This window comes from Actinoplanes sp. CA-142083, assembly GCF_050942195.1.
In the GTDB taxonomy this organism is placed as follows: domain Bacteria; phylum Actinomycetota; class Actinomycetes; order Mycobacteriales; family Micromonosporaceae; genus Actinoplanes.
The window spans coordinates 2,462,267-2,515,883 of record NZ_CP192076.1 but is presented as its reverse complement, the minus strand read 5'-3'; the positions used below and the strand labels follow the sequence as shown (position 1 = coordinate 2,515,883).

Here is a 53,617-nt window from a genome sequence, read left to right as displayed (position 1 = left end):
GGCGGTCTACGAGCACGGCATCGCCCGGGTGCGCGCCGACCACGACATCCTCGACGCCGCGCGGTGGCGCGGGCTGCCGCCCGAGCGTCTGGTCGCCGAGGTCGTCCGGGCCACCGCCGGGATTTTCGCGCGGCATGCCGCGTTCCTGCGCGCGGTCGTGCTGATCTCCGGCGTGCACGCCGAGGTGTACCGGCGCGGCGCGGCCTACAGCACCGAGCTCGGCGAGCGCTTCACCCGGCTGCTGCTGGGCGCCGGGATCGGGCCGGAGACGGCGGTCCGCACCGCGTTCACCGCCGTGTTCTCCACGCTTGTGCTGCGCACCGCCTACGGCCCGACCTTCGCCGGGCCGGCGGTGGACGAGGACGGCCTCACCGAGATGGTCAGCCGCTATCTGGTTTAGGCCTTGGGCTTCCAGCCGATGGCGGGCGCGATGTGCTTCGCGATGGTTTCCAGGATGCGGGCGTTGTAGGCGACGCCCAGCTGGTTCGGGACCGTGAACAGGATCGTGTCGGCCGCGCGGACCGCCTCGTCCCCGGCCAGCTCGGCGGCGATCTGGTCGGGCTCGCCGGCGTATGTGCGGCCGAAGCGGGACCGGACGCCCTCGAGCAGGCCGATCTGGTCCTCCTGGGCCTGGTTGCCGAAGTAGATCCGGTCGATCTCCTCGGTGATCGGCAGGACGCTGCGGGAGACCGAAACGCGCGGCTCGCGGGTGTGGCCGGCCTCGGTCCACGCCTGGCGGTACAGCGCGATCTGCTCGGCCTGCAGCTGGTCGAACGGGACGCCGGTGTCCTCCGAGAGCAGGGTGGAGCTCTGCAGGTTCATGCCGGACTGCGCGGCCCACTGGGCGGTCTGCCGGGTGCCGGCGCCCCACCAGATGCGGTCGCGCAGGCCGGGCGACTGGGGCTGGATGGCCAGGCCGCCGCTGATGCCGGTGCGGGCGGGGTCGGTGCGGGCCACCGCGGCGCCGCCGATCGCCTCCAGGAAGAACAGCGTCTTCTCGCGGGCCAGGTCGGCGGCGGACGTGCCGGCCGGCGGCTCATAACCGAACGCGTACGCGCCGTTCAGCACGGTCTCCGGGGATCCGCGGGAGACGCCGAGCTGGAGACGGCCGCCGCTGATCAGGTCGGCGGCGGCCGCTTCCTCGGCCATGTAGAGCGGGTTCTCGTAGCGCATGTCGATCACGCCGGTGCCGATCTCGATGCGCCGCGTGCGGGCGCCGATCGCCGAGAGCAGCGGGAACGGCGAGGCCAGCTGGCGCTCGAAGTGGTGGACCCGGACGAACGCGCCGTCGACGCCCAGCTCCTCGGCGGCCTCGGCCAGCTCTATGGTCTGCAGCAGCGAGTCGGCCGCGCTGCGCGTCTCGGACCCGGCCGCGTTGCGCCAGTGCCCGAAGCTGAGGAACCCGATCTTTTTCTCCACCCCGGCACCAACCTCGCGGCGCCGGGGCGGATTCCCGTCAGCAGGCGCCCTTGGTCACCTTGGGCGTGCCGTCGGTGGTGGCCGGGAGCTTGACGCAGGCCTTGTCGCCGCCGGCCGTCACCTCGGCGACGCCGCTGCGGACGACCTTGGCGGTGAACGGCAGGCCCTTCAGCTCGGCGATCGCCTTCGGGAGCGCCTTGGCCGGCTTGATGCCCTGGTCCTCGGCCACCGCGAGCGCGCCGTAGCCCACCGACATCGCGTAGCCGCTCGCGTTGCCGCCGCCGGGGCCGGTCGAGCCGCCGGCCGGACCGGCGAGGCCGGAGAGGACCTTCGGGTCGATCTTGGTGGCGCCCTGGGGTACCTCGATCGGGGAGCCGGTGGTGACCTCGAGGCGGACCGCCGCGCGGCCGGTCGCGCCGTCGACGAACTGCAGGATGTTGATCTCGAGGGCGGTCAGCTTCTCGTCGTCGATCCACAGGTCGAGCACGATCGGGCGGTCCTTGGGGGCCTTGTCGAGCTCGCCGGTGAGCTCCTTGGTCTCGTCGCCGCCGACGGCCGTGACCAGGCGCTTCAGCTCGGAGGCCGCCTTGGTGGTCGAGGTGGTGACGATCAGGTGCTTGCTGTCGGCCTGGTCGCGGACGATCTCGGCGCCGTCGAAGAGGTTCTGCGCGCTCTTCTTGACCTCGGCGGCCGCCTTCGCGGAGTCGGTGTCCTGGGTCGGCAGCCCGCTGGTCTTGACCGCCTCGCCGGCGTCGAGCGACACCCAGCCGCCGCCGAAGAGCGCCTTGAGGGCCGGGTCCGTGGAGGTGGCCTGGTCCCGCATCTCGTTGAGGTCGGCAGCGGTGCCCCCGAATTTCTGCACCAGCTGGGTGACCGGGGCCTTCGCGTACAGCACCTTGTCGACGACCCGGAGCTCGGTGCCGGCGACGCCGTCGATGGTGGCCGCGAGCGACATGCGGTCGTCGTCGGGACCCTCGCCGGCCTGGTCGTAGGCGACCGTGAAGGACGAGTTGAAGAGCTTCTTCAGCGTCTCGGGATCCTCCGCCTTCACGGCGGTGACCAGGTCGTCGGCGCTGCCGGTGAGCTTGAGCGTGAAACCGGCCTGCTTCTGCTCGCCGAGGTGCTGGGCGGCGCTGCGCAACTCCAGCTTCGGCTCGAGCTGCTTGATCTGATTGGCACATCCGACGACGGCCAGGGCCGTGGCGGCGGCGGCCGCACCGGCCAGGAAACGCTTCGCGCGCATTGTTCTCCCCGTGAGAAATCTGCTTCGACATCCATGATGGTGACGACCGCAAGCAAATTACTCAGAGCAGCGATCGAAGGGCATCCACCGCGTCGCCCAGCAAATCCACCGAAAGTCCCCGGCGCGGCCACACCGACAGGTCCAGCGGCGCGGCGGGCGGCAGGTCGTCGCGGGCGACCAGGCCGTCGATCTCCTGGCCGAGCGTGGCCATCAACGCGACCCCCAGCCCGGCCCGGACCGCGGCCTGCACCCCGGCCAGGTTGGCGGCCTCGCAGGCCACATCGGCCCGCACCCGGGTCGCGGCCAATGTCTCCAATGCGCGACTTCGCAAGGCGCAGGGCGCGTCGAAGGCCACCAGGGAGACCCCATCAACAACCGACAAGCCGGGCGCGGAGTACCAGGTGAGCGGCAACGCCCCGACGGTGTGCTCGCCCGGCCCGATCAGCAGCGCCAGATCGATGCGCCCCTCGTCGAGCGCCGACCGCAGCGGCGCGCCCCGGTCGATGCGGAACCGGACGCGGTGCGCCGGGAAAGCCGCGGCCAGGGCGGGGAGCAGCTGGTCGGCGGCGTGCTCGGTGGAGCCGATCACCAGCCGCGGCTCGGCCTCGACGGCGAACGCGGCCAGGGTCTCGTCGTGGGCAGCGAGGATCCGCCGGGCCTGGGTCAGCAGGGTCTCGCCGTCGGCGGTGAACCGCGATCCCCGGCCGTCCCGCTCCACGAGGGCACGACCAAGAGCAGATTCCAGACGCCGTACGTGCTGGCTCACCGCACCCTGGGTGAGGTGCAACGCCGACGCCGCCCGCTGGAAGCCACCGCAGTCCGCCACCGCGACGAAGCTGCGCAGCGGCCCGATGTCGAGACTCCGACTCATACCTACCAGGTTACTAGGAATTGATGAGCCGGCGTAATGGGTTGTCATCATGATCTCTCCTTGGACACCCGCGCCGGCCCGCGCCGAGACTCTTCGCATGAGTACCCGCAGAAACCTCAAGCTCGGCGCCGTCCTGATGGGCGTGGGCGGACCGGGTCAGCACCACACCTGGCTCCACCCCGAGATCCCCGGCGACGCGAGCGTGGACATCCGCTGGTACATCGCCCGTGCGCAGCAGGCCGAGGCCGCGAAGTTCGACCACGTCTTCATCGTCGACAGCCAGTTCATCACCCCGGACTCGCCGCACCACTACCTGAACCGGCTCGAGCCGCTCACGCTGCTGTCCGCGCTCGCGGTGCACACCACCAACATCGGGCTGGTCGGCACGCTGACGACGTCGTACAACGACCCGTTCAACCTGGCGCGGCGGCTCGCGTCGCTCGACGTGATCAGCGGCGGCCGGGCCGGCTGGAACGTGGTCGCGACCGGCGACGGCGGGACCGCGGGCAACTACGGGCGCAAGGAGCACTACGACTACGCGGCCCGCTACGGCCGCGCGCTCGAGAGCGTCCGCGTCGTGCAGGGGCTGTGGGACTCGTACGAGGACGACGCTTTTCCCCGGGACAAGGAGCGCGGCGTCTTCTTCGACAAGACGAAGCAGCACCCGCTCAACCACGTGGGCGAGCACTTCCAGGTGGTGGGGCCGCTCAACATCCAGCGCTCCCCGCAGGGGCAGCCGGTGATCTTCCAGGCCGGCGACTCCGAGGAGGGCCGCGACCTGGGCGCCTCGATCGCCGAGGCGATCTTCACGCACTCGGCGACGATCGAGCAGGCGCAGGCGTTCCGCAAGGACCTGCGCGACCGGGCCGCCGCCAAGGGCCGCGACCCCGATCACGTGCTGATCGTGCCGGGGATCTCGCCGATCATCGCTTCCAGCGACGACGAGGCCCGGGCGAAAGAGGAGGAACTGCTCGGCGGCAAGAGCTTCGACCGGGCGCTCAAGGAGCTGGGCCGGCCCTTCGGCTGGCACGACTTCACCCGATACGACCTGGACGCGCCCTTCCCCGACCTCGGCGAGGCCGGCGACCGGAGCTTCAAGACGCAGGCCGAGGGGATCAAGCGGCTGGCCCGGGAGAACGGGTACACGCTGCGCCAGGTCGTCCAGCACTCGATCGACGCCGGCCGCTCGCCGTTCGTCGGGTCGCCACTGACCGTCGCCAACGCGATCGAGGAGTGGTTCGAGGCGGGCGCGTTCGACGGCATCAACCTCACCGTGACGGCGCCGAGCGAGTTCGCGAAGTTCACCGACGAGGTGCTGCCGATCCTGCGGCAGCGCGGCGTCGCCCGGACCGAATACGAGTCGACGACGCTTCGTGGCAACCTCGGCCTGCCGATCCCGCAGAACGTCCACGCGTCATGAGGCTCGGATTCCTCACCCACGTGCAGGGCCGCGGCGACGATCTCGCCGAGACGTACCGCCGGGCTCAGGAGCTGTTCGTCGTGGCCGACGAGCTGGGCTTCGACGTCGGGTGGGTGGCGCAGCACCACGCGCCGCTGCAGGGTGGCGGGCTCTCGTCGCCATGGTCCTTTCTCGCGTACGCCGCCGCGCGCACCCGGAAAATCCGCCTCTCCACCGCGATCACGATCCTGCCGCTGGAGCACCCGCTGCGCCTCGCCGAGGACGTGGCGGTGGTCGACACGCTCAGCGGCGGCCGGGTCGAGATCGGCGTGGGCAGCGGTTCCGGGCCGGAGGAGTACGCCGCGTTCGGCGTCGACGTGAACCGCAAGCGGGAGCTGACCACCGAGGGCCTGGAGACGCTGCGCCGGGCGCTCGCCGGCGCCACCGACTTCCGGATCCAGCCGCAACCGGTGAGCGATTTCTCCGACCGGATCTGGCAGGGCGTCTTCAGCGCGGCCGGTGCGCGCTATGCCGCCGCGTCCGGCACCAATTTACTTCTCAATCGCGCCGCGTACGGGTACGACGAGCCCACCGATGAGGTGCAACGGGTCTGGGCCGACGAGTTCCTGGCCGCCTGGGACCGGCCGCAGCGGCCGCGCATCGGGCTGTCCCGCTTCGTCTTCCCGGCCAAGGACCGCAAGACGGCGGTGGCCCAGGTCGAGGACGGGCTGCGCCGTGCCACCGAGGGCTTCATCGCCCGCGGCGACTTCCCGGCCGGCCTGGGCCTCGACGAGTACCTGCGCCGGTTCCACGCGTTCGTGGGCCACCCCGACGAGATCGTCGCGGGGCTGCAGCGGGAGAAGGTGATGCCGGTGGCCACCGACCTGATCACCCAGTTCAACCCCGGCATCCCCGACTTCGACGCGGCCGTGCACGCGCTCGAGCTGATCGCCAAGGAGGTCGCGCCGGCGCTCGGCTGGTCGCCCGCCCGGTAATTGCATCGCACATTCTTCCGCGGAGCACGTAGAGTCGCGCGGTGCTCAGCGTGTTCCTGCCCCCGCGGCTGGGAACATCGTTCCGCTGGCTGCTCGCGTCGTCGTGGACGACCAACCTCGGCGACGGCATCGCGGTCGCGGCCGGCCCGCTGCTGGTCGCCTCGCTCACCCGCGACCCGTTCCTGATCTCGCTGGCGGCGCTGCTGAGCTGGGCGCCGCCGCTGGCGTTCGGGCTGTTCGCCGGGGTGCTCTCCGACCGGCACGATCGGCGGCGGATCGTGATGATCGCCGACGGCAGCCGGGCGGTCGTGCTCGCCGCGCTGGTCGCGGCGCTGGCCACCGGCCATCTGACGGCGGCCGGGGCGCTGGTCGCGCTGGGGCTGCTCGCGACCGCCGAGGTCTTCGCCGACAACACGTCCGCGACGCTGGCGCCGATGATGGTGCCCCGCGACGACCTGGCGCTGGCCAACTCGCGGCTGCAGTTCGGCTTCCTGACGCTCAACCAGCTGGCCGGGCCGCCGCTGGGCGCCGCGCTGTTCGCGGCCGGGCGCACGTGGCCCTTCGTGGCGCAGGTGGTGCTGGTCGCCGCCGGGGTGCTGCTGGTCTCGCGCATCCGGGTGGCGGCTTCCGCGCCGGAAGCGCGCGGCAACGCCGTACGGGAGATCAAAGAAGGCCTGGCGTGGACCTTGCGCCATCCCGCCGTACGCACGCTGGTGTTGACGATTTTGATCTTCAACGTGACGTTCGGGGCGGCCTGGTCGGTCCTGGTGCTGTATGCCTCCGATCGCCTGGGGATGGGCGCGATCGGGTTCGGCCTGCTCACGACGGCCTCGGCGGTGGGCGGCATCGTCGGCACCAGCCTCTACGGCTGGATCACGGCCCGGGTGAGCCTCGGCAACGTGATGCGCGCCGGCCTGATCATCGAGACCCTGACCCACCTGGCGCTGGCCCTGACCACCTCGCCCTACGTCGCCCTGCCGATCTTCTTCGTCTTCGGCGCGCACGCGTTCATCTGGGGCACCACCTCGATCACCGTCCGGCAGCGGGCCGTCCCGGAAAACCTGCAGGGCCGGGTCGGCGCCGTCAACACGCTGGGCGTCTTCGGCGGCCTGGTGGTCGGCTCGGCGATCGGCGGCGTCCTGGCCAGCCACTACGGCGTGACCGCGCCGTTCTGGTTCGCCTTCGTCGGCTCGGCCGTCTTCGTGGTCATGCTGTGGCCGCAGCTGACCCGCATCGCCCACTCCTAGCTGGGCTTTCAACCTGGGGGTTGACTCGTGGCCCGCCGAGGGCCTACTGTCTCTTTCAACCTTGGAGTTGAAACGGGGGCCCGATGACCACGGACACGCTGTCCCGCGTCTTCGCCGCCCTCGCCGACCCGACCCGCCGCGACATGGTGGCCCGGCTCGCCGACGGCGACGCGACCGCGAACCAGTTGGCCGAGCCGTACCGGATGACGCTGCAGGCGGTCTACAAGCACGTGAAGGTGCTCGAGGAGGCCGGGCTGGTGACCCGGCCGGCGGGGCCGCAGCCTCGTGCCGTACACCTGGAAATTGATGCTCTTGATCTGCTCGACACCTGGATCGAGCGCCACCGGGTCCGGGTCGAGCGGCGCTATCAACGGCTCGACGCCGTTTTGAGGTCTTTGCAGGAGGATGCGGATGAGTCCGGAAGCGGTCATCGAGGCGGACCCGAAGTTGCCGATGATCCGGGTAGTGCGTGACTTCGCGGCCACTCCCGCGCAGCTGTTCCGCGCGCACACCGATCCCGGGCTGTTCGCCCAGTGGGTCGGGCCCGACCGCATGACCACCCGGATCGACCACTGGGACGCGCGCACCGGCGGCAGTTGGCGGTACGCAAGCGGGGACTACTGGTTCCACGGCAGCTTCCACGATGTACGACCGGACCGCATCGTGCAGACGTTCACCGACGAGAGCAATCCCGACGGGGTGGCGCTGGAGACGTTGTGGTTCGACGACCTGGGCGGCGGCCGCACCCGGCTGCGGACGCGGGCGCTGGTCGAGAGCTTCGAGATACGCGACGCATGGCTGCGCTCCGGCATGGAGACCGGCATGAACGAGGGTTACGCCAAACTGGAGAGGATGCTCATCGATGGCACTGTCTGAGATCCCGGCCGACCGGCACCGCGAGGTCGCCGGCCTGTTCACCGAGCGGGTGCGCGGCGCCCGCGACTGGGATGCCCCCGCCCCCGTCCCCGGCTGGGCCGCCCGCGACGTGGTGCGGCACCTGGTCGAGTGGTTCCCCAGCTTCCTCTCCGCCGGCGCCGGCATCGACCTGGCCCGCGGCCCGTCGGCCGACGTGGACCCGGTGGCCGCGTGGCAGATCCACGCCGACGCCGTGCAGGCGCTCCTCGAGGACCCGGAGACGCCGGACCGCAAGCTCACCAACCCGCACCTGGGCAGCCTGCCGCTGGACACCGCGATCGACCAGTTCTACACGTCGGACATCTTCATGCACACCTGGGACCTGTCCCGGGCGACCGGCCAGGACGACCGGCTCGACCCGGACTTCTGCGCCCAACTCCTGGCCGGGATGGAGCCGATGGAAGAGGTGATCCGCAACTCGGGTCAATACGGGCCGCGGGTCGAGGTGCCCACGGACGCGGACGCGCAGACGAAGATGCTGGGCTTCATCGGCCGGGATCCATTCTGGAAGGCCTGAGGGCCGCCGGCCCGGGCGCGCTCCGGGCCGGCGGGGCCGGGCTCAGTGCTTCTTGATCCACGCCTTCTGGTGGTTGTTGGTCTTGTTGCTGCACTTGGCGTACTCGCCGCGGAGCAGCGCGGCCGTGATCACGTCCACATTGACCTGACAGATCTGCGCCGCCTGCAGGATCGACACGTTCTGCGCGATGTAGGTCTCGTTGCCCGACGCGATGTCGGTCACCGTGATGTCGACGTTGCCGACGCCGAAGCCACCGGCCTGGGCCGGGCTGGCGAACGACATCAGAGCGGCGGCCCCGGCAGCGGCCATCGCGAGAGCAAATCGAATGCGCATGAACTTCCCTTCTCGACGACGGGCGGGCGCCCGTCCGGCGCCCAATATGTCCGGTTCGTCAAGCTCCGAGAAGTCGCAACGCCGCGTGTCCCGAAACGTCTGACCGGACTTCAACACGCGTGGGCGACAACGCCGCGCCTGCCATCCTGAGGCGTGCATTTCTGCGCCCGCCGGGACGTTCCTTCGCTGACACCGGATCGTCAACTACGCGGCCTACCGCACCTTCGTCGACGACACGCTGGCGTCCGTGGATCCGCCGCGCCGCCGCCCACCTGCAAGAGTCCACCGATTTCGCGGCTCGGGGCGCTCCAAGCTGATGTCCGAATCCCGCCAGCATTGAGGCCCGTTCCGCGACAGAGTTGGAGGTGCAAGAAGACGACCACGACGGAGGCGACGATGACTGTGCATGCGACGATTGGCAGCCCGCTGGGCGACCTGCTTCTGGCGGGTGAGGAGACCGAGGACGGGATCAGCCTGACCTCGCTGTCGATGACCGGGCAGCGGAACGCACGCCCGGACGCGGCGCCGTTCGCCGAGATCATTCGGCAGGTGGAGGGGTACTTCGCGGGCGAGCTCACCCGCTTCGACATCCCGTTCACCAGCAGCGGGACGGAGTTTCAGCGGCGCGTCTGGCAGGCGCTGGAGGAGATTCCGTACGGCACGACCACGACCTACGGCGCCCTCGCGAAGCAGCTCGGCCTGCCGCGCGACCGGATCCAGGCCCTCGGCGCGGCGATCGGCGCGAACCCGCTGCTGCTGGTGCGCCCGTGCCACCGTGTCATCGGCGCCGACGGGTCGATGCGTGGCTACGCCGGCGGGGTCGAGCGCAAAGTCTGGCTCCTCAGCCACGAGGGCGCCCTGCAGCCGGCGCTGATCTGAGCCATGATCGACATTCCGGTCAAAGACCTCGACGAGTACGGCAGCGCGCTCACCGGCCCGATCCTCACGCCGGCCGAGTGCCGGGAGATCGCCGCCCTGTACGACGAGCCCGCACGCTTCCGCACCACGGTGGACATGGCCCGGCACCGCTTCGGGTCGGGCCAGTACCGCTACTTCACCCACGACCTGCCCGACCGGGTGCGGGAGCTGCGGGAGGCGTTCTATCCCGAGCTGCTGCCGATCGCCCGGGATTGGGCGGACAAGCTCGGCAAGCCCTCCCCCTGGCCCGACAGCCTGGACGAGTGGCTCCGGATGTGTCACGAGGCCGGGCAGTCGAAGTCCGCGCAGATCCTGCTGCGCTACGGCCCCGGCGACTGGAACGCGCTGCACCGCGACGTGTTCGGCGACATGCTCTTCCCGCTGCAGGTGGTGGTGGGCCTCGACGCGCCCGGCACGGATTTCACCGGCGGCGAGTTCCTGATGACCGAGCAGCGGCCGCGCGCGCAGTCCCGGGGCCACTCGACCACGCTGCCGCAGGGCCACGGCCTGGTGTTCACCACCCGGGACCGTCCGGTGGCGACGAAGCGCGGCTGGTCGAACGCCCCGATGCGCCACGGCGTGAGCACGATCCGCTCCGGCCGACGGCACACCCTAGGCCTCGTCTTCCACGACGCCGCCTAGCCGCGATTCATGGGAAGAGCCTTCCCCGGTACGGATGGGTACGGCCCCACTTCTCTTCCCACCGTGCCAGGCTCGCCTGCCACTCTGGCAGGTCCGGACGGTACTCACGCACGCCGGCCCGCTCCGGTTGCGCCGCCAGGAAACGCCAGTAATCCTCGATCGCCGCACGAGCGGTCTCCGCCGGGAACTCGCCTTGCGAACCTGGCACCCACAAATTGCGTATCCGCAGCGCCGAAGGCGTGAACGACACCTCGTAGTTCTCGCTGCTCCACTCCTCGAACGGCTCCTCGCCCCGGGCCACCTCGTCGGCCATGGCCAACGCGTCCAGCAGGGCCAGGAAGAACGTCCCGAGATCCGTGACTATCCACTCGGCGAGGAGGACGTACCGCTCGTCGGCGACCCGAGGTACCGGGCGATTGAACTCGGGATCCATCCCGAAGCTGACAACGCTCACCATGCGCCTCTCGGTATCTCAGGGAACCGGCCAACCGTGGGTGAAACCGCCGGACTGATTGTAGAAACCTTCGATGGTGACACCGTTGTAGGTGCCGATCCACTTGTCTCCGAACGACGGCCTCGAGTTCTTGAAGGCCCCGGACACCGCGTTGTCCACCTGGGCCGGCGTCCAGTGATCCGGGAAGAAGGTGCTGACCCCGCCATGTCCGGCCTTCGGCTTCCAAGTGCCCGCCGGCGGATTCAAGGTCGGGTCGAAGAACTCAGGCTCAGCCTGGTACACGCCATTCGAGTGGCTGATCCTCGTGCCGGGTATGAGGCGACGCCCCGGGTAGTCCTGCCCGCCGGGCCGATAGTGGTAACCCTTTCCCTTGGGCAGCCCTGGGTGGGCGTGTCCGCCGCCGATGGTGTGGGTGGTGAAATAGGGATTCATCCGGTCCGCACGCGTGCGTTTCTTCGTTTTGCGGAGGAACCTCAGGGCGGCCCGCATGAGTCGGCCCTCTCCCCTGGCCATCCTCGGTCACCCGTCCAGCAGCTGCATGACGGCCTCCTGCACGAGATTCCCGACGATCGTGCGGGTCAGCTGCTGGAAGATCGGGATCTCGGCCAGGCTTGCCCCGAACGTGGGCGCCGCCGTCGCGATCGCCTGCGCGACCTCCGCCGCCAGGATGACCAGCTGAGCGATCACCGCCGTTTTCAGGGCGAGCACGATCCCGCCGCAGATCATCAACCCGGTGCCGGTCAGCACGGCCGCGTTCGCGCCGTCCGAAAGCGTCTGCGCGGGGCTGTCCTCCCGGGCCCACCACCCTTGGAACGCGGTGACGGCCTCCCCGCTGTGCTCGGACCACACCGTCGAGGCCGTCGACTGCGAGTCCGAGACGACCGCGTCCAGCCGGCCGCCGAACGCGACCCAGGACCGGCCCATCTCGATCAGCGCGGTCTCGTCCGCCTCCGGCCACGTGTAGCCGAGGATGTCCAGCAGCGATCTGAGCTCGCCGGGGAGCTCCAGCCCCACGACTCAGCCCCCCAACTCGCCGAACCTGCGGCCGACGGCGTCGTCCACCTCCGCGTATCGGAGGCCGATCTCCACCACGTCGGCCCCCGCCGCCGCGATCTCGTCCAGGGCGTCCTGATAGCACTCGAACGCGTACGACGACACCTCGTCATGCGCGGCGCCGATCAGCGAGCCGATGTCGTCGCTCCCCCAGGGCGCGCCGTAACCGGCCAGTTCCGACCGGAACGCCGCCAGCTCCGCGGCCAGCCGCTCGGAGACGCCTCGCAGGGCCGACCCCGACGACGAGAGCCGCGACGGATCGACCTCGAATCCCGTCATCGGCCTTCGGCCCGTCGCACGAGCTGCTCCTGTGCCTCGACCAGGGAGGCGGTGAGTGCCGTGAACCGCCGCTCCGCGCTGAGCTGGATCTCCTTCAGCTGCTCGGTCAACCCGTCGAGGCCGGCCGCACCCGTGGCGGCTTGGCTCTGAAGGCTCGCGAGCGCGCCGTTGACGGCCGACTCGATCTCTCGCGCCAGCTCCTCGTGCGGCCACCGCATCAGCTGCGGATCCAGCTCCAGCCCTTCGATCCGCCCGGGCATCACCGCCCGCACCCGGATCCGCCCCTCGGCGCCCTCGCCCTCTCCCACGCCGTCGGGAAACGCGCCGCCGGAAGCCGCACCGCCAGAAACCGCACCGCCAGAAACCGCACCGCCAGAAACCGCACCGCCAGAAACCGCACCGCCAGAAACCGAGGGGCCGCTGAGCGCGGCCACCACCTCGCCCAACATGCCGGTCAGGCCGGACGAATCGATCGGGCCGGTCATCGCCACCTCCCCGTGAGCGCGTCGACTGAACCCCGACCGTATCGACGCCCGTCCACCTAGCTGTCACAAACGGGGCGACCGTCCTGTCTCTACGTACATGACTGTTGAGCAGACATCTCTGCCCCCAGGCGTCGAGCTGGTCGCGACCCTGCCGGGAGCAACCGACCGGATCCCCGCCGGCGCCGAGGCCCGGACCATCCGCGTCACGCTGGCGCCGGGCGACCCGGGCGCGCCGCCGCACCGGCACCCGGGGCCGGTCTTCGGCTATGTGACCGAGGGCGAGATCCTCTTCGAGCTGGAGGGGCAGGCGCCCCGGGTGCTCAAGGCCGGCGACGCCCTGTTCGAGCCGGGCGGCGACGTTATCCACTACCAGGGCGCCAACAACCTTCCGGATGCACAGTCGCAGCTGGTGGTGACCATGTTCGCGCCTCCGGGGACGCCGATCCTGACCGTGGTCGGCGCTGAGGAGCTGGCCGCGCGACGGCATCTGCGGGCGCCCGTCTCAGAATGAGACGAGCGGCGACGGTGCCGCGGGATGTCATAAGCAGCATGGATGTGGCCGAGATGTTCGCCCTCTTCGGCGCGCTCGGGCTGGTGCTCGCCGGGTTCAACGTCGTCGCGCTCAAGGTAGTGCAGCCCGACGACGTGCCCGCCTATGTGCGCGGCCGGATCCGGTTCTGGACCGCGCACAACTCGACGTTCATGGCCGGCAGCGCTGTCCTCGGCGCCGCCGGCCTCGCGTGGCTCGTCATCAGCTAAACGAATCAGCGGCTAAACGAACAAATCAAATATCAAATATGCGTTCAGCCCGATGATCAGCACGGCCACCGTGCCCGCCACGAACGTCGTCACACGATGGTTGACGAAGCTGCCCATGATGTCCCGCCGCCGGGTCACCAGCAGCAGCGGCACCAGTGCGAACGGAATCCCGAACGACAGCACCACCTGCGAGATCACCAGGCTGTCGGTGGGCGGCAGGCCCAGCGCCAGCACGGTCAGCGCCGGCGCCATCGTCACGGCCCGGCGGACGAACAGCGGGATCCGCCGCCGGATGAAGCCCTGCATGACGATCTGACCGGCGTACGTCCCGACCGAGGACGACGACAGGCCGGATGCCAGCAGCGCCACCGCGAACGCCAGCGCCGCCCCGCCCCCGACCAGCCGGCCGAGCCCGTCGTGGGCGGCCTGGATGGTATCGCCCTCCAGAGACACCCCCGACCCATGGAACAGCGACGCTGCCACCACCAGCATCGACAGGTTGATCAGACCGGCCGCGCCGAGCCCGATCATCACGTCGAGCCGCTGGAAGCGCAGCAACTCGCGCCGTTCGCCGTCGTCCCGGCAGGCCACCCGCGACTTGGTCAGAGCGGAATGCAGGTACACCACGTGGGGCATCACCGTCGCGCCGATGATGCCGCACACCAGCAGCAGGCTGTCGCTGCCGGCGAGCCGCGGCACGAAGCCCGACGCGACTCCGGCCGGATCGGCGCCGACCACGATCAAGTCGTACAGGAAACCGAGCAGGACAATGCCGAGGAGCCCGGCGATCGCCAGTTCGAAGCGGCGGTAGCCGCGTTGTTCGAGGGCCAGGATGCCGAACGCGACGACCGCCGTGATCAGGCCCGCGGGAAACAACGGCACGCCGAACAGCAGGTAGAGGCCGACCGCCGCGCCCAGGAACTCGGCCAGGTCAGTGGCCATCGCGATGATCTCGGCTTGGACCCAGAGGCCGCGCGACACCGGGCGGGGCAGGTGCTCGCGGCACAGCTCGGGCAGGTCGCGGCCGGTCGCGACGCCGGCCTTCGCGGAGAGGTACTGCACCAGCATCGCGGTGAGGTTCGCGACGACGATGACCCAGACCAGGGTGTAGCCGAAGCGGGCGCCCGCGGTGAAGTTGGTGGCGAAGTTGCCCGGGTCGATGTAGGCGACCGCGGCGACGAAAGCCGGGCCCAGCAGGGCGACCGTGCCCCGCAGCCGCCCCCGAGCCCGGATCTCCTGAAAGACGGACTCGGGGGCTACTACGGCGCTCATCCGACGGACGGGCCGAGGCCGAGCGACTGCGGCGTGCTCGAGTCGGGCGAAGGCTGGCGGAGGCCCTCGTCGAGCTCGCCGATCTCGGTCATCAACGCGGGGCTGCCGCCCCACGGAGTCTGCTCCTCAGCCACGAGGGTGTTGGTGGTGAGCAGCAGACCGGCTACCGAAGCGCCGTTCTGGAGCGCCGAGCGGGCGACCCGCAGCGGGTCCACGATGCCCATCTCGATCATGTTGCCGTACCGGCCCTGCAGCGCGTCGAAGCCCTCGTCCGGGCCGAGCTGGCCGACCCGGGTGACGACTTCCTGGCCGGAGAAGCCGGCGTTGGTGGCGATCAGGAACGCGGGCTCCGGCAGCGCACGCCGCACGATGTCGACGCCGGCCGCGTAGTCCTCGTCCTTGATCTCCAGGTTGTCGAGCGCGTCGGCGGCGTGCAGCAGGGCCGCGCCGCCGCCGGCCACGATCCCCTCGGCCATCGCCGCGCGGGTGGCCGAGAGCGCGTCCTCGACCCGGTGCTGCAATTCCTTGAGCTCGGCCGGCGTCGGGGCGCCGACGTGGATCACCGCGACCTTCCCGGTCAGGGCGCCGATCCGCTCGGTCAGGACGTCCTCGTCCGCGCCGAACGTCGCGCGGGCCAGCTCGGCCCGCAGCTGGGTGACCCGGAACTCGATGTCGTCGGGCGAGCCTCCGCCGCCCACGATCGCGGTGCGCTCGGACTCGACCCGTACCTGGTCGGCCCGGCCGAGCTGATCGAGCGTCATCGTCTCGAGGGTGAAGCCGGAGTGCCGGCTGTAGACGGCGCCGCCGGTGATCGCGGCGATGTCCTCGAGCTTGTGCAGCCGCCGGTCGCCGAAGCCGGGCGCGCGGACGGCCACGCACTGGAAGATGCCGTTGACGTGGTTGTGGGTGAGCATCGACAGGGCGGTGCCCTCGACGTTCTCGGCGATGATGATCAGTGGCCGCGGCGCCCGCATGATCTTGTCGAGCAGGGGCATGAGCTGCTGCACCTTGGTGATCTTCTCGCTGCACAGCAGGATGTAGGGGTCGTCGACGATCGCTTCGAGCCGTCCCGGGTCGGTGACCATGTAGGGCGACAGGTAGCCGTTGTCGAACTCGAAGCCCTCGACGAAGTCGACGCTCATCCCGTGCCGCTGCGACTCCTCGACGGTCACGATGCCGCCGTCGCCGACCGTGTGCAGCGCCTTCGCGATCACCGATCCGACGTAGTCGTCGTCGTTGGCCGAGATGCCCGCCACCCGCGCCAGTTCCTCTTCGCTGCTCACCGTGCGGGCCACGGCACGCAACCGCTCGACCAGACGGTCAACTGCAAGATCAACACCACGCTTCACCCGTACGGGATTGGCACCGCTCCCGATCGCCGACATGCCCTCGCGGATGATCGCCTGCGCGAGCACCGTCGCGGTGGTGGTGCCGTCCCCGACGATGTCGTTGGTCTTGATCGCCGCTTCCTTGACCAGCTGCGCGCCCATGTTCTCGAACTGGTTCTTGAGGTGGATCTCCCGCGCGATGGTCACGCCGTCGTTGGTGACCACGGGCGAACCGGTGATCTTCTCGATGATGACGTTGCGGCCTTTCGGGCCCAGCGTCGACTTGACCGCCTCGGCCAGCTTGTCGACTCCGGTGAGTAGCAGGGTGCGCGCGTCCGCGCCGAATCGAAGTTCCTTGGCCATCGCGGGATCTCCTTAGGGAAGGGCTACTTCGCCCTGGCCGTCGGTGTTGTAGCGGTGCCGCAGCATGCCGCGGCAGATGCCGGTGTTCGCGTCGAGGCTGGTCCGGGTGAGGCGGGCCTTGCGCAGATGCAGCGGCACGTCGGAGGCGCCGATCGGGGCGCCGGTGGCCGGATCGATCAGCAGGTGGGCGTCGTCGCCGGCCGGCAGCCCAAGCTCGCGACGCCGGCGTCGGAGCCGGTCCAGCGCCGCAGATTCCGACAAATTTCCCAGGCGAAGCCCCGCCAGTTCCACCGGCGGGAGATTCAAGGTCCGGCAGACCTGGTCGGTGCCGGCCATGACCGCCTTGCGGAGAAAATCGGCGCGCAGGCTGTCGAGCTCGTCGACCGCCTCCCCTTCGAACGACCGCACGAACCCGGCCCGGGCCGCGACGCCGTCGTTGATCGCGTCCGACGCGAAGTGATCGTCGAGGATCACGGTGGTCCGGCAAACGTCGTCGAGGGCGGACACCGAGTCGTAGGCGTCGGCCACCATCAGATAGGCGAAGTTCGGTGCACAGAAGTAGGTCGGCAACCTCAGATGCACCTCGGCCGCGCCCTCGTCGGACACCGAGGCGGAAGCGACGAAGCCGAGCGTGGTGATCGGCTCGTCCAGCTCGGGGTCGCGCACCTCCGCCAGAGCGGCGAGGATGCGCGACCCCATCATGGCGCTGGTCATGCCGGCGAAGCCGCCGGCGACTCGGAACTGACGCCGACCGCGTCGTCCCGAGCCGCCGGAGCCCCCTCGCCCGCGCCGAGCTGATACTCCTGCGGTACCTCGATGCCGTAGAGCTTCGCGGCGTTGAGGCCGAGGATCTTCTTCTTGGTCGCCGTGGTCACCCTCGGGTAGTCGGAGAACTCGTCGCTGGGGTAGTCCCAGTCGACGAAGCCCTCGATCTGCCACTTCGGCTCCCAGATGCCGTAGTCGCTCCCGAAGGTCATCTTGTCCTCGCCGACCCAGAAGAGCAGCTCGCCCATGACCTTCGCAAAGAACCGGGGACGAGCGTGCATGAGCCCGCCGATCACGACGGACAGCCCCGCGTACACGTTGGGCTCCTGCGTCGCCATGAAGCAGAAGTCCTCGATCCGGGGCAGGCCCACGTGCTCGACGATGAAGTTGAGCTGCGGGAAGTCGGTCGCGGCGTGGTCCACGTCGGAGACGTCGAACGCGTCCTTGTCCAGCGGCCAGATCGTCGGGCCCTTGTGCACGTGGATGTTCTTGATGCCGAGCTCCTGGCACTTCTCCAGGTACCGGTACGCGGCCGGGTCCTTGAGCGTCCATCCGCGCGAGCCGTTGTTCCACTCGGCCGTGTAGAGCTTCACGCCGATGCTGCCGAAGCGGTCGACGTTCTCGGCGAGCTTCTTGAGCCCGTCGTCGCCGTCGCGCGGGTCCCACCGGGTGTTCGGGATGAACTTGCCGGGGTGCTTGGCGCCGAGCGCCGCGTTGCGCTCGGTGGTGTTGAAGCCCTCCTTGTACCACTCGGTCAGGTACGTCGGCTGGAAGATCGCGACGTCCACGTACCCGTCGGTGAAGACGTCCTTCATGAGGTCGTCCTCGGTGTAGGCCATGAACTTCTCGATCGGCCAGTGCGTCTCCTTCGGCGCGAGGCCCTGGTACGCGTGGAAGCACTCGATCCAGCCCTTGGCGTACTGCTCGGCCCCCGGCACCCAGTTGGACGGCGCCGCGTTCCAGTAGTGCATATGGCTGTCGACCACGAAGTACTTCTCGCCATCCTTCTCGTACAAGGCTGCTACCTCCTATCGGGTTGCAGGTCGAAGCCGATGTAGTCCGCCGCGTCCTCAGGGTTGGCGAACATGATCGTGCGATCGTCCTCGTGGATCATGCGGCCGTAGTGGGTCGACATGTTCTCCTCGAACTGGGCGGCGTCGAAGTACCCGGCCTCCTCGCCGAGCGCCTCGGAGACCTCGTCGTAGACGACGTCCATCCGGCCGGTCGCGTCGACCCGGATCATCGAGGGCAGCGGCGTCACCCGTACGTTCGGCTGGCCGCCCATGACCTCGGCCACCACCACGCCGACCTGGTTGTTCATCAGCGTGAAGCCACACATGTTGGAAGCCGTGTTGTCCGATTTGAACGGGCTCTCGGCGATTTTGAACTGAGTCATCGCTCCAGCTCCTTGGGGAGTTCCAGGCCCAGGTCCTCGACGATGCCGGCGAACCGGCTCTTGACCCGGTCGAGCGCGTCCTCGAAGCGGATCGGCTTGCTGTCCGGCTGCGACCACAGCGGCTGCATCGCCCGGGCCGCGGGAATCGTCAGCCCGACCCAGTTGGCCAGCCAGCCGTTCAGGGTCCGGTTGTTGTGCTCGGCGAACTCGCGGTCGTTGGTCAGCAGATCGAAGATCGCCAGCGTGTAGCGCAGGTCGCGCTCGGAGAAGTCGAACTCCTCCGCGCCGACGATCGTCGGGGTGACGAAGTCGCCGTTGCGCGGCGCCGCCTGCATCACCAGCTGGCTGCGGAACAGCTCGCCGATCAGCGGCTGGAAGACGACGTTGGCGGCGAAGATCGCCTCGCCCCAGTCGTCGATCGCGGTCAGCCGCTCGGCCACCTCGCGCACGCCCTGCCAGGACGGGTCGGAGTTCCAAGTGTCCAGGTGCGCGCTCCCCTCGAAGCCGGGGATCTCCTCGCTGAGCGTGAGCTGGTACAGCGCCAGGTCCTGGGCGGCCCGGATCAGGTGCATGCTGTTCACGGCGATCGCGGTGTTGTGCATGTTGGTCGGCCCGCGCCGGTTCGCGTTGGCGAACAGGTAGAGGCCGAGCCCGTGGTCGACGTGCATCCACGCGCCGACGTGCTGCGCGACGAACCGCACCCAGTTCGGGCTCCACTGCTCGAACGCCTTGGCCTGCTTGGCCGCGTCGACGTTCGCGTTGACCTGCCGCACCACGTTCGCGTTGTAGCGGTACAGCGACAGCTCCCACTCCTCGTTGGGGTCGCGGAACTCGTGCCAGCCGTGCGCCGGCCACTCGTAGCCGCGGCCGCCCGATCCGGGCCCGCGCTCCGGCTCGGGGCGGTCGCTGCCCCACGCCTTCAGAGCGGTCCACTCCAGCGGGTAGCCGCCCTTGCCGTTGGAGAATCCGTAGAGCCAGCCCTGGGCGAGGTAGTGCCGCGGATCCGGCTGGACCTCGACCGTGACGTCCTCGTAGTGGGTCTGCTTGCGCTTCTGCGGGACGAAGTAGTTGAACCGGCGCGCGCCCGAGTCCGGGAACTCCTTGGCGCCGGCCTCGGCGTCGGTGAAGACGGGCTTGGGAACGCTACGTTCCGTCGCGGTCGTCATCAGTCCTCCCCACCTGTCGTCGTGAACTTGTCGTAGTAGATGTGTTTCTCGGGGGCGCCGAGCGAGGCCAGCAGCGGCATGGCCGCCTCGACCATCGGGGGCGGCCCGCAGAGGTAGGCGTGTGCGCTCTTGAGATCGACCTCGTAGCGCTTGAGCACATCGGTGATGAAGCCGACCTCGCCGTCCCAGTCCTCGCCCTCGGCCGGCTCGGACAGGGCGGGCACGAACCGGAAGCCCGGCAACCTTTCGCGAAGGGCTTCGATCTCGGCGACGAAGCAGAGATCTTTCGCCGTACGGGCGCCGTAGTAGAAAACGGCTTTGCGCTCGATCCCGCGCTCGGCCATCGACCGCAGCAGCGCCAGGATCGGCGCCAGCCCGGCGCCGCCCCCGACGAAGATGAGATCGCGGTCGGGGGCGTCGCGCAGCGTGAACACCCCGAACGGGCCGGTCAGGTCGAGCCGGTCGCCGACCTTCAGCTTGGTGTCGAGGAAGGACGAGAACACCCCGTCCGGATAGACCTTGATGATGAACTCGAGCCGACCGTCCTCCTTGCTGGAGGTGTTGGCCATCGAGAAGGAACGGGTGATCTCGGTCCCGGGCACCTTGATGTCCATGTACTGGCCCGGGAAGAAGGTCACCTCGGCCGGCTCGATCAGCTTGAGCACGAGATGGCGGAGGTCGTGCGTGACCGTATCGATGGCAACGACCTCCGCCACCGCGCTCACGATGGGCAGCCCCGAGCGGATCATCTCCTCGTCGAAGTTGAGCAGCTCGATCGTCACGTCCTCGTACACGTGCGCCCGGCACAGAAGCGTGAAACCCTCCTCTTTCTCGTAGTCGGGCAGCGCGAACGTGGAGTAGCGGTCGAGCTCGATGTCGTCACCGTCGAGGACGAACGACTTGCAGGCCGCGCACTGGCCCTCCTTGCACCCGTGCATGAGCATCAGCCCCTGCTCGGACGCGGAGCGCAGCACGGTCTGCTCCTCGTCGACCTCGATCTCGATGCCGACCGGCTCGAACCTCACCCGGTGCTTGTCGCCCATAGCCGGTGATCAGCTGTCTTCGCGGGCGAAGCGACCCGCCGGGCCGCCCTTGATGTAGGAGGCGTGGAACTTCGCGCGCTCCTCGTCGGTCATCTGGTTGAGCAGCACGTTCGGGCTCTGCAGCGGGCCCATCCGGCGCAGGTGGTCGAGCGTCCACATCTTCCGCGGGTCGTCCAGGTTCAGGTGCGGCTGCGCGACCATGGTCTTGCCGTCGTCGCGGACGAAGCCCATGTCGGAGACCACGTCGGCCCAGTTCCAGCCGTGGTACAACGTCTCCCACTCGCGGGCGCCGATCAGCTGGCCCATGTTCGGGGTGTTGCGGCCCTGGAAGGTCGGGCGGAACGCCTCGACGTCGGTCCACCGGCACGCCTCGTGGCAGTACGTGCGCCACTGGCCGTCGACCTCGGCCATCACCATGTCCTCACGGACCAGGCACGGGACCATGCAGACCCAGCAGCGGTGCGGGTACTGGTAGTCGACGTCCTCGGCGACGATCGGGTGGTGGCCGTTCGGCGTGGACAGCCGGTTGTACTGCTCCCACCACTTGCCATAGCGGTCGTACCAGCCCGGGTACTTGTACTCGAACCACTCGAAGTCCTTGTCGGTCATCGGGTCGATCCGCCAGTAGTTGGCCAGCCAGCCGGTCGCGAAGAACTGGGCCACCTCGTGCACGTAGCCCTTGTTCCAGATCTGGTTCCAGGCCTCCTCGATCAGGTCGTGCGGGATGACCAGGCCGTACTTCTCCAACGGCACCAGGTAGCTGCGGTAGTAGTCGTCGTAGATCCAGCGGCGCCACATCTCCGCGTACGATTCGCGGTCCTTGCGGCGGTCCTTCGTGCCGTACTCGATGAACGTGCCGATCGCGGCGTCCACCACGCGGTGGTTGTTCCACCAGGCGTAGCGCAGGTCGCGCTCGAGCAGCTGGTGGTTGCCCTCGTCGGCGAGCGCCATGAGCAGCGTCGCGTACCCGTTGGAGATGTGCCGCGACTCGTCCGACTGCACCGAGTGGAAGACGGTGGGCAGCAGGTAGTCGCCGTTCGCGGCGGCCTCGGCCGGCATCGCGACGAACAGCGTGTTGGTGAAGGCCGTCTCGGCCACGATGGTCAGGTAGATGCTGGCCGCGGTGATCGCGTCGCCGGTGATGAACCCCTCGGCGAACTGCCGGCCGATCGTGCCGCAGTAGTCGTTCTGGAAGTTGCGCAGGCTCGAGTTGAAGCCGGCCGGGTCGATGTAGTTGTTCATGTACAGGCGCTTCAGGTTCTGCTGGATCGTCGAGTGCCGTACCTCGTCGATCATCTGGATCGCCTGCCCGTTGTGCAGCTCGGGGTTCGGCACGTTGCGGAACAGCAGCGGCATCGCCCGGGCCGCCGAGATCTCCGGCAGCGGGATGATCGACAGGAACAGCTTCTGCCACTCGAGCCAGCGCTCCTGCACCTGGCGGAACATGTTGCCGCGGATCGCGCCGTCCGACGCGCCGTACACCCGGTGGTCCTTCTCCTCCTGCATCGGGAAGTACGACCGCAGCACCTGCTTGAGGGGATCCTTCTTCTGCGCCTTGCGGAACGTGTAGTCCGTTCCGTAATGCGACACGGGCTGGTGGTACATCGGTTCCCAGGACAGCTCCTGGATCTTCTGATGAGCCCGGGCCACGCTCTGCCGACTCATGAGTCAACTCCTCATCCTTGGCGGCGTCCTTCAGCGGGATAAGACATCAGCTTTGGTGTGGTTGGCGTCTCACATTGAGTCGTCGTCGCCGAAGACCGCCGCGCGGATCTCGGCGAGGTGCCGCTTCTGGTTCTCCCCGACCTGGCGATCGCCCTCGGCGGCGGGCTCGATGCCGAGCGCGCGCAACAGCTCGGCCGCGGGCGCGCCCGGATCGGCGCCGCCCAGCGTCGGGTGCAGCCCCTGGGCCGCCAGGTGATGGAACACGACGTTGACCACGGTCCACGGATTGAACGACTCGGATGCCGTCTCCATGGCTCCGAGTCCATCGCGCGATACGCGAAACAGGGGTCTCAACATGAGACGAGAGCATCTGGCGCCGCGCGTAACGTGTAACCAGCCTGTAACAGGGGGCGCCGATGCCACCTTCATCCTCCGACAGCGCACGGCTCGCGAAGACCCGTGAACAATTCCTCACCGCCGAAGAGATCGAGCCCAACCAGGTCCGGGACGCGATCCTGGCCTCGTGGTGGCGATCCCGCCACTGGAACGTGGCCGCCGACCGGATCGACCTGACCTACCAGCGCGACCCCGACCTCGACACCCCACTCACCCGGAGTGCCCTCCCCGTTTTGCGGCATCTGCGGGAAAACCTGGACCACCAGCCGATCAGCATCATCCTGACCGACCCCGCCGGGCTCGTCCTGACCCGGCTGGACGCCGGCCGCGACCTCGACACGCACCTCGACCGGGTCAACCTGGCGCCCGGCTTCAGCTACGCCGAGGAGTACGTCGGCACCAACGGGATCGGCACGGCGCTGGAGGGCGGCCGGCCCATGCACGTGTTCGGCCACGAGCACTACGCCGAGCACTTGGAGGACCTCGCCTGCGCCGGCGTGCCGATCCACCACCCCATCTCCGGCAAGACGGTGGGCGCGGTCGACCTGACCTGCTGGCGCAAGGACGCCGACCCGCTGCTGCTGGCCCTGGCCAAGACCACGGCCGGGCAGATCCAGCAGGCGTTGCTGGCCGACAGCGGCATCCGCGAGCTGGAGCTCCTTCAGGAATATCTGCGCACGTGCCGTCGTACGGCGGGAATCGTCTTTGCCTTGAACAACGACGTCGTGATGATGAACGACAACGCGCGGCACGCCCTCGACCCCGCCGAACAGTCGGTGCTGCTGGCGCAGGCGGCCGAGACGCTGGCCGGCCGCAACCCGACCGCGGCGCTCGAGGTGGAGCTGCCGAGCGGCCTCAAGGCCCGGATGTTCTGCCGTCCGGTGCGCGGCGAGGGCCGGCTCAGCGGCGGCGTCGTCCACGTCAAACTGGCCGAGCGGCCCGCGGGCGTACGCCTGGACTCCACGCCCTCACCCCGGATGTTCCTGCCCGGCCTGGTCGGTTCCGGCGGACTCTGGCTGCGCGGCTGCCACCAGGTGAAATCGGTCTACGCCGCCGGCGACTGGCTGGCCCTGGAGGGCGAGGCCGGCGTGGGCAAGCTCGCCGTCATCCGCGCCATCCACCAGCACGACAAGCCCGGCGCCCACTTCGCGGTGATCGACGCGAACGCGCCCGGCCGCACCTGGCTCGACGACGTCCGCGCCGAGCTCGAAGCCGGCGAGGGCGCCCTGGTCATCCAGCACGCCGACCGCATCGGCGGCGCCACCCTGCGCGCCCTGTCGCTCCTGCTCGAGGCCGCCCGCTCCACCGGGCCGACCCCGTGGGTGGCCGTGACCCTGAGCCAGCGCCACGACGGCAGCGAGCTGGCCGACCTGCTGCGCTTCTTCCCGAGCACGGTGGAGCTGCCGCCGCTGCGCTACCACCTGGAGGACGTCCAGGCGCTCGTTCCGTTCTTCCTCAACCGGCTGGTCCCCGACGGCCGCCTGGTCTGCTCGCCCGAGGCGATGCAGATGCTGAGCCGCTCCAGCTGGCCGGGCAACATCGAGCAGCTGTGGCAGGTCCTGCGCAACATCGTCCAGCACCGCCGCAGCGGCGCCATCAAGCCGAGCGACCTGCCGCCCGAGTGCCGCACGGTGAGCCGGCGCCTGCTGAGCCCGCTGGAGGCCATGGAGCGCGACGCCATCGTCCGGAGCCTGATCGACTGGGACGGGAGCAAGATCAAGGCAGCGGCGGCCCTGGGCATGTCGCGAGCCACCATCTACCGCAAGATTCACGAGTACGGGATCGTCGCGCCCACCAAGTAGCGGAGCGCCCGATCAGATCGGGAAGGTTCCGCGGCGCCATTGCCAGTGGCGGCCGGCCGTCAGGTGGTCGACGACAGCGCGCTGGAGCACCGTGTCGCGCGGGAGCTGGTCGAGCGGGGTGGTCAGGCTGCGGAACACGAAACGCAGCACCTCGACGTCGGCGTCCAGGCCTTCCGGCTCCTCGTACGGCTCGATCTCGAACCTCGACTGGAACCGGATGATGTTGGAGTCCTCGGGGAGGTAATCGCGCAGCTGCGGGTCGAGCAGCCACGAGCCGCAGGCGAACGCGGCGTAGTGCTCGTCGGGGAAGTGGCGGGGGAAGAACGCGCGGCCCTCGTCGAGCGACGCCGAGATCGCCTCCGGGTTCAGCGGGCCCGACTCGGGGATGTGCAGGCCGATGGCGTTCTCGCCGCGGTGATGCTGCAGCCGGCCCAGCTCGTAGAGGCCGCCGCGCGCGTGCAGCGTCAGCCAGCTCTGCATGACCGGCCAGCCCTCCCGGTTCATCCGCCGGTCGACCGCCAGGTTGCGGCCCAGGTCGGCGAGGGTCGCCCAGGACACGGCGTCGGGGATGCCGTGCTCACGGTGGTATTCCCGGGCGACCTCGACCAGGGCCAGGTACGCGTACACGTACAGGTGCCGCCAGGCCGGGCCGCGGTCGCGCGGCAGCTCCGGGCCGGGCGACAGCCAGTCGTATCCCCCGAGATCGGCACGCACCAGCGCGATCGAGCGGTCGAGCAGCCAGCGCAGCTCCGGCGTCCACAGCGGCGAGCCCGGGTCGGGCCAGCCGGCCATGATCTCGGCGGCGTCGTCCGGCCGCACCGCGAGCCGGTCGAGGATCGCGGGCGCGTCGGCCTTGGCGGGCAGCGGCGCCGACGGCCCGTCGCCGGCGAGCCGGTGCACGCGGTTGACGTCCTCGGCGGGCACCCCGAGCTGGGAGGCGATGTCATCCAGATCCACGCGGGCGACCCTACCGGCCGCCGCGATCATGTCTCAATCCTCCGCGACCCGGATGATCGTCTTGCCGGGCCGGCGGTCGTGGCGGCCTCCTCCGCGACCCGGATGATCGTCTTGCCGGGCCGGCGGTCGCGTCGGGCGAACGCGGCGGCCGCCTCCGACAACGGTCGCACGGCGCCCACGATCGGCGCGAGCCGCCCGGACCGGACCCGCCGGGCGAGGTCGGCCAGCCGGAGGCGGTCGGGCTCGACGATGAAGAAGACGGCTCGGCCGTCCTTGGGCGGGACGGGCGGCGGCATGGCGATGCTGACCAGGGTGCCGCCCGGGCGCACCAGCGCCGCCGACCGCTCGAGGATCGGGCCGCCGACGACATCGAGCGCCACATCCACGTCGCCGGCCCGCTGCAGGTCGTCGGCGTCCAGATCGAGGAAGTCCAGTGCGCCGAGTCCGAGGACGGTTTCGCGGTCGCCGGCCCGGCCGGTGCCGATCACGCGGGCGCCCGCCTCGCGCGCCAGCTGGACGGCGATCGAGCCGACGCCGCCCGCGGCGCCGTGGACGAGGACGGTCTGACCGGTCGTGAGGTGGGCGTGGTCGAACAGCGCCTGCCACGCGGTGAGCCCGGAGATCGGCAGCGCGGCCGCCACGGTGTGGTCGATGTCGGCCGCGAGCGGCGCGAGGTTGCGCGCCTCGACCGCGGTGAACTCGGCCAGGGATCCGTTGCGGGCCCAGTCGGTCAGCCCGAACACCCGCTGGCCCACGGTCAGCCCGGTGGTGCCGGGGCCGAGCTCGACCACGGTTCCGGACAGCTCGTGCCCGGGGATGCTCGGCGTCCGGTCGCGGCCCGCGCGGTCGGCCCAGGTCGCCGGCCAGTCGAGCTCGCCCGGGGTGAAGGCGGCGGCGTGCACTCGTACGATGACGTCGTTCTCCGCCGCGTAGGGGTACGGCATGTCGGTGAGCGTGAGGCCTTCGACGCCCGCGTCGCGGTCCCGCGCGATGATCGCCCGCATCAGCTCTCCCAGGGCGAGCCGACGATGCGCTCGACCGTCGTCGCCGGGCGGAAGCTCGGGATGAAGTGCTCGAGGACGTCGGCGTTCACCGTGCCGATCGTGGTCTCCGGGCGATCCTTGAGCCCATCGACGTACGCCCGCAGGAACTCGTTCTTGAAGTCCCCCCGCGGGTGGGCGGCCACGATCTCGTCCAGCCGATCGCGGTCGAGCCCGTCCAGGCCGAAGCCGACCACGTCGGTCAGGACACCGAAGTACGTGGCCGCGATCTCCGGCGCCATCCGCCCGGGGATGCTGGGCGTGGTGTGCAGCGCGATCGCCGTCCAGACCTTCTCGGCGGCGGCCGCCGCGAAGCCCCGCTCCAGCAGGAACTTGCGCGCGTGATCGGCGCCGTCGAGCTCGAAGCGCTGCTCGGCGTCGGAGAATGGGGTCAGCAGGCCGCTGTCGTGGAAGATGGCCGCCAGGTAGAGCAGCTCCGGGTCCGGTTCCAGGCCGAGCCGGTCCGCCTGCAGCAGGCCGAAGAAGAAGATACGGCGGGAGTGATGGTAGATGAGAGGGCTGGTCGTGTCCCGGATCAGCCTGGTCGCCTCGGCGACCGCCGCTGTGCCCGGAATCGCCAACCCCGCGATGACCTCTGGCATGGCTACCATGCTGCTCGCCGACCGGCCTGCCGCGCCGCCCTGGCCCGGCCACGAATCCCTTAAATGCGGACACCTGGAGTCGCCGTGACCGCCGCTCCCCATCGGGTCGCGATCCTCGTCTACGACGGCGTGACGCTGCTGGACGTCGCCGGTCCCGCCGAGGTGTTGAAGGAGGCGAACAGGTTCGGTGCCGACTACCGGATTGTGCTGTTGTCGCCGACCGGCGCGGACGTGACGACGAATCTCGGGGTCCGGATGGCGGCCGACGGAGCCGTCTCCTCGGCGGCGTCCTTCGACACGTTCATGGTGGCCGGGTCCGACCTCTATCCGCGCGCCCCGATCCCCGGCGAGCTGGCGGACGCCGCACGGACCGAGGCGGCCGTCGCCGGCCGGATCGCCTCGGTCTGCACCGGGGCGTTCGTCCTGGCCGCCGCCGGGCTCCTCGACGGCAAACGCGCGACGACGCACTGGAAGGTCGCGCACAAGCTCGCCACCCTCTGCCCGACCTGCCACGTCGAACCCGACGCGATCTACGTCCGCGACGGCGCCACGTACACGTCGGCCGGGGTCACGGCCGGCATCGATCTGGCGCTGGCCCTGGTCGAGGAGGACCACGGCCCCGACGTGGCCCGGAACGTCGCCCGCGCGCTGGTGGTGTACATGCAGCGGGCCGGCGGCCAGTCCCAGTTCTCGGCGCCGCTGCAGGGCCCGCCGCCCCGCTCCCCGGCGCTCCGCCAGATCACCGACCTGGTGACGGCCGCGCCGCGCGCCGACCACTCGGTCGGCGAGCTGGCGAAACACCTCAACATGAGCACCCGGCACCTGACCCGCCTGTTCCACGACGAGCTGTCCACGACGCCGGCCCGCTACGTGGAGAACATCCGGTTCGACCTGGCCCGCGCCCTGCTCGACCAGGGACACAACGCCACCCAGGCGGCCTCCCTCGCCGGCTTCCCCAGCTACGAGAGCATGCGGCGCGTCTTCGCCCGCAAACTGTCCCTGAGCCCCGCCGCCTACCAGCGCCGATTCGGCACCACCCGTCGCATCAAGTCGGACTAGCTCCTGCCGTATTGCTCAGTTCAAGCCGCCCCAATTGGGTGATCTTTGTGTCGAAGTTCGGCGATTCCGCGTTTCGCAGATTGATCAAATATGAGCGAGGTTCCCCGGCCGGCAACCGCGCTGTTACCGTGAGTTGTCGTCATCGGCGAGCGAAGAGCGAGCAAGCCATGCTGCTTGTGCCGCAGGTCCCACGTTACGACTGCCTGTTCTGCCAGGTGTACGCGGCGGGCGATCAGGAATTGCCATGGTACGACCGGCCCCTGATAAGGCAGGCCGGGGCAGGCGTGGCCGTCTGCGCCGTCGGCGCTTTCGTGCCCGGCTACATATTGATCTCACCCGCGCAGCACGAGAGTTCCGTGCAAGCGCTCGCCGCCGACGCGGCGCCAGGCTTTCTGGCCTTCGTGGACCACGTCGTGGAGACCGCCGAAGGAATGTATGGCCCGTGCACTCTGTTCGAACATGGCTCCTGCCGCGCGGAAGAACGGCAGCGATCGGCCTGCATTACCCACTCCCACATCCACGTCGTGCCTGGGGCATACTCGTTCAACCTGTTGGGGCTTCCCGTCCGGGCTCTCGGAACGCTGGCTGACCTCGTGAACGTACCTGCTGCGGAGAGAGCGGACGGCTATCTGATGTACCGCGAGCCTGGCGGCCTGGTCCAATACTCGCCCGACGCCGGCATCTCGCAGTACTTCCGTCGCCACATCGCACGGATGCTCGGTTGCCCGGACGATTGGGACTATGCGCTCTTTCCACATTGGGAGAACGTCCGAGCCACCCAGGAAAGTTTTCCGGGCTCGCCATTCCAACCTATGCCCCTCACCGAACCCGCCTAGCAGATTGCCGCCATCTCATGCGTCTGAAACAAAGCGATCTTCCGGAGCAGTTGACCTTCTGGAATACCTGGCACCGGGAGCGCGGCGCCAGCGGCGAGGACGAAGTACATCGCCGGCTGCGCAGGCTGTTCCTCGACGGCCTGTCGGACCGATCCGACGTGTTGGATCTCGGCTGCGGCCAGGGCCATGATTTGCGCGCGATGACACAAGCGGGTCACCGTGTCGCGGGCCTCGACTTCTCGCCGATAGCCATCCGGCAGGCTCGGAGGAGGGTTTTTGGGTGGCGCTTTCCCAAGCGCATAAAAAACAACCTCCGGGTCCACGACATCGCCGCCGCCCTGCCCTTCGACGACGGACATTTCGACGGCGTGTACTCCCACCTGGCCCTGCATTACTTCCACGAGGACGTCACCCGGCGGATCTTCGGCGAGGTGGCCCGCGTGCTGCGTCCGGGAGGGCTGCTGGCCTTCAGCGTGAAGTCGACCGACGACCCGTACTACGGCAAGGGCGACCGGCTGGGCGAGCACATTTTCAGCCGTAAAGGCCACGTTCGGCACTTCTTCGACGAGGGCTACGTCAAGGACCTGCTGGACGGCTGGACCGATGTGTCGACCTTCAACCTCCAAGGTCGCTACGCGTGCTCGGAGCCGAGCGCCTTCATCCACGCGGTGGCACGCAAGATGTGATGACGAAACGGCGATGAACGGGTCGGGGTGACTGTGCAGGGGATCGACGGACGCTCAATCGATGCTCTCGTGGAGCGAAGCCTTGATCTCCTGAGGCGTACCTACCGGCGCGGGCCGGGCGACGACGGGGGCTGGTACCACCGATTGGACGCCCCCACGCCTGGACCGTCGGCCACCGCTACGGGGATGAGCAGCTTTCTCGTTCACAGCCGTCCCTTCGAGTACGAGCAGCAATGTCTCCGGTTCCTGCAGAGACGCCAGATCCGGTCCGACGATCCGCTGCTCGACGGCGGCTGGGCAGTCAACACAAGCGCCGGGCAGCCGGTGACCGAGGCGACCGCCTTGGTGGCGCCCCTCCTCGTACGTACCGGGACCCTCCTCATGGCCGCCTCACCAGATGCTCGGCGCGCCACAACGTGGCTGATCAATAACCAGAACAGCGACGGCGGTTGGGGATCGTTCCAGGGCCAGGAATCACGGGTCTGGCTGACGGCGATGGCTGTACGCGCGCTCGGAGAGCTCGACTCCCGTTCGCCGGCGATCGCCGAAGGCGCCAAGTGGCTGGTCGGAGCCCGAGATCCGGCGTCACACGCTTGGGGAGAGCTCCCCCGACACGCCGCTACCGTGACCCACACGTCGTATGTGCTGACGGCGCTGGTCGACAGTGGATTGACGGCATCCGATCGCGCCGCCTCGGACGCCGTGACCGACGGTTTCGACTGGTTGGCGAGCCACCTCAATCCGGAAAGAGTGCACGACGATCACGCACGGCTGGAGATTTACAACGTGACACGCGTGGATGCCAACGGGTCCACAGTCATGTGGGAGAACACGATCTGGCATCACGGTCTGCCCTACGCACTGTCCGCGCTCGTACGCCAGGCCGGAGCTGTGCGATTCGATCTCATCGCGACCGCGGTGCGCACCCTCGCCACCACGCAGATGGATGACGGACGCTGGCCCAGCGTGGACAGCTCAGCCGCCTTCTCCGTCTGGACGGTGTGGCCGTTCCTCGAAGCCCTCGCCGACGTGAAGGCGCGCCTGCCGCTACGCAGCGGCCAAGTTCTTACGCCGCTGTCCGCCCAGGCCGCCATCGTCCAGGGCGGCACCGACCTGGACGTGGCGCCGCAGCGGCTCCTCGGCGTCGTCCGGTGGCGCACACGAAAGGAATGGGTACGGCGCAACTGGGCGACCACGGCGATCGGACTGCTGCTCGCCGGTGGAACGGCGCTGGTGGCGACCGGCGTGTTCGAAGCGCAAGAGGTTGGATTCGGGCTGGTGGTGCCGATCATCCTGCTGGGCATCCAGGTGGCGATGACCAGCCGTAAGTCAATCAAGCAGTAGAGCAGCGAGCGCCTCGACCGCCTCCTGGCGGCTGTTCACCACTGCTGTTGCGTGATAACGCAGCCATGGGCGCTGTTCCAGGCCCGTGTCTCCGACCCACACTACGGAAGGTATGCGCCACAGGTAGGCGTAGGTAAGCTCGCACGTACAGCCGATGTAGTTGCGGTCCCGGATGGACATATCCATCAGAACCCCATCGGACCGCCGTAAGAGCCCTAGATCGGATTGCACCAGCCCGGCGGGATCGTCGGTTGCCGAGTTCTGCCGAACCGCACGCGTCCACACCTCGACCGGATCGGTCATGCGCAGGCCGGATGCCTGCAGGTGGTCGGCGACCAGCTGCGCGGCGGCGAGCACGCCGGCTCGATCCAGACCGTCGACAGCTCGGGCGAAGTAGACGAGGGGCACACCCATCCGGTCATTTTCCGTCCGTACCCCCGCCGCTCGCCTCCGTCTCCATAGCATTACGGCGTGAGCCGAGAGGTCGAGGAGCTGAACCGGCGGCTGCTGCGTGCCCGCGACGCGATCGATCGGGCCTATGCCGAGCCGCTCGATGTGCCTGCCATCGCGGCCGTGGCGCACCTCTCGGCGGCGCATTTCAGCCGCTGCTTCCGTACTACGTTCGGTGAGACGCCGCACCGGTATCTGCAGCGGCGGCGGATCGAGCGGTCGATGTTCCTGCTGCGGGAGACCGGGCGCAGCGTGACCGAGATCTGCACCGAGGTCGGCTTCAACAGTCTGGGGACGTTCAGCCGGACGTTCCGGGAGATCGTCGGGGAGACCCCGTCGGACTATCGGCGCGGGAACGGGCCGGTGGTCGTGCCGGGCTGCGTCCAGATGGCGAACAGCCGGCCGCGCGGGCCGCGATCGAGCAGTTTCGGAGAAGCACCGGTCGAGGCGGGTTCCCTAGCCTGATGAACGTTCCGCATTCACGGCAGAGGAGAAACGCGAAATGATCACCAAGTTGAGCGTCACGTCCCTGTACGTCCTCGACAAGGACGAGGCGCTGGAGTTCTACGTCGACAAGCTCGGGCTCGAGAAGGGCAACGATGTCCAGCAGGGCGACTACCGCTGGCTGACCGTCCGGGTGCCGGGCGACAGCGGCACCGAGATCTCGCTGGAGCAGCCGGGCGCGCCGCTGCACGACGAGGCGACCGCCGGGCAGCTGCGCGAGCTGGTCGCGAAGGGCGCCCTGAACGGCCTGGTCCTCACCACCGACGACGTCCGGGGGCTGTACGAGAAGCTCAAGGCGGGCGGCTTCACCGATTTCACGCAGGAGCCCACCGACCACTTCTACGGCACCGACATGGGCCTGCGTGACCCGTCCGGCAACGCCATCCGGATCCTCCAGCAGGGGAACGTAAGCTGACCCGATGGCGACCGTGGGCGAGGTGATGGCCGAGCTGGCGACCCTCGACGACCCCAGGATCCGAGACGTGAACGCGCGGCACGGCGACGATCACGGCGTGAACCTCGGCCGGCTGCGCGCTCTGGCGAAAAGGCTGAAGACGCAGCAGGATCTCGCGCGCGAGCTCTGGCAGACGGACGACACCGCCGCGAAGTTGCTGGCGATCCTGATCTGCCGCCCGAAGGCGTTCGAGCGTGCCGAGCTGGACGCCATGTTGCGCCGGGCGCGCACCCCCAAGGTGCACGACTGGCTGGTGAGCAACGTGGTCAGGAAGAGCCCGCACGCCGAGGAGTTGCGCCGGGCCTGGTCGGCCGATCCGGATCCGGTGGTCGCGAGCGCGGGCTGGGCGCTGACCACCGATCGCGTGGCCCGCGAGCCCGAGGGCCTCGACCTGGCCGGGCTGCTCGACGCCATCGAGGCGGAGATGAAGGGCGCCCCGGATCGCCTGCAATGGGCGATGAACCATTGCCTCGCCCAGATCGGTATCGAACACCCCGGGCACCGCGCCCGCGCGATCGGCATCGGCGAACGCCTCGAGGTGCTGAAGGACTACCCCACGCCGCCCAACTGCACGTCGCCGTACGCACCCACCTGGATCAGCGAGATGGTCCGCCGCCAGGGCGACCGGTAGAGCTACCGATGTACGGCGACCCCGACGTCGAGGGCGGCCACGGCGCGGCGGCCGACAACGAGCAGGCCGCCACCGTGGGTGCCCTCACCATGGAGTTCCTCTGGCGACGGCTCACGTCGGCAACCGGAGGTTGGAGTAGTGCGGCCGGGTGAAGGGGTAGTCGGTGATGACCCAGCGCCGGAGGGCGTGGAAGACACGCTCGTAGTAGCCGGCCTCGTACGCCTCCGGGGTCACCCACCAGCTCACGTCGATGTCGTGCTCCGCGAGCTCCTCGGTGAGCGGCGCGCGCACGCCAAGCGGATACAGGTAGGCGCATCCGATGTAGCCGCGGTCGCGGGCCTCGAGCACGAACGTGAACGACTTGCTGTCGCGGAACTCGCACTCGTGCCAGACCAGGTCGACGTAGTTCTCGTCCTCGGTCACCGGGCCGGTCGGCCAGCTCCCGCCTCGCGTCTCCCGGATGAGATCGAGGCTGGCGTTGATGCCGCGCACGTCGGCGGCGAGGTCGTCGCGACTGATCGCGTGGGCGGCGACATCGTCGAACTCGAGCCGTCGAGGCGGGTCGAAACCGACCGGAAGGACAAGCTTCTTGGCGTACGGCGTCAGATCCACGTCGCTCCCTCACGTTGATATCAACAAAACCAAACAACATTCGCGCACAGATTGACTCAAACGAGCACCGGGCGTAACTTCCAACACAGTTAACAACTTCAATGCCTGTCCCGGCCGGTCAGCGCAGTCTCCACGCTCCGTTCCCCGAATGAGGAGCACATCCCCATGCGCAGACATCGTCTCCCCGCGCTCGGCGCGGCCCTAGTCCTGCTTCTCGGCATGCTGATCGGCCTTCCCGGCACCGCCGCCGCGGCCACCTCGCTGCCCTGCGACATCTACGGCTCGGCCGGCACCCCCTGCGTGGCCGCGCACAGCACCGTCCGCGCGCTCTTCGGCGCCTACAACGGCCCGCTCTACCAGCTCACCCGCGCCTCCGACCGGGCCACCCACGACATCGGGCTCCTCGCGGCCGGCGGCTACGCCAACGCGGGCGACCACGACGCGTTCTGCAACAACACCACCTGCTCGATCACGAAGATCTACGACCAGTCGGCGCGGCACAACGACCTCACGGTCTCGCCGGCGGGCACCGCGGGCCCGGCCGACTATCCCGCCGACGCGAGCGAGATCGCGATTACGGCGGGCGGGCACAAGGCGTACGGAATCTGGATCTCACCGCAGCACGGATATCGCCACTATGTCGGCGCCGGGGTAGCGCAGAACGGCCAGCCGGAAGGCATGTACATGGTGGCCAGCGGCACGCATGTCGGCAGCGACTGCTGCTTCGACTACGGCAATGCCGAGGCGCAGGTCGCGGACACCGGGAACGGACACATGGACGCCGTCAGCATCGCCACGACCTGCTATTTCGCGCCCTGCACCGGCTCCGGGCCGTGGGTCGAGGCCGACCTCGAGAACGGCATGTTCCAGGGCGCCAACGGCTCCAACACGGCGAACCTCGGCAACAACAGCGCCTTCGTGACGGCCCTTCTGAAGAACAACGGGCAGACGACGTACGCGTTGAAGGGCGGCAATTCCCAGTCGGGCGGCCTGTCGACGTGGTGGAACGGCGCGCTCCCGAATCGCGGCGGCTACATTCCGATGCACCAGGAGGGGTCGATCATCCTGGGCACCGGTGGCGACAACTCGAACCGCAACATGGGCACGTTCTTCGAGGGCGTGATGACCAGCGGCTATCCGACCGACGCCGCGGACAACGCGGTGCAGGCGAACATCGTCTCGGTCGGCTATGCGGGCCAGACCAATGTGCCGAACGGCCCGCAGGGCACGATCACCGGGCCGGGCGGCAAATGCGTCGACGTGGCCGCGAACGACACCGGCGTCAATGGCACGGCGGTGCAACTGTGGGACTGCCAGGGTTATGCCGAGGACCAGCACTGGGCGCACTTCGCGGACAACTCGCTGCGGGTGCTGGGCCGCTGTCTCGACATCAACGGCAACGGTACGGCCGGGGGCACCCAACTCGAATTGTGGGACTGCAACGGGGTCGGCGGCCAGAATTGGGTTCAGCAGGCGGACGGCTCGCTACGCAATCCGCAGTCGGGACGCTGCCTGGACTCGCCGAACGGCGCCACGGCCAATGGCACCCGGCTGCAGATCTGGGACTGCAACGGCGCGGCGGCGCAGAAGTTCGCGGTCAACGGCGGCGGACCGGCCGTGGGACCGGGCGGCAAATGCATCGACGTCGCGGCGGATGACACCGGTGGGAACGGCACCGCCGTGCAGTTGTGGGACTGCCAGTCGTACGCGATCGACCAGCACTGGTTCCGCAACAGCAACGGCTCGCTGCGGTCGCTCGGGCGCTGCCTCGACATCGTCGGGAACGGCACCGCGAACGGAACGCAGGTGGAGCTGTGGGACTGCAACGGAGTAGGCGGGCAGGTGTGGCAGCAGCAGGCCGACGGCTCGCTGCGAAACCCGCAGTCGGGGCGCTGCCTGGATTCCCCGAACGGCGCCACGACCAATGGCGTTCGGTTGCAGATCTGGGATTGCAACGGTAGTGGGGCGCAGAAGTTCGCCCTGAGCTGACCGATTTTCTTCAGGAGCGGCGCCGGCGACCGATTGCATCCGGCGTAACGGAGGCCCGCACTCCCCAATGGTGCGGGCCTCCGGCATACACGCTCCTGGGGAGGAACGGGTTGTGAAGAAGTTCCAGGCCATCGCCGCCGCCGTCCTGGCCGTCGCGCCGATCGTCGCCGTCGCCACGCCGGCCGACGCCGCCGCTCCGGCGACCGCGAAGACCTGGTCGTCGCTCATGTGGCACAGCCTCAACCCGAGCGACCTCGTCAAGTGGCGCACGATGCTGCCCGAGCTGCGCCGGGCCGTTGTCACGAACTCGGCCGCCGCGACCCAGGCCGCCCGCTCGCAGGCCACCGCGCAGGCCGCCGTCACGACCGCGACCGGCGCGTTGCGGATCGCCAAGAACCGGTATGCGACCGCGCTCACCGCGGCGAAAAAACCCGACGCGAAGGCCCGGGCCGCCCTCAAACGGCGCACGACCGAGCTGACCGCGTCGACCGTCGCGCTGCGCACCGCGCAGACCCGCTACCGCAACACCACCGCCAAGCTCACCGCGGCCTCCGACGCCTGGCGCGCCGCCACCGTCGCGCTGCGCAACACCGAGCAGAAGGTCGCGCAGGCCGAATACGACGCGAACGCCGCCACCAAGGCGAAGAAGATCAGCGCCCAGGTCGTGACCGAGAGCCGGGCTGGGTTCACGATCGAGGACACCACCCAGATCTACGGCATCACCGTCAACAAGACCATCTCGTACGCGTTCAAGCACATGATCGACGACGCGGCGAAAGACGGCGTCGCGCTGTCCGGTGGCGGCTTCCGCACCAAGCAGCGGCAGATCGAGCTGCGGGTGATCAACGGCTGCCCCGACATCTGGACCGCGCCCTCGTCGTCGTGCCGGGTGCCGACCGCCATCCCCGGCCGCTCGCTGCACGAGATCGGGCTGGCCATCGACATGACCTCGGGCGGAAAGTCGATCAGCAGCCGGGACAGCGTCCCGTTCAAATGGCTGGCCGCGCACGCCGCCTCGTACGGTTTCATCAACCTGCCCTCGGAGCCGTGGCACTGGTCGATCACCGGCGGCTGAGCGTCGCCCATTGTTCATCGGGCCGACGCTGCGCCGCGCCGGGTTCGCGGCGCAGCCTGTGATCATGTCGATGAACAGGCGTGAAGTGCTGGCGGTGACCGGTCTCGGCCTCGTCGGTGGCGGGCTCGGCGGCGCGTTCCTGCCCTCCGCGGCCTCCGCCGCCACCGGTCGTGTCCCGGTCGACGGCTACGGCCCGCTGAAGCCCGCGGGCAAGGAGCTGGCACTCCCCGCCGGCTTCAGCTACCGGACCTTCGGGGCGGCCGGCACCCGGATGAGCGACGGCCTTCCCACGCCTCGTTGCCACGACGGCCAAGCCGTCTTCCCGGCCGGCCGGGACCGTTTCCGGCTGATCCGCAACCACGAGATCGACTCCGACATCCCGAATATCTCCTTAAAGTCGCTCGGCAGGATCAACGCGTACGACCGCGCCGCACCTGCCGGCTGCACGTCCTCGCTCTACGACCTCTCCGCCGGCCGCCTCCTGGAAAGCTTCCTCGTGCTCAACGGCACGCTGAGCAACTGCAGCGGCGCCGCCACCCCGTGGGGCTCGTGGCTGTCCTGCGAGGAGACCACCGAGGGCGTCGGCGCCGGCTTCGAGAAGCCGCACGGGTACGTCTTCGAGATCCCCTCGACCGCACGCGGGCCGGTCGAGCCCGTGCCGCTGAAGGCGATGGGCCGCTTCGAGCACGAGACCGCCCCGATCGACCCGCGCACCGGCATCGTCTACATGACCGAGGACAACGGCGACCCCGGCGACGGCTTCTACCGCTTCATCCCCCGCAAGCCGGGTCACCTGGCCGCCGGCGGCCGCCTGCAGATGCTCGCCGTCACCGGCGACAAGGAGTACGACACGGCGATCGGCCAGCGCGTCGGCGAAGTCCTCGACGCGCACTGGGTCGACATCGACGAGCCCGACCCGTCGGACGCCGAGGACAACCCCGGCTCGGTCTACTCGCAGGGCCGGGCGAAGGGCGGCTGCCGCTTCCTGGGCCTGGAAGGCTCGGCCTGGTCGGACGGCGGCGTCACGTTCGTGGCGAGCGAGGCCGGCGACGCCGAGAACGGTCAGGTCTGGCGGTACGTGCCGACCGGCCACGCGGCCGGCAAGTTGCAGCTGCTGTTCGAGTCGCCGAACCCGAAGACGCTGAACCAGCCCGACACCGTCGCGGTCTCCCCCGGCGGCACGATCCTGCTGGCCGAGGACGGCGACGGCGAGGACGAGGCCGGCGGCGACAACTGGCTGCGGGTGCTCACCCCGGCCGGCACGATCGCCAACCTGGCCAAGGTGATCGCCCCGCTCGACCTGCACTACTGGAACCCCGAGGACTTCCCCGAGCCCGGCCCGACCGGCGCCAGCGAGCTGGCCGGCGCCGCGTTCACCCCCGACGGCCGGCACCTGTTCATCAACGTCCAGTACCCCGGCGTGACCTGCGTGATCACGGGTCCTTTCAGCGGGCGGTGAGCTCCACCTCCCGTACGATATGAACCGCTAGAAGCGCAAGCAGGGCCACCTCGGCGATGGAGAGCGCCACGAGCATCGCCGGGAGGCGCCCGTCCAGCCACGCCACGATCACCCCCGCGAGCGGCGCCAGGCAGAAGGCCATCAGATCGACCAGCAGTTGCATGAGCTTGCGCCCGGCCCGCCGCGGCCCCACCCGATGCGCCGCCTCCCAGCCGAAAACCGGCGCCTCTCCGTCGGCCAGCGCGGTGAGCCGCGGCCCGAGATCCTCCCGGATGTAGCGCCCGATGTCCGAGATCTTCTGGTCGTTCGCGAGGTAGGTCCACCCGAGCAGAAACGTGACCGGAGGCAACAGCAGCAGAAAGTCGGTCCGCCCGCCGGACTGCATCAACGCCGCCACGACCGCCGCCATCGCCACCAGCGTCGCGTAGATCAGGTTGTCGCGCAGGCCGATGCGGGCTCTCTGCTCCTCCTTGAGCTTCTCGTACTCGACTGCGAGCAGGGCAATGATCGGAACCTCATCCCCGGCCACGTGTCACGTCACTCGCTTCGCCAGTTGACCCGCAGGACCCGCTCGGCCGCGGCGAACTCCGGTGACCCCTCCCCCAAAGTCAGCCGCAGGGCGGCGAGCAGCACCTCGAGCCCCTGCGGGTACCGCTCGAGCGTGGTGACCGTCTGGATGAGATGCAGGCGGCCCATCGAGTTCTCCGGGATCTGCGCCCGGATCGCCGCCGGCAGCAGATCGAGGACGGCCCGCCGCTGCTGCTCGTCGCGCATGACGCGGAGATCGACGAGCGCGTCCGCGATCGCGTTCAACGGATCGAGGCTGTCGGCGGAGCGCTGCCGGTGCCGTCCCGGCAGCAACGGGGCGCAGCGGGCGAGGACGGACCGCAAATAACAGGCGGCCGCCAGCGCCGCGTACGGATGCCAGGTGTCGTTCTTCCTCAGGTTGTCCCCGTGGTCGGCGATGCCCCGGACCATGTACCAGGACCGGCCCCCGAGCTGCGCGCCGATCGCCACGCCCGCGCCCTCCATCTCGAACGCGAGCAGGCCCAGCTCCCGCGCCAGCCCGTCGCGGAACGCCCGGTCGCGGAGCAGGAGGTCGGCGCTGCCCACCCGGCCGCGATGCGCGCGCGGCCGCCCGTTCGGATGCGGCCGGCGGAACGGATCCCCGGCGGTCTCGAGCAGGGGCAGCCACGGCGGGACGCCCATCATCTCGTCGGACTGCACCTGATGATCGGCGTCCATCCACACGGCACCCGGCTGCGGAGACGCCCCGCGCAGGACGCCGGCGCCGTCGATGCGCCGCTCGTGCCGGTAGTCGATCACGTCGGTCGCCACCACGATGTCGCCGAGCGCGACGTGCCGGGCGGGGTCGTCGGACGGCACCCCGGCCGCGATGCCGCACATCACGAACGCGCGCAGGCTCTCGAAGGTGTGCGGCATGTGCCCGCAGAGCCAGGCCGCGTCGCGGGTGCCGTCGCGGGTCTGCTGTGCGACAACGACGACGTGCGGCTCGAGCTCGCTGCTGCTCGGCAACTTCCCCAGATGGTACGGATGATGGTCGCCTTCGAAGTGGACCGTGACGACATCGTCGAGGACCTCCCGGACCGCCAGCGTCTCGACCGTGATCGCCGTGACGACACCGATGCTGACCAGCGCCGGATCCGGCCCGCCGGTGTCCATATTCCGCGCTGCCCTATCGGGATGAACGGCCACGACGGTCAGACTGTCACGCGGCCATCGCCGAGTACAGGGTTGAATCCCCGGCCCGAGCTTTCCCTGCTCTATGCCGAGCGCATGGTTGAACGCGTTCAAGTTAGCCTGGGCAACCGGGCCGGCGCCCTGCTCGGGGCGGTCGTGGCGGTCCGTGCGGGATCGACACCGGCAACGCTGTTCGGCTGCGGACCCCTGCTCGGTTTCGCGGATTTGCTGCCTTTCGCCTCAGCCGGTTCCTGGGTCGCGCTCGAGTATGTCGTCGCCGCAGTCCTGACCCTGGGCGGCATCGTCGTCGCGATCGGCGCCGCCGACGGATCGTCCCGATGGGTGACGGGCGTGCGCCGGCTGAGCTGGTTCGTGGTGGCGGACACAGCGTTCTACCTGCCGACGCATGACGCCGGCGGCCGGCCTGCGCCAGTGGGCAGTTCGGACGATCGTCGCTGCGATGGTGATACGCGCCGTGACGAGTGTGCTGACGTTCTTGATGGTCGGGCAGCCACCGGGCGATCCGCCACGCCACCGCCGTCGGCTGGGCCTTGCTTGCCGACACCGCCATCTACACCAGCGGAAGCGGTTCGGGGCCTGCTAACTTCTACATCTTGTAGGAGTGGGGAGGGCGGCATGACAACGCTGGGGGACGTGCTGCTTGTGCTGCTCGCCGATCGCGGCGGTACGGCCCATGACATCCAGCGGCGGCACGCCGGCACGTTCGGCAGCGGGCAGCGGGTCGACATCTCGCGGGTGGCGTGGACGCTTTCCCGGCACGAGCGGCTCGGGCTGGTGCGGTCGGCGGCCTCGCCCACGCATGCCCGGCAGCGCCGCTACGAGATCACCGAGACGGGCGAGCGGCGGCAGCGCATGTGGCTGCTGCGGGTGCCGCCGGACGCGGGCGCCGAGGAGGTCCGCACCCGTGTGCTGGTCGCGATCGAGGCGACCGACCGGGCCACCTTCGAGATGGTCGTGTCGGTCTGCCTCGCGCACGTGGAGTTGAGCCGGCTACGCACCGAGCCGAGCCAAGCGGCGGCGCTCTCCGCGGAGTCGGCGCGCGCCGAGCTGAGCGACGCGACCCTGGCCGCCGAGGTCGGCTGGCTGCACAACCTGCGTACGCGACGACGCCAGCGCGACCGCGTCGAAACCCCTTTACAGTAGGAAACGCCGTTTGCGACAGCTGCTCCGGCTGCTGGGTGTGACGGCCTCAAGCACCGACCGGGTGCCGGAGCCCGGGGTGGTCCGCGGGTAGCGTCCGCCGGATCACCCACCAGCTCACCGCCAGGCACGCCGCCACCAACGGCCAGGTCAGCGCCACCCGCGCCACACCGAGCGCCACCACCTGCCCCGCGGCGTAGAGCGGCAGGAACACGGCGACGCGGACGACATACTGCAAAACCCAGACCCAACTGCCCATCCCGTACGCCTTCAGCAGCGCCGGATCGCGTCGCCACCGGGTTCGCTGGCCGAGCACGCCGCCGACCACCAGCCCGAGCAGCGGCCACCGGATCACGATGCTCACCGCCCAGGCCAGCGCGCTCGCGGCGTTGGTGAACAGCTGCAGCAGGAAGAAGTCCTCGGCGCGGCCGGTGCGCAGGGCGATCAGGGCCGCCACGCACACGCCGAGCAAGCCGATGAGGACGGCCCGCGGCTTCTCCCCGGATCGCAGCCGCCAGGCCGAGACGCCGATCGCACAGGCCACGGCCACCCCGGCGCCGGCCCAGATGGACTGCCCGGCGGCGAGCCAGCCGGCCACGAAACCGGCCGCCGGCAGGGTGGCGTCGATCGCGGCCCGCCGCCCGTTGAGCAACCGCGCCAGCGACTCCGGCTGAGCCATCCCCACCCCGTCCTCCGAAAGTTAGGACAGCCTAACCGTCTCGGGAACGGAAGAACCAGCGGCGCGGTGCACGGACTTCTCGGCGTACATGGCGGCGTCCGCGCGCCCGATCAGCGTGTCGCGATCGACGACCTCGCCGCGCCGCACAGTCGCCGCGCCGCAGGACACGCCCACCCGCACCGGCGCCTCCCCCGCCTCGACCGGCAGCCGTACCAGCGCCGTCGCCCGCGAAGGCAGGTCGCCGGGCCCACGCCCGCGCCGCAGGACCAGGAACTCGTCGCCGCCGATCCGGCCCACCACGTCGCCGTCCGAGGCCGCGCCGGTGAGCCGGGACGCCACCGTCCGCAGCACCGCGTCGCCGGCCTGGTGGCCGTACCGGTCGTTCACGGGCTTGAACCCGTCCAGGTCGAGCAGCAGCACCGTGACCTCGTCCAGCGAGCCGCTCGCCAGGTCGGCGAGCGCCCGGTCGATCTCCGACACCACGTGCCGCCGGTTGTGCAGCCCGGTGAGCTCGTCGTGGTGCGCGTGGTGGGCGAGGGTGCGCTCGGCCCGGCTGCGCAACAGCGACATCTGTCGCAGCCGCAGCAGCACGAGCGGCACCGCCAGCATGGTGCCGACCGGCAGCAGCACGCTCGCCGACGCATCGCCGCGCACCGCCTGGATCGCCGCGATCAGCGGGTTCGCGCAGAGGGCCGCGCCCATCCAGAGCAGCGGCGGGTTGCCGGTCACCTCGCGGGCGGGCCGGTCGGGGTTGGTGACCATCGGCGCGGCCGGGTGGATCGGCGCGGCCGCGATGGTCAGGAACGCCATCATCAGCAGCACCGCGGTGGGGGTGGCGCTGCCATGCGAGGAGGTGAACACCGCGGTGACGTGCGCGGCGAGGGTGGTCGCACAGCACAGCACCAGGTAGGCGATCGGGCCACCGGCCCGGCGGGCCCGCATGCCGATGCGGGCGAGCGCGCCCAGCACCGCGGCGAGCACCGCCACGTCGGCCAGCGCGAGCATCGAGCCGAGCGGGGTGGCCGCCGGGGTGAGCCGGGGCGCGATCAGCCAGGCCCAGGCCGGCCCGGCCACGCACACGCCGAAGAGCGCCGCGTCGAGCAGCCCGGCGAAGTCGTTGGCGCCGTGCCGGCGCAGCACACCGGCGGTGCCGACCAGGAACAGCAGGTGCGCGGCGGCCATGCCGAAGTCGGCGGCCCGGCCCTCGGCGCGGCCGAGATGGTGCCCGGGGACCCAGTCCGACCAGAACGCGAAGCTCACCGCCAGCAGCACGAGCCCGGCGGTGGCGATCAACCAGGGCCGGCGGTCGGCGAGATGGCCGGTGCCGAGGGCGCCGGCGAAGGTCGCGATCGGCACGAGGGTGACGAGGGCGAAGATCAGGGTGCGCAGGTGCGGGCCGGCCATCGCGTACGCCGTCCCGGCCGTCACCGCGGCGAGGAGGAAGCCGGCGTGCACCGGCCAGGCCGGCGCGGCCGTGCGCGGCCACCTCGTCATCGTCTCCCCCTGTTCGCCGATGCAGGCCCATCGGCGCCGCGCTCCGGCGCATGAGGAGATTCGTCAGAATGCGGGCAGGCGCACCGTGACGGTGGTGCCGACGTTCTCGGTGGAGTCGACGTCGATCGTGCCGCCGTGGTTGTCGACGATCTTGCGGCAGATCGCGAGTCCGAGGCCGGTGCCCGGGACGGCCTGCCGGATCGCGTTGGTGGCCCGGAAGAAGCGCACGAACAGGGCCTGCTGCTCCTCGGCCGGGATGCCCATCCCGGTGTCGGCGACGACCAGCACCGCCTCGCCGGCGTCCTGCCGGGCGTGCACGGTCACGGTCCCCGCGGCCGGGGTGAACTTCACCGCGTTGCCGAGCAGGTTGGCCATCACGCGATCGAGCTGCACCCCGTCCCCGCGCAGCGGCAGCGGACCGCGTACCTCGACGTGGAGCCCGACCGACGCCTTGGCCGCCGCCGGGCCGATCTCGGTGAGCGCCCGCTCGACGACCTGGGCGAGGTCCACCTCGCCCGGCTCGCTGCGGAACCCGCCCGACTCGATCCGCGACAGCGTGAGGATGTCCTCGATCAGCTCGCGGAGGCGGCGGGCGTTGCGGGCGATGACCTCGAGCATCCGCTCCTGGGCGTCGGTGAGCTCGCCCGGCTCGGCGTCGCGCAGCAGCTCCACGTAGCCGGAGATGCTGGTCAGCGGCGTGCGCAGCTCGTGCGAGACGGTGGCCATGAAGTCGGTCTTGGCGGCGTCGAGCGCGCGCAGCCGGGCCAGCAGCTCCTCCTCGCGGCGGTGCGAGCGCTCGGTCTCGGCGTCCTTGACCAGGCTCGCCCGGCGGATCCGCTCCGCCTCGTGCCCGATCGCTAGCACAGCCGCCACCCCACCGGCGAGGAGACCGGCTGCGAACGCGGCGAGCCTGCGCATGGTCCGGATTCCTCCCGGACCGCTCTCAGGCCCGCGCCCGGCTCAGCAGCGCTTGGATGCGTGAGACGAGCTCGCGGGGACTGAACGGCTTGGTCACGTAGTCGTCGGCGCCGGCGCTGAACCCGCCCTCGACGTCCTGCTCCTGGACCCGGGCGGTGAGCATGATGATCAGCATGCCGCTGGTGGCCGGGTCGGCGCGCAGCATCCGGCAGACGTCGATGCCGGACAGGCCGGGCATCGACACGTCGAGCACCGCAAGCGTGGGCTGCCGGCTGCGGGCCTGCTCGAGCGCGGTCTGGCCGTCCTCGACAGCGATCACCTCGAACCCGGCCTGCTCCAGCTTGAAGGCGACCAGGTCACGGATGTCGGCGTCGTCGTCGGCGACCAGCACCACCGTCACGGCTACTCCTCGGTTGCTCGCCCCATCTTTTACTACCAATCGGCACCATATCCCGATATTTGAGGCCTGTCGGGCGCTCCGGGAAGCCCGGACACAGCAACCTGCCTGCAACTCAGCGGCATCGCTTCTGCAGCCTTCATCGCTTTTTCTGATTGCACGACGCCCGCCGCCCCAGCCAGGTTGGAGGATCCGATGACCGCCGTGATCGATGACGTCCGCACCGAAGCACTGTTCGTGTCGGACCTGCAGCGCTCCCAGCAGCCGACCGCCGAGGTGATCCGCGAGGCGGTGAGCAGCATGGTCGCCCGCCTCGGCGAGGCCCGCTGCGCCGAGCTCGTGGCCCAGGAGTTCGGCGAGCACCCCGACTGCGCGCCCGACCGCATGCGGTGGGCGCGGTCCGCGGTCCGGCTGGCCTTCGCCTGACCCGCGAGCGCGGCGGGGTGGCGCAACGCCGCCCCGCCCCCTTAAGCTTCCCGGCATGCACGCGCGATTGAGCATGTGGTGGCCCGCCAGACCGGCGGCCACACTCCCCCGCGCGTAAGACACCGCGGCCGCCTCCCCGAGGCGGCCGTTTCTCGTTGATGGCCCTCCGCCTCGGCCGGCAGTCGCCCAGCCAGGAAGAGGACAGCCATGATGCCCTTCGCTCTGCTCCACCGCGACGGCGCCGACCACGTCGAGGTGCTCACCGGCGACGTGATCACGGTGACCACCCTTGCCGAGATCCCGGTGGAGAGCGGCCATGAGACGCTCGCCCTGATCCCCTATCGGCAGATCACCGAACGCGGGTTCGAGTGCGTGGACGACGACACGCCCCTCGAATGCCTGTTGATCAACGAACGCCGAAAAGAGCCGCTCAGCGCGTTCGCGCCGGGCGAGCTGACGCTCACCGCGGGCGGATTCGACCTCTCGGACGAGGAGTACGGCGAGATCGTCGAGACCGTCCTGCGCGACGAGATCGGCCACGGCGAGGGCGCGAACTTCGTGATCCACCGCGTCTTCGAGGGGTCGGTCGAGGGCGACCCGGTCGACGCCGCCCGGGCCGCCTTCGGCCGGCTGCTCGCCCAGGAGCAGGGCACCTACTGGACGTTCCTGGTGCACACCGGCACCCGCACGCTGGTCGGCGCCACCCCCGAGCGGCACGTGAGCGTCGCCGACGGCATCACCATGATGAACCCGATCAGCGGCACCTACCGCCACGGGCAGGGCGACCTGCTCGAGTTCCTCCGCGACCCCAAGGAGATCGAAGAGCTCTACATGGTGCTCGACGAGGAGCTCAAGATGATGGCCAAGGTCGCCGAGCGCGGGGGACAGGTGGCCGGGCCGTACCTCAAGCGCATGGCCCACCTCACCCACACCGAATATCTGCTGGCCGGCCGCGGATCGCTGGACGTGCGCGAGGTGCTGCGCGAGACGATGTTCGCGCCGACCGTCACCGGCAGCCCGATCGAGAACGCGTGCCGGGTGATCGCGCGCCACGAGCGCCGGGGCCGCGGCTACTACGGCGGGGTGCTGGCGCTGCTCGGGCACGACGACGAGGGCCGGCAGACGCTGGACGCGCCCATCCTCATCCGCACCGCCGAGATCTTCCCGGACGGCCGGCTGCGGGTCCCGGTCGGCGCCACGCTGGTCCGGCACTCGACCACCGACGGCGAGATCGCCGAGACACATGCCAAAGCGGCGGGCGTCCTGGTCGCCCTGGGTGCACAGAATCGCGCTGCTTTTCCCGTACGGGATGAAGAAGAGTCACCCGAGGTGCGTGACGCTCTCGCCGCGCGCAACCAGGACCTGGCCCGTTTCTGGCTCGACTCGCGGGCGCCCGGCGCTCTCACCGTGCCCGCCCTCGACGGCCGGACCGCGCTGATCGTCGACGGCGAGGACACCTTCACCGCGATGCTGGCCCACCAGCTCAAGGCGCTCGGCCTCACGGTCCGCGTGGTCGGTTGGCAGGAGTTCGACGCGATGGCCGAGGCTGATCTCGTCGTCGTCGGTCCCGGGCCGGGCGACCCCGACGACCTCGCCGACCCCAAGATGGCGGTGATGCGCGACCTGGTCGCCGACCTGCTAGCCACCCGCCGCCCGGTGCTCGGCGTCTGCCTCGGCCACGAGATCCTCGCCGTGCTGCTCGGCCTGCGCCTGCACCGCCGCGACTCCCCCTATCAGGGGCTGGCCCGCGACGTCGACCTTTTCGGCCGGCCGCGGAGGGTCGGCTTCTACTCGAGCTTCGCGGCGGTGGCGGAGGCCGACGTGCTGGACTCGCCGCTCGGCCGGGTCGAGATCGCGCGCGACCCGGTGGACGGCGCGGTACACGCGCTGCGCGGTCCGGGCTTCGCGGGCGTGCAGTTCCACCCGGAATCGGTGCTGAGCCGCGACGGGGTGGCGGTGCTGGCCGAGATCCTGCCGACATTGATGTCCGGCGTGGTTAGCCCGGCCACGAACGGGTAGCGAAGGGGGTACCGGTGGTTCAAGGGGATCGAGAGCCTCCGCTTGGACCACCGGCCATCTTTCTTCGCGTGTGTTGTCGATTCCGGCCGTCCCCGTCTGTCGGGTGTATGAATCCCTGACAGGAAAGGATGAGGACGATGGCGCGATACTCGGTCATGATCTTCGAGCGCAACGGCAACGACCTGCCGCCCGAGATCGTCGAGCAGCACATGGCACTGGCCGGCCGGATCGAGGAGCAGGGCGGCAAGGTGGTCGCCGGGATGGCTCTGGAGGACAACAGCACGGCCACCTCGATCCGCGGCGACCTGATCACCGACGGGCCGTTCATCGAGACCAAGGAGATGATCGCGGGCATCTTCATCATCGAGGCCCGCGATCTCGACCACGCGATCGCGCTGGCCAAGATGACCCCGATCCTCGACGGCGGGGTGGAAGTGCGCCCGCTGATCGACTTTGCGGTAGTGGAGAAGAGCTGAACACCGTCGCCGAGGCGGTTGCGGACGCGCACCGGCGGGAGTGGGCTCAGGTGCTCGCCTCGACGGTGCGCGTCACGCGCGACCTCGACCTGGCCGAGGAGGCGGTGCAGGACGCGTACGTGAAAGCCTTGAGATCCTGGGCCGCCGAAGGCGTGCCCGCGCGCCCCGGCGCCTGGCTCACCACCGCGGCCCGGCACAACGCGCTCAACGCGCTGCAGCGGCAACGCACTCTCACGTCGAAGCTCCCGCTGCTGGTCATGCCGGCCGAGGCGGAGGAGCCGGACATTCCGGACGACCGGCTGCGACTGGTCTTCACCTGCTGCCACCCGGCCCTCGCGCTCGAGGCCCAGATCGCGCTCACGCTGCGGCTTGTCTGCGGGATGGCGACGCCCGAGGTGGCCCGGGCGCTGCTGGTCTCCGAGCCGACCATGGCGGCCCGGATCACCCGCGCGAAGAAGAAGATCGCCGTGGCCCGGATCCCCTACGTCGTGCCGTCGGCCGAGCACCGCCCGGCCCGGGTCGGCGCGGTCCTGACCGTGATCCACCTGCTCTACTCGGCCGGCCACACCGCCGCCGCCGGCCCCGAGCTGCGGCGCGACGATCTGGGCGAGCGCGCGCTCGACCTGGCCCGGATGCTGCGCCTGCTGTTGCCGCGCGAGCCCGAGGTGGCCGGCCTGCTCGCCCTGCTGCTGATCCATGACGCCCGCCGCTCGGGCCGGGTGGACGCCGCCGGCCGCCTGGTGCGCCTGGAGGAGCAGGACCGCGGCGGGTGGGACCGTGGGGCGATCGCGGAGGCCGACCACCTGATCACCTCGGCTCTCGCCGCCGCGCCGCCCGGCCGCTTCACGCTGCAGGCGGCGATCGCGGCGCTGCACGCCGAGGCCGCCGCCTACGAGGAGACCGACTGGCCGCAGATCCGCCTGCTCTACGACCGGCTGCTGGAGATCTGGCCGTCCCCGGTGGTCGCGCTCAACCGGGCCGTCGCGGTGTCCATGGTCGACGGGCCGGCCGCCGCGCTCGCGATCGTGGCGGACCTCGAGCGGGACGGCCGCCTGGCCGCCTACCACTACCTGCCCGCCACCAAGGCCGACCTGTTACGCCGCCTCGACCGGCGCGACGAAGCGAGCGCGGCCTACGCCGCGGCCCTGTCCCTGACCGCCAACGACGCCGAGCGGCGGTTTCTCGCCGCCCGGATCGACGAGCTCGGCTGACAATCTAGGCTTTCGGCATGGAGGCCACCTACTTCTTCGACCCCGTCTGCCCGTTCACCTGGCGCACGTCGCGCTGGCTGCTGGCGGTCGCCGAGTCCCGCGACATCACCATCCACTGGCGGGCGTTCAGCCTGTCCATCCTCAACGGCGACGACACGCCGGAGCAGTACCGGACCATGATGGCCGCGTCGAGCAAGGCCCTGCGCCTGGTCGAGGCGTTGCGCGCCGACCGCCGCGACGACGCGATCGGCACGTTCTACACCGAGATCGGCAACCGCACCCACGAGGCCGGCGCCCCGATCACCGACGAGATCGTGCTGGAAGCGGCCGCCGCCGCGGGCGTCACCGACGCGAAGTCGGTCCTCGAGGATCCGGCCTGGGACGAGGCCGTGCGCGAGTCCCACGAGACCGGCTTCGCCGCCGCCGGCCCCGGCATCGGGTCACCCGTTCTGATGATCGAGGGCGCCGCGCGCGGCCTGCACGGGCCGATCATCTCCGAGGTGCCCGAACTGGACGAAGCGCTGGCCATCTGGGACGCCACCGTCCCCCTCATGCGCAGCGACATCTTCTTCGAGCTGAAGCGCGGCCGGGGCTGACGTTTCCGGCGCGGCGCGACCGGGTATCCGCGTCGCGCCGCGTCACACGGAGGGGGACTTGTCATGACGGAGCCGCAGGTCACGTTGGACCCTGCCAGCCTCAATCCGGTGGAGGACAAGCTGCGCGGACCACTCGAGGAGCAGCTGACCTCGGCCCTGCGGGCCGCAACCGACAAGACCAAGCACACGTACGCCGGGGAAAGCGTCGACTCGGTATCGGAGACCCTGCTCCGCCGCACGAAATCGGCCCTGCACCCCGACATCGCCGAGGGATTCCACCCGGATCCCGCCCAGCTGCGCCACGTGGCCGAGCAGATCGTCGCCGAGGCCGACACGCGGGACATCCCCCGCCCGCGCGACTAGTTTTCGTCGAGCCGGTACACCTTCGACTCGCGCACCTGGAAGCCGAGCCGCTCGTAGAGCCGGTTGGCGGCGGCGCGCGACGGCCGCGACGTGAGGTCGACGGTCTTGGCGCCTTCCTCACGGGCGAGCCGCACGGCCTCGTTCGTGAGGGCCGCGCCGACCCCGTGGCCGCGGGCGCTCTCGTCGACGACGACGTCCTCGATCCAGGCCCGCAGCCCGGTCGGGATGGGGAACAGGACGAGCGTCAGCGTCCCCACGACCGCGCCGTCGAGCCTGGCCACCAGCAGGCGGTTGCCCGGCCAGCCGGCGATGGCCCGCAGCTGATCGGCGCCGAGCGGCGGCGCGGACCGGGAGAGTTGCGGCAGAAGCCGCCCGAACGCCTCGACCAGCTCGTCGCTGACCTCGTGCACGACCTCGATGCCGACGTCCGCCCTCATTGCCCCGGCCTCCGGAAAGCTCCGTACCACTCCAACTCGGCGATCTCGCGGGCCACCATATCGTCGTGGGCGGCCGGTCCGGTCAGGACCTGGCGCGCCAGCACCTGGAACCCGCCCCAGACGAAGACCCGGGCCGCGGTCGGCGGGTCCAGCGACGGCGCCGTCCGCCCGGCCCCCTGCTCGGCCCGCAGCCACAGCTCGGCCTGGTCGACGAAGCGCTGCAGCTGCCCCTCCCAGTACTCCCGGGCGACCGCGTCGTAGGCGGTCACCTCCAGCACCGCGGCCAGCAGGTGGCGGCGCTCGCGGTAGTAGGCCAGGTCGCGAACCATCGCCTCGACCATCCCCGGCAGCCCCTCGACCGGCGGCGCCGCGCTGATCAGGTCGAAGGCGCCGTCGGCCAGCCCGTCGATCAGGCGCAGCAGCAGCGCGGTCTTGTCCGGGAAGTGCAGGTAGAACGTCGAGCGGGCGACCCCGGCCGCGGCCGCGAGGCGCTGGATGCCGAGCTCGGTGAAGCCGGCGCCGCCGGCCAGCAGCGCCTCGGTCGCCGCCAGGATCTTCGCCTCGGCGGCGGCTCGGCGGGTCGCGCCGCCGGAGGAGCGCCGCGTGACGGAGGGCATAGCCAAGATCCTAGAGAAGGTTTGTATCGGACACAGCGTCCGACATACTGTCCGGGATATGAATCCTACCTTCGTACTCGTCCCGGGGGCCTGGCACCTGCCGTCGACGTTCGACCTGCTGCGCGGCGAGCTTGACGCCAAGGGCCACCCGAGCATCGCGGTCAAGCTGCCGACCACCGGCCCCGAGCCGCGCGGCGGCCTGCGGGAGGACGCGGCGGCCGTGCGCGGCGCGATCGAGGCGGTCGGCGGGCCGGTCGTCGTCGTGGCCCACTCGTACGGCGGGATCCCGGCGACCGAGGCGGCGGCCGGCCTGCCCGGCGTGCGGCACGTGGTCTATCTGGCCGCCTACGTGCCGGACGTGAACGAGTCGATGTTCACGATCCACGGCATCCCCGACCCGGACGACACCGACGGCCTCTTCCCGATCGGCGACGACCCGCGCGCCCAGCTCTACGCCGACGTGCCGGACGACGTGGCCGCCCTGGCGATCGGCCGGCTCGTCGGCCAGCGGGTCCAGCCCTGGGCCGACCGGGTCACGCGGGCGGCCTGGCACACCGTGCCGTCGACCTACATCCTCACCGAGCGGGACGCCTCGCTGCCGGTCGAGCTGCAGGAGCGGATGGCCACCCACACCAAGGACGTCCGCCGCCTCCCGACCGGTCACTCGCCGCACCTGGCCCGCCCGGACGAGCTGGCCGCGATCCTCGACGAGATCAGCGCGCGGGCCGGGTCAGCCGCTTGATCTGGCGGAGCATGAAGCCGGTCTCGATCCGGTGCACCTGCTCCAACGCCCCGATCTTGTCGTTGAGATAGACGAAGAGCTCCTCGTCGTCGCGGCAGCGCACGGCCGCGACGATGTTCGCCGGGCCGGTCGTCGCGGCCACGAACTCGATCTCGCGGTGACCGGCCAGGGCGGCGCCGACGACCGAGAGCGCCGGCGGGGCGACCGACATCCAGAGCATCGCGCCGGCGTGCAGGCCCATCAGCTCGGGCGAGTACTGGACGTCGAAGTAGAGGACGCCGCCGCCCTGCAGTCGCTCGAGCCGCCGGCGCACCACCTCCTCCGACTGGCCCGAGGCCTTCTGCAGCGCGGCGAGCGGGGCCCGGCCGTCTTCCGCGAGGGCGGCCAGCAGAGCCTCGTCGGCGGCGTCGAGCGTCACCCGGTTTCCCGGTTCGGCCGGAATGGGCGGCCGCAGCGCCACCTCCTCGGCCGGGGTCAGCGCGTCGATTTTGCGAAGCCACCCCAGCCGGCCGCCGAAAAAGCGATGCAAAAGGTTGTACGCCGTCACGCCCACCACGCCGGGAAAGTCCCGCAACTGACCCAGCAGCAATTCGTCCCGGTCCCGGGTGCTGCGTGGCTTCAGAACGCCGACGACCTCGGCCCCGCCGGAGAGCAGCGCAACGTACGTCATGTCGGGGCGCGCCGCCAGCGCGTCGGCGATCGCCCCGGCCTCCCCGGGCGTGCACAGCAGCCGCACCTGCCAGTTCGACCGGCCCAGCCGCGACTCGTCGGGCATGCCCAGCACCCGCAACCCGACCTCGGTCTCCAGCCGCCGGAACCGCCGGGCGACGGTCTGATCGGAGACGCCCAGCACGGACGCCAGCCGGCTGAACGGCGCCCGCCCGTCCAGCTGGAGCGCCTGGAGCAGCTTCCGATCGAGATCGTCCATGGTCCGCACAGCTTAGAACACGGGTTATCCGACATCGGGCCGCGATTATTCCGGGAAATGTTCCAAAGGGTCCGGCGACGCAACTTTACGTTGCATTCGGGAACGGTATTCGGCGGGCGTGATCACCATTACCTTCACCCTCACGAAGTCGTACGAGGGAAATGTGGGTGAGTCAAGTGAGTCGTGGCAGTGTTCTCGTCGTCGGCGGTGGAATCGGCGGCCTGGCGACCTCGATCGCGCTGCGCGCCGCCGGCTACGACGTGCGGGTGGTCGAGATCCACGAGGACCTCCGGTCGTCCGTGTACGGCGTCGGCATCATCCAGCCGGTGAACGCGCTGCGCGCCCTCGACGCGATCGGCTGCGCGCAGGCCTGCCTGGCGGTCGGCTACTCGACCGTGGCGTGGGGCAAGATGCTCGACGTCGACGGCAACCTGGTCCGCGAGACGCCGGGCGCCACCATCCCCGGCTCGGACCTGCCGCCGATGAACGGCCTGACCCGTCCGCAGCTGCACAAGATCCTCACCGACCGGGCGGCCGAGACCGGCGTCCGGATCGAATACAGCAAGACCTTCACCGACCTGCGCGACACGGGAACGGCCGTCGAGGTCGACTTCACCGACGGCACCTCCGGCGTCGTGGACATCGTGGTCGGCGCCGACGGCGTGTACTCCAAGGTCCGCCCGTACGTGCTGGCCGAGGATCTGCAGCCGAGGTACATCGGGCAGTCCGCGTTCCGGCTGAACATCCCGCGCGAGCCCGAGATCGACCGGATCATCCTGCAGAAGGGTCCCGAGGGCATGGCGGGGTTCGTGCCGATCGGCCCCGACACCGCGTACCTGTTCTACAACACCACCTGGGACCGCGACGTCTGGCTCGAGCAGGACCGGATGGACAAGATCCTGCGCGACTGCCTCGCGCCGTTCGGCGGGCTCACCGCCCGGGTGCGCGACAAGTACATCAACGACCCGTCCGCGATCGTCTTCCGCCCCGAGGAGTGGCTGATCGCCCCGGCGCCGTGGCACCACGGCC

Annotated in this window: 63 protein-coding genes (2 of these 63 cut by a window edge); 31 read left to right on the top strand and 32 right to left on the bottom strand. The window is 70.0% G+C overall.

The genetic code is table 11. From position 1 onward, the window contains the following. Positions 1-400, top strand: partial view of a TetR/AcrR family transcriptional regulator gene (locus ACQPZX_RS11955; RefSeq protein WP_433378587.1) — the 3' portion only. 203 nt of this gene lie to the left of the window's left edge; only the last 400 of its 603 coding nucleotides appear in the window; the start codon falls outside the window, past its left edge; the stop codon is at positions 398-400. On the opposite strand, the gene ACQPZX_RS11950 is transcribed toward ACQPZX_RS11955, so the two are convergent. The 3 genes from ACQPZX_RS11950 to ACQPZX_RS11940 form a co-directional block, all read right to left on the bottom strand. Beyond that, on the bottom strand, positions 397-1,419 hold the full coding sequence (locus ACQPZX_RS11950) for an LLM class flavin-dependent oxidoreductase (RefSeq protein WP_433378585.1): 1,023 nt from the start codon (positions 1,417-1,419) through the stop codon (positions 397-399). The two genes, ACQPZX_RS11955 and ACQPZX_RS11950, sit on opposite strands and share 4 nt — an antisense overlap. Before the next feature lie 37 nt (positions 1,420-1,456). Continuing rightward, on the bottom strand, positions 1,457-2,662 hold the full coding sequence (locus ACQPZX_RS11945; protein ID WP_433378583.1) for a hypothetical protein: 1,206 nt from the start codon (positions 2,660-2,662) through the stop codon (positions 1,457-1,459). A 61-nt stretch (positions 2,663-2,723) separates the two neighbouring features. After that, positions 2,724-3,533 (bottom strand): LysR family transcriptional regulator, encoded by an 810-nt coding sequence (locus tag ACQPZX_RS11940; RefSeq protein ID WP_433378581.1) that lies wholly within the window; start codon positions 3,531-3,533, stop codon positions 2,724-2,726. Positions 3,534-3,630: 97 nt separating this feature from the next. Between ACQPZX_RS11940 and ACQPZX_RS11935 the strand changes: the two genes are divergently transcribed. The 6 genes from ACQPZX_RS11935 to ACQPZX_RS11910 all read left to right on the top strand — a co-directional run bounded on the left by ACQPZX_RS11935 (position 3,631) and on the right by ACQPZX_RS11910 (position 8,606). Next, positions 3,631-4,953 carry an LLM class flavin-dependent oxidoreductase gene (locus ACQPZX_RS11935; protein ID WP_433378578.1) on the top strand — a complete coding sequence of 441 codons (1,323 nt, stop codon included), beginning with the start codon at positions 3,631-3,633 and terminating at the stop codon, positions 4,951-4,953. After that, complete coding sequence (locus ACQPZX_RS11930) at positions 4,950-5,927, top strand: LLM class flavin-dependent oxidoreductase (protein WP_433378575.1); 978 nt, start codon at positions 4,950-4,952, stop codon at positions 5,925-5,927. The genes ACQPZX_RS11935 and ACQPZX_RS11930 overlap by 4 nt, the downstream gene beginning before the upstream one ends. Positions 5,928-5,968: 41 nt before the next feature. Then, complete coding sequence (locus tag ACQPZX_RS11925; protein WP_433378572.1) at positions 5,969-7,174, top strand: MFS transporter; 1,206 nt, start codon at positions 5,969-5,971, stop codon at positions 7,172-7,174. Between the two features lie 83 nt (positions 7,175-7,257). Further along, complete coding sequence (locus ACQPZX_RS11920; RefSeq protein WP_433378569.1) at positions 7,258-7,647, top strand: ArsR/SmtB family transcription factor; 390 nt, start codon at positions 7,258-7,260, stop codon at positions 7,645-7,647. Continuing rightward, positions 7,640-8,050, top strand: coding sequence for an SRPBCC domain-containing protein (locus tag ACQPZX_RS11915; protein ID WP_433378566.1), 411 nt, complete (start codon positions 7,640-7,642; stop codon positions 8,048-8,050). The genes ACQPZX_RS11920 and ACQPZX_RS11915 overlap by 8 nt, the downstream gene beginning before the upstream one ends. Then, positions 8,037-8,606, top strand: a complete 570-nt coding sequence (locus tag ACQPZX_RS11910; RefSeq protein WP_433378563.1) for a TIGR03086 family metal-binding protein — start codon at positions 8,037-8,039, stop codon at positions 8,604-8,606. Before ACQPZX_RS11915 ends, ACQPZX_RS11910 begins: the two co-directional genes overlap by 14 nt. 42 nt (positions 8,607-8,648) lie before the next feature. Here the strand turns inward: ACQPZX_RS11910 and ACQPZX_RS11905 are convergent, their stop codons facing one another. Next, complete coding sequence (locus tag ACQPZX_RS11905) at positions 8,649-8,939, bottom strand: hypothetical protein (protein WP_433378561.1); 291 nt, start codon at positions 8,937-8,939, stop codon at positions 8,649-8,651. Positions 8,940-9,335: 396 nt separating this feature from the next. Between ACQPZX_RS11905 and ACQPZX_RS11900 the strand changes: the two genes are divergently transcribed. Continuing rightward, positions 9,336-9,818, top strand: a complete 483-nt coding sequence (locus ACQPZX_RS11900) for a methylated-DNA--[protein]-cysteine S-methyltransferase (RefSeq protein WP_433378558.1) — start codon at positions 9,336-9,338, stop codon at positions 9,816-9,818. A 3-nt stretch (positions 9,819-9,821) separates the two neighbouring features. Then, positions 9,822-10,499: a 2OG-Fe(II) oxygenase gene (locus tag ACQPZX_RS11895; RefSeq protein ID WP_433378555.1), complete on the top strand. Its 678-nt coding sequence runs from the start codon at positions 9,822-9,824 to the stop codon at positions 10,497-10,499. Between the two features lie 7 nt (positions 10,500-10,506). Here the strand turns inward: ACQPZX_RS11895 and ACQPZX_RS11890 are convergent, their stop codons facing one another. Genes ACQPZX_RS11890 through ACQPZX_RS11870 form a run of 5 tightly spaced genes read right to left on the bottom strand, consistent with a single transcriptional unit; the run spans position 10,507 to position 12,770 of the window. Continuing rightward, positions 10,507-10,956, bottom strand: a complete 450-nt coding sequence (locus ACQPZX_RS11890) for a hypothetical protein (RefSeq protein ID WP_433378553.1) — start codon at positions 10,954-10,956, stop codon at positions 10,507-10,509. A gap of 15 nt (positions 10,957-10,971) precedes the next feature. Then, positions 10,972-11,442: an EndoU domain-containing protein gene (locus ACQPZX_RS11885; RefSeq protein WP_433378550.1), complete on the bottom strand. Its 471-nt coding sequence runs from the start codon at positions 11,440-11,442 to the stop codon at positions 10,972-10,974. A gap of 30 nt (positions 11,443-11,472) precedes the next feature. Continuing rightward, positions 11,473-11,967 carry a hypothetical protein gene (locus ACQPZX_RS11880; RefSeq protein ID WP_433378547.1) on the bottom strand — a complete coding sequence of 165 codons (495 nt, stop codon included), beginning with the start codon at positions 11,965-11,967 and terminating at the stop codon, positions 11,473-11,475. Between the two features lie 3 nt (positions 11,968-11,970). Next, positions 11,971-12,285: a hypothetical protein gene (locus ACQPZX_RS11875; protein WP_433378544.1), complete on the bottom strand. Its 315-nt coding sequence runs from the start codon at positions 12,283-12,285 to the stop codon at positions 11,971-11,973. Further along, complete coding sequence (locus tag ACQPZX_RS11870) at positions 12,282-12,770, bottom strand: hypothetical protein (RefSeq protein ID WP_433378541.1); 489 nt, start codon at positions 12,768-12,770, stop codon at positions 12,282-12,284. The genes ACQPZX_RS11875 and ACQPZX_RS11870 overlap by 4 nt, the downstream gene beginning before the upstream one ends. A gap of 97 nt (positions 12,771-12,867) precedes the next feature. On the opposite strand from ACQPZX_RS11870, the gene ACQPZX_RS11865 reads away from it, so the two are divergent. Then, positions 12,868-13,281 (top strand): cupin domain-containing protein, encoded by a 414-nt coding sequence (locus ACQPZX_RS11865; RefSeq protein WP_433378538.1) that lies wholly within the window; start codon positions 12,868-12,870, stop codon positions 13,279-13,281. A 38-nt stretch (positions 13,282-13,319) separates the two neighbouring features. Beyond that, positions 13,320-13,529: a hypothetical protein gene (locus ACQPZX_RS11860; protein WP_433378535.1), complete on the top strand. Its 210-nt coding sequence runs from the start codon at positions 13,320-13,322 to the stop codon at positions 13,527-13,529. 12 nt (positions 13,530-13,541) lie between these two features. Here ACQPZX_RS11860 and ACQPZX_RS11855 read toward each other — a convergent pair whose 3' ends face one another. The 9 genes from ACQPZX_RS11855 to ACQPZX_RS11815 all read right to left on the bottom strand — a co-directional run bounded on the left by ACQPZX_RS11855 (position 13,542) and on the right by ACQPZX_RS11815 (position 22,839). Then, positions 13,542-14,801 (bottom strand): Nramp family divalent metal transporter, encoded by a 1,260-nt coding sequence (locus tag ACQPZX_RS11855; RefSeq protein WP_433378532.1) that lies wholly within the window; start codon positions 14,799-14,801, stop codon positions 13,542-13,544. Further along, complete coding sequence (gene groL, locus ACQPZX_RS11850; protein ID WP_433378529.1) at positions 14,798-16,492, bottom strand: chaperonin GroEL; 1,695 nt, start codon at positions 16,490-16,492, stop codon at positions 14,798-14,800. The genes ACQPZX_RS11855 and groL overlap by 4 nt, the downstream gene beginning before the upstream one ends. A gap of 12 nt (positions 16,493-16,504) precedes the next feature. Then, the gene (locus ACQPZX_RS11845; RefSeq protein ID WP_433378526.1) at positions 16,505-17,206 is read right to left on the bottom strand and encodes an iron-sulfur cluster assembly protein; all 702 of its coding nucleotides are present in this window, start codon (positions 17,204-17,206) and stop codon (positions 16,505-16,507) included. Next, complete coding sequence (locus tag ACQPZX_RS11840; RefSeq protein WP_433378523.1) at positions 17,203-18,273, bottom strand: amidohydrolase family protein; 1,071 nt, start codon at positions 18,271-18,273, stop codon at positions 17,203-17,205. The genes ACQPZX_RS11845 and ACQPZX_RS11840 overlap by 4 nt, the downstream gene beginning before the upstream one ends. A 5-nt stretch (positions 18,274-18,278) precedes the next feature. Continuing rightward, entirely contained in the window at positions 18,279-18,653 is a 375-nt protein-coding gene (gene mimD / locus ACQPZX_RS11835) for a propane 2-monooxygenase effector subunit MimD (RefSeq protein WP_433378521.1), read from the bottom strand. Then, complete coding sequence (locus ACQPZX_RS11830) at positions 18,650-19,819, bottom strand: toluene hydroxylase (RefSeq protein ID WP_433378518.1); 1,170 nt, start codon at positions 19,817-19,819, stop codon at positions 18,650-18,652. The genes mimD and ACQPZX_RS11830 overlap by 4 nt, the downstream gene beginning before the upstream one ends. Then, entirely contained in the window at positions 19,819-20,844 is a 1,026-nt protein-coding gene (locus ACQPZX_RS11825; RefSeq protein WP_433378515.1) for an FAD-binding oxidoreductase, read from the bottom strand. The genes ACQPZX_RS11830 and ACQPZX_RS11825 overlap by 1 nt, the downstream gene beginning before the upstream one ends. Positions 20,845-20,871: 27 nt before the next feature. Further along, complete coding sequence (locus tag ACQPZX_RS11820) at positions 20,872-22,527, bottom strand: methane monooxygenase (RefSeq protein ID WP_433378513.1); 1,656 nt, start codon at positions 22,525-22,527, stop codon at positions 20,872-20,874. Positions 22,528-22,596: 69 nt separating this feature from the next. Then, complete coding sequence (locus ACQPZX_RS11815; protein WP_433378511.1) at positions 22,597-22,839, bottom strand: hypothetical protein; 243 nt, start codon at positions 22,837-22,839, stop codon at positions 22,597-22,599. Positions 22,840-22,943: 104 nt separating this feature from the next. On the opposite strand from ACQPZX_RS11815, the gene ACQPZX_RS11810 reads away from it, so the two are divergent. Further along, positions 22,944-24,725, top strand: coding sequence for a sigma-54-dependent Fis family transcriptional regulator (locus tag ACQPZX_RS11810; protein WP_433378508.1), 1,782 nt, complete (start codon positions 22,944-22,946; stop codon positions 24,723-24,725). A gap of 12 nt (positions 24,726-24,737) precedes the next feature. Here ACQPZX_RS11810 and ACQPZX_RS11805 read toward each other — a convergent pair whose 3' ends face one another. Genes ACQPZX_RS11805 through ACQPZX_RS11795 form a run of 3 tightly spaced genes read right to left on the bottom strand, consistent with a single transcriptional unit; the run spans position 24,738 to position 27,324 of the window. Further along, positions 24,738-25,682 (bottom strand): acyltransferase domain-containing protein, encoded by a 945-nt coding sequence (locus tag ACQPZX_RS11805; protein ID WP_433378505.1) that lies wholly within the window; start codon positions 25,680-25,682, stop codon positions 24,738-24,740. A 26-nt stretch (positions 25,683-25,708) separates the two neighbouring features. After that, positions 25,709-26,686 carry an NADP-dependent oxidoreductase gene (locus ACQPZX_RS11800; protein WP_433378503.1) on the bottom strand — a complete coding sequence of 326 codons (978 nt, stop codon included), beginning with the start codon at positions 26,684-26,686 and terminating at the stop codon, positions 25,709-25,711. Further along, positions 26,686-27,324, bottom strand: a complete 639-nt coding sequence (locus tag ACQPZX_RS11795) for an HD domain-containing protein (protein WP_433378501.1) — start codon at positions 27,322-27,324, stop codon at positions 26,686-26,688. Before ACQPZX_RS11795 ends, ACQPZX_RS11800 begins: the two co-directional genes overlap by 1 nt. Positions 27,325-27,408: 84 nt before the next feature. Between ACQPZX_RS11795 and ACQPZX_RS11790 the strand changes: the two genes are divergently transcribed. From ACQPZX_RS11790 to ACQPZX_RS11775, 4 genes are all read left to right on the top strand, one after another. Beyond that, positions 27,409-28,383 (top strand): GlxA family transcriptional regulator, encoded by a 975-nt coding sequence (locus ACQPZX_RS11790; RefSeq protein ID WP_433378499.1) that lies wholly within the window; start codon positions 27,409-27,411, stop codon positions 28,381-28,383. 167 nt (positions 28,384-28,550) lie between these two features. After that, positions 28,551-29,219: a hypothetical protein gene (locus ACQPZX_RS11785; protein ID WP_433378496.1), complete on the top strand. Its 669-nt coding sequence runs from the start codon at positions 28,551-28,553 to the stop codon at positions 29,217-29,219. A 17-nt stretch (positions 29,220-29,236) separates the two neighbouring features. After that, complete coding sequence (locus tag ACQPZX_RS11780) at positions 29,237-29,905, top strand: methyltransferase domain-containing protein (RefSeq protein ID WP_433378493.1); 669 nt, start codon at positions 29,237-29,239, stop codon at positions 29,903-29,905. A 186-nt stretch (positions 29,906-30,091) separates the two neighbouring features. Next, a complete protein-coding gene (locus tag ACQPZX_RS11775) occupies positions 30,092-31,249 on the top strand; it encodes a prenyltransferase/squalene oxidase repeat-containing protein (RefSeq protein WP_433378490.1) in 1,158 nt (385 codons plus the stop codon). Here ACQPZX_RS11775 and ACQPZX_RS11770 read toward each other — a convergent pair. After that, the gene (locus ACQPZX_RS11770; protein ID WP_433378487.1) at positions 31,235-31,663 is read right to left on the bottom strand and encodes a hypothetical protein; all 429 of its coding nucleotides are present in this window, start codon (positions 31,661-31,663) and stop codon (positions 31,235-31,237) included. The genes ACQPZX_RS11775 and ACQPZX_RS11770 overlap by 15 nt on opposite strands. A gap of 57 nt (positions 31,664-31,720) precedes the next feature. Here ACQPZX_RS11770 and ACQPZX_RS11765 point away from each other — a divergent pair, with 57 nt between their 5' ends. From ACQPZX_RS11765 to ACQPZX_RS11755, 3 genes are read left to right on the top strand one after another with little or no spacing between them, the layout of a single operon-like run. Beyond that, positions 31,721-32,164 carry a helix-turn-helix domain-containing protein gene (locus ACQPZX_RS11765; protein ID WP_433378484.1) on the top strand — a complete coding sequence of 148 codons (444 nt, stop codon included), beginning with the start codon at positions 31,721-31,723 and terminating at the stop codon, positions 32,162-32,164. 37 nt (positions 32,165-32,201) lie between these two features. Further along, the gene (locus ACQPZX_RS11760) at positions 32,202-32,618 is read left to right on the top strand and encodes a VOC family protein (RefSeq protein ID WP_433378481.1); all 417 of its coding nucleotides are present in this window, start codon (positions 32,202-32,204) and stop codon (positions 32,616-32,618) included. Positions 32,619-32,622: 4 nt separating this feature from the next. Beyond that, on the top strand, positions 32,623-33,288 hold the full coding sequence (locus ACQPZX_RS11755) for a DNA alkylation repair protein (protein ID WP_433378478.1): 666 nt from the start codon (positions 32,623-32,625) through the stop codon (positions 33,286-33,288). A 111-nt stretch (positions 33,289-33,399) separates the two neighbouring features. Here the strand turns inward: ACQPZX_RS11755 and ACQPZX_RS11750 are convergent, their stop codons facing one another. Continuing rightward, positions 33,400-33,900 (bottom strand): GNAT family N-acetyltransferase, encoded by a 501-nt coding sequence (locus ACQPZX_RS11750; RefSeq protein WP_433378475.1) that lies wholly within the window; start codon positions 33,898-33,900, stop codon positions 33,400-33,402. Positions 33,901-34,065: 165 nt separating this feature from the next. Between ACQPZX_RS11750 and ACQPZX_RS11745 the strand changes: the two genes are divergently transcribed. The 3 genes from ACQPZX_RS11745 (at position 34,066) to ACQPZX_RS11735 (ending at position 38,423) form a co-directional block, all read left to right on the top strand. Then, a complete protein-coding gene (locus ACQPZX_RS11745; RefSeq protein ID WP_433378472.1) occupies positions 34,066-35,889 on the top strand; it encodes an arabinofuranosidase catalytic domain-containing protein in 1,824 nt (607 codons plus the stop codon). A 112-nt stretch (positions 35,890-36,001) separates the two neighbouring features. Continuing rightward, positions 36,002-36,964 (top strand): M15 family metallopeptidase, encoded by a 963-nt coding sequence (locus tag ACQPZX_RS11740; RefSeq protein WP_433378469.1) that lies wholly within the window; start codon positions 36,002-36,004, stop codon positions 36,962-36,964. Between the two features lie 64 nt (positions 36,965-37,028). After that, on the top strand, positions 37,029-38,423 hold the full coding sequence (locus tag ACQPZX_RS11735) for an alkaline phosphatase PhoX (RefSeq protein WP_433378466.1): 1,395 nt from the start codon (positions 37,029-37,031) through the stop codon (positions 38,421-38,423). On the opposite strand, the gene ACQPZX_RS11730 is transcribed toward ACQPZX_RS11735, so the two are convergent. Beyond that, entirely contained in the window at positions 38,410-38,952 is a 543-nt protein-coding gene (locus ACQPZX_RS11730) for a hypothetical protein (RefSeq protein ID WP_433378463.1), read from the bottom strand. The two genes, ACQPZX_RS11735 and ACQPZX_RS11730, sit on opposite strands and share 14 nt — an antisense overlap. Positions 38,953-38,960: 8 nt before the next feature. After that, positions 38,961-40,106, bottom strand: a complete 1,146-nt coding sequence (locus ACQPZX_RS11725) for an effector-associated domain 2-containing protein (RefSeq protein ID WP_433378460.1) — start codon at positions 40,104-40,106, stop codon at positions 38,961-38,963. A 654-nt stretch (positions 40,107-40,760) separates the two neighbouring features. On the opposite strand from ACQPZX_RS11725, the gene ACQPZX_RS11720 reads away from it, so the two are divergent. Beyond that, complete coding sequence (locus tag ACQPZX_RS11720) at positions 40,761-41,288, top strand: hypothetical protein (protein WP_433378457.1); 528 nt, start codon at positions 40,761-40,763, stop codon at positions 41,286-41,288. A gap of 46 nt (positions 41,289-41,334) precedes the next feature. Here ACQPZX_RS11720 and ACQPZX_RS11715 read toward each other — a convergent pair whose 3' ends face one another. The 4 genes from ACQPZX_RS11715 to ACQPZX_RS11700 form a co-directional block, all read right to left on the bottom strand. After that, the gene (locus ACQPZX_RS11715) at positions 41,335-41,964 is read right to left on the bottom strand and encodes a DUF3159 domain-containing protein (protein ID WP_433378454.1); all 630 of its coding nucleotides are present in this window, start codon (positions 41,962-41,964) and stop codon (positions 41,335-41,337) included. A gap of 21 nt (positions 41,965-41,985) precedes the next feature. Further along, complete coding sequence (locus ACQPZX_RS11710; RefSeq protein WP_433378451.1) at positions 41,986-43,458, bottom strand: GGDEF domain-containing protein; 1,473 nt, start codon at positions 43,456-43,458, stop codon at positions 41,986-41,988. Between the two features lie 63 nt (positions 43,459-43,521). After that, positions 43,522-44,376 (bottom strand): sensor histidine kinase, encoded by an 855-nt coding sequence (locus ACQPZX_RS11705; RefSeq protein ID WP_433378448.1) that lies wholly within the window; start codon positions 44,374-44,376, stop codon positions 43,522-43,524. 25 nt (positions 44,377-44,401) lie between these two features. Continuing rightward, the gene (locus ACQPZX_RS11700; protein ID WP_433378445.1) at positions 44,402-44,776 is read right to left on the bottom strand and encodes a response regulator transcription factor; all 375 of its coding nucleotides are present in this window, start codon (positions 44,774-44,776) and stop codon (positions 44,402-44,404) included. A gap of 192 nt (positions 44,777-44,968) precedes the next feature. On the opposite strand from ACQPZX_RS11700, the gene ACQPZX_RS11695 reads away from it, so the two are divergent. The 6 genes from ACQPZX_RS11695 (at position 44,969) to ACQPZX_RS11670 (ending at position 49,864) form a co-directional block, all read left to right on the top strand. After that, positions 44,969-45,199 (top strand): hypothetical protein, encoded by a 231-nt coding sequence (locus ACQPZX_RS11695; protein ID WP_433378443.1) that lies wholly within the window; start codon positions 44,969-44,971, stop codon positions 45,197-45,199. Positions 45,200-45,406: 207 nt separating this feature from the next. Then, positions 45,407-47,218 (top strand): anthranilate synthase family protein, encoded by a 1,812-nt coding sequence (locus ACQPZX_RS11690; protein WP_433378440.1) that lies wholly within the window; start codon positions 45,407-45,409, stop codon positions 47,216-47,218. 137 nt (positions 47,219-47,355) lie between these two features. Next, positions 47,356-47,694: a YciI family protein gene (locus ACQPZX_RS11685; RefSeq protein WP_433378437.1), complete on the top strand. Its 339-nt coding sequence runs from the start codon at positions 47,356-47,358 to the stop codon at positions 47,692-47,694. A 50-nt stretch (positions 47,695-47,744) separates the two neighbouring features. Continuing rightward, the gene (locus ACQPZX_RS11680) at positions 47,745-48,905 is read left to right on the top strand and encodes an RNA polymerase sigma factor (protein ID WP_433378435.1); all 1,161 of its coding nucleotides are present in this window, start codon (positions 47,745-47,747) and stop codon (positions 48,903-48,905) included. Between the two features lie 17 nt (positions 48,906-48,922). After that, positions 48,923-49,501 carry a DsbA family protein gene (locus ACQPZX_RS11675; RefSeq protein ID WP_433378432.1) on the top strand — a complete coding sequence of 193 codons (579 nt, stop codon included), beginning with the start codon at positions 48,923-48,925 and terminating at the stop codon, positions 49,499-49,501. 63 nt (positions 49,502-49,564) lie between these two features. Continuing rightward, positions 49,565-49,864, top strand: coding sequence for a hypothetical protein (locus ACQPZX_RS11670; RefSeq protein ID WP_433378429.1), 300 nt, complete (start codon positions 49,565-49,567; stop codon positions 49,862-49,864). Here ACQPZX_RS11670 and ACQPZX_RS11665 read toward each other — a convergent pair. Then, positions 49,861-50,301 carry a GNAT family N-acetyltransferase gene (locus ACQPZX_RS11665; protein WP_433378426.1) on the bottom strand — a complete coding sequence of 147 codons (441 nt, stop codon included), beginning with the start codon at positions 50,299-50,301 and terminating at the stop codon, positions 49,861-49,863. The genes ACQPZX_RS11670 and ACQPZX_RS11665 overlap by 4 nt on opposite strands. Beyond that, the gene (locus ACQPZX_RS11660) at positions 50,298-50,918 is read right to left on the bottom strand and encodes a TetR/AcrR family transcriptional regulator (RefSeq protein ID WP_433378424.1); all 621 of its coding nucleotides are present in this window, start codon (positions 50,916-50,918) and stop codon (positions 50,298-50,300) included. Before ACQPZX_RS11660 ends, ACQPZX_RS11665 begins: the two co-directional genes overlap by 4 nt. Before the next feature lie 58 nt (positions 50,919-50,976). On the opposite strand from ACQPZX_RS11660, the gene ACQPZX_RS11655 reads away from it, so the two are divergent. After that, entirely contained in the window at positions 50,977-51,660 is a 684-nt protein-coding gene (locus ACQPZX_RS11655) for an alpha/beta hydrolase (protein WP_433378421.1), read from the top strand. Here ACQPZX_RS11655 and ACQPZX_RS11650 read toward each other — a convergent pair. Beyond that, positions 51,632-52,588 carry an Lrp/AsnC family transcriptional regulator gene (locus ACQPZX_RS11650; RefSeq protein ID WP_433378418.1) on the bottom strand — a complete coding sequence of 319 codons (957 nt, stop codon included), beginning with the start codon at positions 52,586-52,588 and terminating at the stop codon, positions 51,632-51,634. The two genes, ACQPZX_RS11655 and ACQPZX_RS11650, sit on opposite strands and share 29 nt — an antisense overlap. Before the next feature lie 176 nt (positions 52,589-52,764). Here ACQPZX_RS11650 and ACQPZX_RS11645 point away from each other — a divergent pair, with 176 nt between their 5' ends. Beyond that, on the top strand, positions 52,765-53,617 hold the 5' portion of the coding sequence (locus ACQPZX_RS11645; RefSeq protein WP_433378415.1) for an FAD-dependent monooxygenase. It continues 287 nt past the right edge of the window; the window shows 853 of its 1,140 coding nt (coding positions 1-853); it begins with the start codon at positions 52,765-52,767; the stop codon falls past the right edge of the window.

Coding starts and splice junctions, on each gene's coding strand:
- ACQPZX_RS11945 (WP_433378583.1), bottom strand. CDS start 2,662: ATGCGCGCGAAGCGTTTCCTGGCCGGTGCGGCCGCCGCCGCCACGGCC.
- ACQPZX_RS11940 (WP_433378581.1), bottom strand. CDS start 3,533: ATGAGTCGGAGTCTCGACATCGGGCCGCTGCGCAGCTTCGTCGCGGTG.
- ACQPZX_RS11935 (WP_433378578.1), top strand. CDS start 3,631: ATGAGTACCCGCAGAAACCTCAAGCTCGGCGCCGTCCTGATGGGCGTG.
- ACQPZX_RS11930 (WP_433378575.1), top strand. CDS start 4,950: ATGAGGCTCGGATTCCTCACCCACGTGCAGGGCCGCGGCGACGATCTC.
- ACQPZX_RS11920 (WP_433378569.1), top strand. CDS start 7,258: ATGACCACGGACACGCTGTCCCGCGTCTTCGCCGCCCTCGCCGACCCG.
- ACQPZX_RS11910 (WP_433378563.1), top strand. CDS start 8,037: ATGGCACTGTCTGAGATCCCGGCCGACCGGCACCGCGAGGTCGCCGGC.
- ACQPZX_RS11905 (WP_433378561.1), bottom strand. CDS start 8,939: ATGCGCATTCGATTTGCTCTCGCGATGGCCGCTGCCGGGGCCGCCGCT.
- ACQPZX_RS11900 (WP_433378558.1), top strand. CDS start 9,336: ATGACTGTGCATGCGACGATTGGCAGCCCGCTGGGCGACCTGCTTCTG.
- ACQPZX_RS11895 (WP_433378555.1), top strand. CDS start 9,822: ATGATCGACATTCCGGTCAAAGACCTCGACGAGTACGGCAGCGCGCTC.
- ACQPZX_RS11890 (WP_433378553.1), bottom strand. CDS start 10,956: ATGGTGAGCGTTGTCAGCTTCGGGATGGATCCCGAGTTCAATCGCCCG.
- ACQPZX_RS11885 (WP_433378550.1), bottom strand. CDS start 11,442: ATGCGGGCCGCCCTGAGGTTCCTCCGCAAAACGAAGAAACGCACGCGT.
- ACQPZX_RS11875 (WP_433378544.1), bottom strand. CDS start 12,285: ATGACGGGATTCGAGGTCGATCCGTCGCGGCTCTCGTCGTCGGGGTCG.
- ACQPZX_RS11870 (WP_433378541.1), bottom strand. CDS start 12,770: ATGACCGGCCCGATCGATTCGTCCGGCCTGACCGGCATGTTGGGCGAG.
- ACQPZX_RS11865 (WP_433378538.1), top strand. CDS start 12,868: ATGACTGTTGAGCAGACATCTCTGCCCCCAGGCGTCGAGCTGGTCGCG.
- ACQPZX_RS11860 (WP_433378535.1), top strand. CDS start 13,320: ATGGATGTGGCCGAGATGTTCGCCCTCTTCGGCGCGCTCGGGCTGGTG.
- ACQPZX_RS11855 (WP_433378532.1), bottom strand. CDS start 14,801: ATGAGCGCCGTAGTAGCCCCCGAGTCCGTCTTTCAGGAGATCCGGGCT.
- groL (WP_433378529.1), bottom strand. CDS start 16,492: ATGGCCAAGGAACTTCGATTCGGCGCGGACGCGCGCACCCTGCTACTC.
- ACQPZX_RS11845 (WP_433378526.1), bottom strand. CDS start 17,206: ATGACCAGCGCCATGATGGGGTCGCGCATCCTCGCCGCTCTGGCGGAG.
- mimD (WP_433378521.1), bottom strand. CDS start 18,653: ATGACTCAGTTCAAAATCGCCGAGAGCCCGTTCAAATCGGACAACACG.
- ACQPZX_RS11830 (WP_433378518.1), bottom strand. CDS start 19,819: ATGACGACCGCGACGGAACGTAGCGTTCCCAAGCCCGTCTTCACCGAC.
- ACQPZX_RS11820 (WP_433378513.1), bottom strand. CDS start 22,527: ATGAGTCGGCAGAGCGTGGCCCGGGCTCATCAGAAGATCCAGGAGCTG.
- ACQPZX_RS11815 (WP_433378511.1), bottom strand. CDS start 22,839: ATGGAGACGGCATCCGAGTCGTTCAATCCGTGGACCGTGGTCAACGTC.
- ACQPZX_RS11810 (WP_433378508.1), top strand. CDS start 22,944: ATGCCACCTTCATCCTCCGACAGCGCACGGCTCGCGAAGACCCGTGAA.
- ACQPZX_RS11800 (WP_433378503.1), bottom strand. CDS start 26,686: ATGCGGGCGATCATCGCGCGGGACCGCGACGCGGGCGTCGAAGGCCTC.
- ACQPZX_RS11795 (WP_433378501.1), bottom strand. CDS start 27,324: ATGCCAGAGGTCATCGCGGGGTTGGCGATTCCGGGCACAGCGGCGGTC.
- ACQPZX_RS11785 (WP_433378496.1), top strand. CDS start 28,551: ATGCTGCTTGTGCCGCAGGTCCCACGTTACGACTGCCTGTTCTGCCAG.
- ACQPZX_RS11780 (WP_433378493.1), top strand. CDS start 29,237: ATGCGTCTGAAACAAAGCGATCTTCCGGAGCAGTTGACCTTCTGGAAT.
- ACQPZX_RS11775 (WP_433378490.1), top strand. CDS start 30,092: ATGAGCAGCTTTCTCGTTCACAGCCGTCCCTTCGAGTACGAGCAGCAA.
- ACQPZX_RS11770 (WP_433378487.1), bottom strand. CDS start 31,663: ATGGGTGTGCCCCTCGTCTACTTCGCCCGAGCTGTCGACGGTCTGGAT.
- ACQPZX_RS11760 (WP_433378481.1), top strand. CDS start 32,202: ATGATCACCAAGTTGAGCGTCACGTCCCTGTACGTCCTCGACAAGGAC.
- ACQPZX_RS11755 (WP_433378478.1), top strand. CDS start 32,623: ATGGCGACCGTGGGCGAGGTGATGGCCGAGCTGGCGACCCTCGACGAC.
- ACQPZX_RS11745 (WP_433378472.1), top strand. CDS start 34,066: ATGCGCAGACATCGTCTCCCCGCGCTCGGCGCGGCCCTAGTCCTGCTT.
- ACQPZX_RS11735 (WP_433378466.1), top strand. CDS start 37,029: ATGTCGATGAACAGGCGTGAAGTGCTGGCGGTGACCGGTCTCGGCCTC.
- ACQPZX_RS11725 (WP_433378460.1), bottom strand. CDS start 40,106: ATGGACACCGGCGGGCCGGATCCGGCGCTGGTCAGCATCGGTGTCGTC.
- ACQPZX_RS11720 (WP_433378457.1), top strand. CDS start 40,761: ATGACAACGCTGGGGGACGTGCTGCTTGTGCTGCTCGCCGATCGCGGC.
- ACQPZX_RS11715 (WP_433378454.1), bottom strand. CDS start 41,964: ATGGCTCAGCCGGAGTCGCTGGCGCGGTTGCTCAACGGGCGGCGGGCC.
- ACQPZX_RS11710 (WP_433378451.1), bottom strand. CDS start 43,458: ATGACGAGGTGGCCGCGCACGGCCGCGCCGGCCTGGCCGGTGCACGCC.
- ACQPZX_RS11705 (WP_433378448.1), bottom strand. CDS start 44,376: ATGCGCAGGCTCGCCGCGTTCGCAGCCGGTCTCCTCGCCGGTGGGGTG.
- ACQPZX_RS11695 (WP_433378443.1), top strand. CDS start 44,969: ATGACCGCCGTGATCGATGACGTCCGCACCGAAGCACTGTTCGTGTCG.
- ACQPZX_RS11690 (WP_433378440.1), top strand. CDS start 45,407: ATGATGCCCTTCGCTCTGCTCCACCGCGACGGCGCCGACCACGTCGAG.
- ACQPZX_RS11685 (WP_433378437.1), top strand. CDS start 47,356: ATGGCGCGATACTCGGTCATGATCTTCGAGCGCAACGGCAACGACCTG.
- ACQPZX_RS11675 (WP_433378432.1), top strand. CDS start 48,923: ATGGAGGCCACCTACTTCTTCGACCCCGTCTGCCCGTTCACCTGGCGC.
- ACQPZX_RS11670 (WP_433378429.1), top strand. CDS start 49,565: ATGACGGAGCCGCAGGTCACGTTGGACCCTGCCAGCCTCAATCCGGTG.
- ACQPZX_RS11665 (WP_433378426.1), bottom strand. CDS start 50,301: ATGAGGGCGGACGTCGGCATCGAGGTCGTGCACGAGGTCAGCGACGAG.
- ACQPZX_RS11660 (WP_433378424.1), bottom strand. CDS start 50,918: ATGCCCTCCGTCACGCGGCGCTCCTCCGGCGGCGCGACCCGCCGAGCC.
- ACQPZX_RS11655 (WP_433378421.1), top strand. CDS start 50,977: ATGAATCCTACCTTCGTACTCGTCCCGGGGGCCTGGCACCTGCCGTCG.
- ACQPZX_RS11650 (WP_433378418.1), bottom strand. CDS start 52,588: ATGGACGATCTCGATCGGAAGCTGCTCCAGGCGCTCCAGCTGGACGGG.